Here is a 54861-nt window from a genome sequence, read left to right on the forward strand (position 1 = left end):
CACGATAGGCCAAACCCGCAAACCGGGCGGCGTCGATCAGCCCACGCGCAAGGGTGCGGGCATCGTCATCAACGGGGCGCATGGGGGATTTCATACAACGCACCATAGCATCCGCACCGCGTGTGGCAATTTTCTATGCTGCACCTGCATCATAACCCTGTACCCTCTGGCCGAATCGAAGGAACGCACCATGCCCGGCCACGTCATCACAGTTGCGCAACAAAAAGGCGGCTCTGGCAAGACCACCGTGTCTGCAAACCTCGCCATCGGGTTCCTGCGCCAGGGCAAACGCGTGGCCCTTGTCGATATCGACCCGCAAGGCAGCCTTGGCCGCTGGTTCATGACCCGGCTGGAAACCAATGCCGGCCCGATAGAGGGTCTTGAATTCGCCACCTCCTCGGCGTGGGGCATCACCTACGAGGTGCGCAAGCTAAGCGACTCCCACGACATCGTCATCATCGACACGCCCCCCAAAGCCGACAGCGATCTGCGTCCGGCCTTGCGCGTGGCCGATCTGGTGGTGGTGCCGGTCAGCGTCAGCCATGTGGATCTCTGGGCCACCGAAGGTGTGCTTGATCTCGCACGCCGCGAAGACAAAGAAACGCTGGTTGTCCTCAACCGGTCCCGCAAGAACACCCGCCTTGGCACCGAAGTGGCCGAAGCCGCCGAAAAGCTGATGGCCCGCATCGCAGAGACCACCCTGTCCAACCGGGTCGGCTATGCCGAAGCGTTGGGGCAGGGCAGGGGTGCTGCCGAAGGCCGCAAGACCCCGGCACAGACCGAAGTCGATGCGCTCACCTCAGAGGTGGCAGAGGTGCTGGCAAACAGGTAAAGGCAGGGCGTCCCACACAGGAGCCTGCACAATGACCGATCTCGACAGCCTTAAGGATGTGATCCGCGCCGACAGCGCATCACGCGGCCAGACCGTGTCAAAGCTTGGGTATTTCTGCGCTCCGTTCCGTCCCGCCTCTGGTCCGTTTGCAGACATGGTGATCAAGGTCTATCGCGGTCTCAAGGACCAATCCGCCCTCGACCGGCTGGCCCAATGCCACGACGATTATGTCGCCGCGCTGAACACCGCCGGGGTGGCCCTGCCACGGACCGAATTTCACCTGCTCGACATCGATGGCGCGCGCATTCCCGTCATCGTGCAAGAGGCGCTGCCCTCTGACAGCATGATGCGCCCGCAGATGCAGGCCGCCAGCACCGACGATACGCTCAAGATGATGGAAGCGGCAGGCGATGTGATCGCCACGTTCTGGAACAATGCGGATCAGTTCGACACCCGCATCGGGTTTCACCCGTCGATCCGCAATTTCGCCTATCTGGACGGGCGTGCGCTGTTCTTCGATACCTTCCCGCCGCTGATCCATTACAGCCGCGACGAAATGGGCAAGATGCTGCTGCTGTTCTCGGACAAGGCACTGATGCGCTGGGTCGGGCCGCTTTTGCAAACCAAGGTCACCGGCATTCAGGACGAATGGTACTCGGCGCCGGAAACGCTGGTGGGTCTTGTCGGGTCGGCCTGCCGCCTGCGCCCCGATGATGCGCAAGCCTATCTCGACTGGGGCCGCGATTTCGCCCAACGCCGCATGCCCCGCTGGGCCGATGCGGCACTGCCTCACCTGCAAGACCCGCCGCGCCTGCCCGGATACTGGACCGGGTTTCGCAAACTGCTTGGCCTGCAAGGCGAACCCAACGTGTCCTGACCCGACCTCTTGCCACGCGAGGTGCGTCCCGAAACCCGCCACCATCTGATGCGGATCAAGGCGCGGCGCATCCCGGTGCGATACCCTGTCCCCGCAGACAAAAACGGAGGACGCGCCATGTATACCAACATTCTTGTTCCAATCGCGCTTGACGATGAAGACGACCGCGCCGCCAAAGCCATCGCAACGGCGAAAGGGCTGGCGTCAGACGGCGCGCGCATCACGCTCTTGCACGTTGTCGATGCGGTGCCCAGCTATGCCATCAGCTATATCCCCGACGACATTCTTGCGGCCACGCGCAAGGGCATCGACGCCGAAATGACCCGGCTTGCTGCCGGGATCGGTGCAATCTCCGAGGTGATCGACGGCCATTCCGGGCGCTCGATTCTCGACTATGCCAAGGAACATGGCAACGACCTGATCGTGATCGCCTCGCACCGCCCCGGCATGCAAACGCTGCTCCTGGGGTCTACCGCAACCCATGTTGTCCGCCACGCGGAGTGCGCAGTGCATGTGCTGCGCTGATTGACATTGTCCCTGCGCGCTGCACCTAGGGGGCAACAGGAGGCGCGCATGGACGACACACTGACACTGGACCACCGAACCGGCTTGCCCGATGCGCTGCGCGTGCTGCTCGAAGTTCACCCGCGCGACACGTGGCCCGCGCATGACAATTTCGCCGGGCTGGTGGCGTTCTGGCTCGACCGTCACCTGATGTTTCGCAAGCTGATAGGCGCTCTGATCCGCGATGCCGAACAGGCGGTGGACCGCAAGATCGACGCCAAGACCCACGCGACCAGACTGTCGCGCTACGGTGCGATGCTCTTGGAGAACCTGCACGGGCATCATCAGATCGAAGATCATCACTATTTCCCGATCCTGAGCGCCCGTGAACCTGTGCTTGCCAAGGGCTTCTTGCTGCTGGACTCCGATCACCACGCCATGGACGGCCTGCTCAACCGCTTTGCCGATGGCGCAAATGCGGTGCTTCAGGGGCAGTCAGAGCCGGGCGCGTTCCGGGCCGATCTGCTTAGCTTCGAGGCGATGCTCAATCGGCACTTGGTCGATGAGGAAGAGCTGATCGTGCCGGTGATTCTCAAACATGGTCCCGGCGGGCTCGGCTGACGGGTTTACTTGACCGCCGCGCCCGTGGCACATCTGCCGACACATCACGACGGAGCCCCGCGCATGGATATTGACGATCTGGCAGCCCGCATCCTTGCCGGCGAACGCCGTGCGCTGGCACGGGCGATCACGCTGGTCGAAAGCCGGCGCGACGATCACCGCGCCCAGACCCTCGCGCTCTTTGAGGCGCTGAAAGGCCATGACCGCGAAGCGCTGCGCATCGGGCTGTCAGGCACACCGGGCGTGGGCAAATCCACCTTCATCGAAACCTTCGGTCTGATGCTCACCGCGCAGGGCCTCAAGGTCGCGGTGCTGGCCGTTGATCCCAGCTCGGCGCGCTCTGGCGGGTCAATCCTGGGCGACAAAACCCGGATGGACCACCTGTCGCGCGACCCCAATGCCTTTATCCGCCCCTCGCCCTCGCAAACCCATCTGGGGGGCGTGGCCCGTCGCACCCGCGAAGCGATCGACCTGTGCGAAGCCGCGGGCTTTGACGTGGTGCTGATCGAAACCGTTGGGGTGGGGCAGTCCGAAACCGTGGTGGCCGAAATGTCGGACCTGTTTCTGCTGCTGCTCGCGCCTGCGGGGGGCGATGAATTGCAGGGCGTCAAGCGCGGGATCATGGAAATGGCCGACATCATCCTCGTGAACAAGGCCGATGGCGATCTCAAAGCCACGGCAACACGCACCTGCGCCGATTACGCGGGGGCGCTGCGGCTCTTGCGCAAACGCCCGCAGGATCCGCAGGGCTTTCCCAAGGCAATGACCGTGTCCGCCTATGAAAATGTCGGGCTGACAAACGCGTGGGCCGAGATGCAAACCCTCACGCAATGGCGCCGTGATCACGGCCATTTCGCGGCCCGCCGCGCCGCACAGGCGCGATTCTGGTTCGAGGCCGAGCTTAAGCAAACCTTGCTTGCACGGCTGGAACGGGAACCGATGAAAGGGCTGGTCCAATCACTTGGCCGCGCGGTAGAGCAGGGCGTGATGACGCCCGGCCAGGCTGCGGACGATGTGTTTGCGCAGCTCGAAGGCCGCGCGCCCCCAACGTCCTGATCAGACTGAACGCACCCGCGCGCCGGATGAGCCTGCCCGAACCATGGTCGGACAGGCCGGTTTGGGGGCGTTGCCCCCGTCCCGGAACAGGTCCGGGCCGCCCCTCCCAACCTGTCGGACCGCCGCAGGCGGTTCGAAAACCGCGCAGTTTTCGTGCCGAAGCAGCGATTTCATGTGGCCAGCTCTTGACGCCTATCCTGCATCCCTCTAAGGACAGCCAACGAGATTCCGGGCGCTGCCAGTCGGCGCCTTTTCATATTGGTGGACGGCCCTAAGGCCACCTTTGATAGAACGAGGACAAGCCCATGTCGCGTGTATGCGAACTGACCGGTAAAGGCCCGATGACTGGCAACAATGTCAGCCACGCCAACAACAAAACACGTCGGCGCTTTTTGCCGAACCTAAACGATGTCACACTCCAGTCGGAAACGCTGGGTCGCGGCATCAAGATGCGCATCTCCGCGCACGCGCTGCGCAGCGTGGATCACCGTGGTGGTCTTGACAAGTTTCTTGCCAAGGCAAAGGACACTGAACTGTCGGCCAGCGCGCTGAAAGTCAAAAAAGCGATCGCCAAGGCGCAAACTGCACAGGCGCAAACCGCACAGGCCTAAGCCTTTGCTGTGTTTTGAATTGCAAACAGCCTCGTTCGGATATCCGGGCGGGGCTGTTTCCTTTTGTCGCCTTGTGACGCGGTGCAGGCCACGTACATCCCACCTATGCGGTATGTGATCCGAACCCTCACCTATGTCCTGATGACGATTGTCATCGCGGTCACCAGTGTGCAACTGGCGGCGGCTCGCGGTCAGGCTCCGGCGGTCGGGTTGATGGAGATCTGCACCGGCACTGGCCCGATCCACTTTCTTGTGGACGAAAACGGTGACCCGACGGGCGGTGTCATGATCTGCCCGGATTATGCGCTGGCCTTTTATGCCGATGCGACAGCCCCATTGCCACAGGCCACCCGGCTTGAGATATGGCACGTGCTTTGGCTGGGCCAGACTGGCGCAGTGTCGGCCGATCAGGTGGTGCCGCACCCGCAGGCGCGGGGGCCACCCGTCTCTGTCTGAGACACCATTCCAACCAACATTTCAGACAGAAAGACACATCAGATGATGAAGACCACTCTCCTTGCCGGGGCAGCTGCCCTGTTGTTTGCTGCCCCCGCATTTGCGGAAATCGAAGTGCACGATGCCTATGCGCGCTCTGCGTCACCGATGTCCAAGACCGGGGCAGCGTTTATGGTCATTCACAACGATGGCGGTGCCGCAGACCGACTGATCGGCGTGAGCAGCGACGCAGCCGCGCGCACCGAACTGCACACCCACGAAGAAGACGCCAATGGCGTCATGCGCATGATCCATGTCGAGGAAGGCTTTGACCTGCCCACCGATGGCGAAATCGCAATGGTGCGCGGAGGCAAGCACGTCATGCTCATGGGGCTGACGGACAGCTTGGACCAGGGGGAAACCGTTACGATCACGCTGACTTTTGAACAGGCGGGCGATGTTGTGGTGGAGGTGCCGGTTGATCTTGAACGTCAGGACCATGGCGGCATGGATCATGGCAACCACGGCAGCATGAACCACGGAACCGACGGCTGATCGGCGCGGGCAGGGCGGGGGTCTCCCGCCCTACTTCCCGGTCAAAATCTGATCGACCCACACAGGCACAGTCCGGCTTGCAGGGCCAAGGATATGGTGCTCGAACGCGTGGGACATATCGCTGTCTCTCAGGTTGAGCTCGACTGTGGCAGCCCCGGCCAGACGCGCCTCTTCGACAAACCCTGCGGCGGGGTACACCTGCCCGGATGTGCCGATGGCCGCAAACAGATCGCAGGTCTGGATCGCGTCCAGAATACGCTCCATGTGATAGGGCATTTCGCCGAACCACACGATGTCCGGGCGCGCTGAGGGCGCGTGACAGGCCGGGCATGTGTCGCCCGCCGACATCTCCAAGGGCGCGTCCCAGCGATGCGCGCACGCAGCGCACAGCGCGCGCGACAGCTCTCCATGCATGTGGATTGCCGACGCGCCGGCCTTTTGGTGCAGGCCGTCAACATTCTGCGTCACCAGCAGGACATCGCCCTCCCAGTCTGCTTGCAGGCGCGCAAGGGCGCGGTGCGCCGCGTTGGGTTGTGCTTGGGCGGCTTGGATGCGCCGCGCGGTGTAGAACCGATGCACCAGCGCGGGGTCGCGGGCAAAGGCCTCGGGGGTGGCCACATCCTCGATCCGGTGCTGCGCCCAAAGCCCGCCTTCATCGCGGAACGTGCCCAGCCCGCTTTCGGCGGACACCCCGGCACCTGTCAGCACCACAATTCGTTCACATCGTCGCATCGTCACCCTTTTCCCGGCCACGCCCCTGCGTTAGGCAAGGGGCATGACACACCGTATCCTCTTTGTCTGTCTGGGCAATATCTGCCGCTCGCCCACGGCGGAAGCGGTCACACGGGCCAAGGCGCAGGCGCGCGGGCTGGACCTGATCATCGACAGCGCGGGCACCGGCGACTGGCACATCGGCAAACCGCCATACGGGCCGATGCAGGCTGCGGCCAAGGCCAAGGGGTACGATCTGACGTCTCTGCGGGCGCGGCAGGTGTCGGGCGCGGATTTCGGGTCGTTCGACCTGATTGTCGTGATGGACGATGACAACGCAGCCGCGCTTAGCGCGATTGGCCCCACCGACCGGGTGCGTCGATTTACCGATTACGCGCCAGAGGCCGGGTTGGCCTATGTTCCCGACCCGTATTACACCCGTGATTTCGACGGGACGCTGGCCCTGATCGAAACCTGAGCAGAGGGTTTGCTGGACGCTGTGGACGGGCGCAGGCCCTAGGTTTCATACATCGCGCGGGCCACGAAATAGCTGACCGGCAGAGCGACCAGCGCGCCCACGATTGCGGCGACCACAATCGGGACAAGCGTGTCAAACCCGGCGGTCAAAACCGCGATCATGGCGGTGCCGGCAAGGGTTGTTGCAATCAGCGAATACAAGATACTGGCAAGTCGGAACATGAGGGCCTCCACTACAAAACGGCTGACCCAAGCATTCCAAATTCCAGACGTGTTGTCCTTGATCCGGATCAATGTGACACGCAGTGACGGTGTTCAAATAACCCGCATACTGGTTTTCCATGACACGCCCAAAAGGGCTAGTTCCAACCCATCGAGACAACCTGAAGCCCGACATTGCCGATCACCGTGTTGCGGCCCAGATCGCGGTTCATCAGCACCCCGTTCACGATATAGAGGTTCTCTACGTCAAACAGGAACGGACCCACACCCGCCGACGCAACATGCACCTTGTCGGTCCGGGCGATGGCGTCCCGGCCTTTGGGTGTCACATAATGGCTGCCCGCCGGGATCAGCGCGAACATCGTCGGGTCCGAATTGGCCGACAGGTTCGAGACGATATAGAGGATCTCGTCGTAATCGGTGATCCGCTCGGCGCGGAAATGGCACACCCCTTCGTAGCTGCCAAGCGCCACCGCCGTGAGGCCCGCAACGGCAATGGTCACCGGCGCGGTTGCGATGGCGGTTGCGGTGGTCATCACCCCGCTGGAGCCCGCAGCGACACTGCTTCCGGCGGCTGTTGCGCTGCTGACCGCGCTGCCGATCATGCTGACGCCCGAGACCGGGTTTTCCAGCGTATAGGCCCCCACTGCGCGCACGCCTTCGGTGGCAACACTGGCCACCGCGCGGGCGGTGTTTTTTGCGGCATCCCCGGCTTTGCCTGCAAGGATGCTGGGCCGGAAATCGCAGACATCGGCCTGCACTGCGGGGGCGGCCAGCATGAGGGCTGCCAGGAGAATCGGGCGCATAAGTGTTGGTCCTGCTCAGGAATTTTTGAACAGTATATCGCAACCTGATGCGTTCGAGCAGGGGGGACGCAGTCACATTGTGGTGGGCGGCAAGGAGTCGCGCAGATTTGGTTAAAACAATCTGAAGTTGTATCGTTTTGTAAGGAAGATCAAACGGTTGGACCCAAACTTGCCCATGGGCAAGTTTTCACGCAGCGCTTGGGATCGGGCAGAGGGTGGTCTGGGGGGACGGTCCTCCGCTGCCCGAGGGCGCTTTGCGCTGTTCCTCAGGTAGACCGTAGGGTGCGTGTTCACACGCACCGATGAGTTGGTTGCGGTCAATTGGTGCGTGAGATCACGCACCCTACGCGGCGTCTTCAACAGCCGCTCGGCCCTCCAGTAAGGCAGGTATCGACACATCTTCATCCAACGCGTCCCAATGCAGTCCAAAGGCACTGATCTGCACCTCGGTCAACTGTTCAGGTGTTGCTTGGGCCAAACGTGGGAACCATCCCAAAGGTACGCCTAGAATACGTCCATCTTCCAGCGACACCCACATTGTGTGCTCATCGAATGTCACTTCAGTGGCCGAAATGGTCATGCCAGGCATCCTCAATCAAACGGCTTCGCTCAGCAATGATACGGGCCAAAGCGCGCAAGGTTCGGGCATCCAAGCCGTTGCTCCGCGCGACTCTGACCGGCTTTAGCCAGAACTTCGCTTCGCCGCCGACTTTCACCACATGAATATGCACGGGTTCGCGCGGTTCGCCTTCGTTGGAATAAAAGAAGAACCGGAAACCGGCGTGGTGAAAGACCGTCGGCATTCAGACTGTACCATGAGTTTAATCCGGATTCACCTTAAACGTGAACCCGTTACCAACTCGTGAATGTTCGTCCATTCATGCGTTCACCCATCCATCTTTAACGCCGAGATAAACGCTTCCTGCGGGATATCCACCTTGCCGAACTGGCGCATCTTCTTCTTGCCGGCTTTCTGCTTTTCCAGAAGTTTCTTCTTTCGGGTGGCGTCGCCGCCGTAGCATTTGGCGGTCACGTCCTTGCGCAAAGCCGCCAAAGTCTCGCGGGCGATGACCTTGCCGCCGATGGCGGCCTGGATCGGGATCTTGAACATGTGGCGCGGGATCAGATCCTTGAGCTTTTCGCACATTGCCCGTCCCCGCGTCTCGGCCCGGTCGCGGTGGACCATGGTGGAGAGCGCGTCGACAGGTTCGTCGTTCACAAGGATCTGCATCTTCACAAGGCTGTCTTCGCGGTAGCCGATCATCTGGTAATCGAACGACGCATAGCCCTTGGTCACCGATTTCAGACGGTCATAGAAATCAAACACCACCTCGTTGAGCGGCAGGTCATAGACCACCATCGCGCGGTTGCCGACATAGGTCAGGTCCATCTGTTCGCCGCGACGGTCTTGGCACAGCTTGAGCACGTCCCCCAGATATTCGTCGGGCACAAGGATCGATGCCTTGATGCGCGGCTCTTCGATATGGTCGATGATCGACGGGTCGGGCATGTCGGCGGGGTTGTGCAGCTCCAGCATTTCGCCGTCGCGGGTGTAGATGTGGTAAATCACCGACGGCGCGGTGGTGATCAGGTCGATATCGTATTCGCGCTCCAGACGGTCGCGCACCACTTCGAGGTGCAGCAGGCCGAGGAACCCGCAGCGAAAGCCAAAGCCAAGCGCGGCCGAGGTTTCCATCTCGGAGGTGAACGACGCGTCGTTCAGCGACAGCTTTTCAATCGCGCCGCGCATGTCTTCAAAGTCGTTGGCATCCACCGGGAAGAGACCACAGAACACCACGGGGATTGATGGCTTGAAGCCGGGCAGGGGCGTTTCACAGCCCTTTTTCTCCGTGGTGATCGTGTCGCCGACGCGGGTGTCGCTGACCTGTTTGATCTGAGCGGTGATATAGCCGATCTCACCGGGGCCCAGTTCCTTGACCTCTTGCATCGCGGGGCGGTAGACGCCGATCCGGTCGATGTCATAGGTGCCGCCGGTTTTCATCATCTTGATGCGCTGGCCCTTTTTCAGAACCCCGTCGATCACGCGCACAATGACCACAACCCCCAGATAGGGATCGTATTTGCTGTCCACCAGCATCGCCTTGAGTGGCTTGTTCGGATCGCCTTCGTGCGGCTGTGGCAAACGCTTGACGATGGCTTCGAGCACCGCCGGAATGCCGATGCCGGTCTTGGCTGAGATTTCCAGCGCCTCGGAGGCATCGATGCCGATCACGTCCTCGATCTGTTCCTTGACGCGCTCGGGTTCTGACGCGGGCAGGTCGATCTTGTTGAGGACCGGAACAATCTCGTGATCCGCGTCAATCGCGGTATAGACGTTGGCCAGCGTCTGCGCCTCGACGCCTTGGGTGGCATCCACCACCAAAAGCGAGCCTTCGACCGCGCGCATGGACCGGGACACCTCATAGGCGAAATCCACGTGTCCGGGCGTGTCGATGAGGTTGAGGATATAGGTCTCGCCATCCTCGGCCTTGTATTCGATCCGAACCGTGTTGGCCTTGATCGTGATGCCGCGTTCCCGTTCGATATCCATCGAATCAAGAAGCTGTTCTTTCATCTCCCGTTCCGTCACCGTGTTGGTGGATTGGATCAGCCTGTCGGCCAGGGTGGATTTCCCGTGGTCGATATGGGCTACAATGGAGAAATTGCGGATGTGCGAAAGCTCTGTCATGGCCCGGATATGATGCGCTTTTGGGGTCTGGTCAAGGTGGCGCGACAGGCGCGGCGCGTTTGACAAAAGGTGATTTGAAAACAGCTTGGCTTTCGGGCATCCTAGGCGCAGGCAAAGCACCGCATATCCGGGCACAAGATCCGGGACGCGGCACAATCGAATGAGAGCAGGCAACATGAAACTCTTGGTGGCATTTTTGGTCATGGCCCTGATCGCGGGATGCGGCGGAAACCGGTTTGATCGCGGTGACACGGGTGCGGTGACACGGTTCTCGTCAGGCCCGATCAGCTCGGCCTGTCTGTCCTCGGACCGCAAGGCGCGCAACGCGCGGCTGTGTGGCTGCATCCAGACAGTGGCCAACCGATCGCTTTCGGGCGCGGATCAGCGCAAGGCGTCGCGGTTCTTTAGCGATCCGCAGCGCGCGCATGACGTGTGGATGTCGCAATCTTCGGCGGATGATGCGTTCTGGGATCGCTACAAGGCATTTGCCGCCCGCTCTGAGCAGTCATGCCGGGGCTACTGAGCCTGATCAAGAAACGCCCGCACCGACGCTTCGAATTCGCGCGGCTTTTCGGCATGTAGCCAATGGCCCGCCCGGGGGATCTTGGCGAACCGGGCTGCCGGGAACAGGCCCTTGATCGTCGGGCGATATGCGGGCGTCACGTAGTCCGATTGCGCGCCTGACAGGAACAATGTCGGTTTGTCGAACTGGCCTGTGATGTCGGGAAAGCCAAGCACCTGTGGCATCTCGGTCGCCAGCGCATTCAGGTTCAGCTTCCAGCGTTTGTGTGCCACGTCCAAGGACTGGGTGAAGAACGCCTGCAAGGTCGGGTCGTCCACATGTGCGGCCAATTGCTCTGCCGCGTCCGAGCGTTTTTCGACCTTCGAGAGGTCAACGGCACGCATCGCGTCGATGAACTGCGTTTGCGAATGGGTATAGGTGACGGGCGCGATATCGGCGACGATGAGGCGGCTGACCAGCTCGGGCCGGGTGAGCGCCAGGACCATCGCCGCCTTGCCGCCCATCGAGTGCCCCACCACATCCACAGCACCGCCGTGGGACGCGATCACTTGGGCCAGATCATCGGCCATGTCTTCGTAGCTGTGACTGTCCGCCCAGAAACTGTCGCCGTGATTGCGCTGGTCCACCGCGATCACCGGTCCGCGATCTGACAGGCGCTTTGCGATCACCCCCCAGTTGCGGCCCGATCCGTAAAGTCCGTGCACAATCAAAAGCGGCGTCGCAGTGCCATCCGAATGGGTGAGAAGCGTATTGAGCATACGCCGTGCATACTGTGTCACATCAGCCTTGAGCAAGAGGGCGCAGAGGCTTAATCCGGGGGGATGGAACATGCCGAAACGATCAAGACCCACGCCGCGACGTTGCAAGCCCTTCTGGCCAAGCGGTTGGGCCTCAAACGCGGAACCCTGTCGCACCGGGTGGCCAAGGCCGGACGCCGCCTGCCTGCGGCGGTGCGCAACGATATCGCGTTGGTGGCCGAAGCCGAACAGATGACGGCCAATCCAAGGCTGGCGCTGCGCCTTGATGCGACCGCCACCCAAGCGGCCTATGATCGGGCTGTGACGCATCTCAGGGCTATTGACGCAGCGGACCGGCGCAAGGGGTTTGTCCTGTCGATCCTCGGCAGCATGGCGTTCAACGTTCTGGCGGTGATCGTGCTGCTGATTGCCGTTCTGCGCTGGCGCGGTCTGGCCTGACAGCTTTGGTCTGACAGCTTTGACCGGATGCCGTTGACGCCCCGACGCTTTACTCTAGGTGGCGGGGTCATGGAAAAAGCACTCATCATCGGATCAAGCGGCGGCATTGGCGCGGCGCTTTGCAGAGCCCTGGAGGCGCGGGGCGTGTCCGTTACCGGGTTATCCCGCAGCGTTGACGGGCTGGACATCACCGACGAAGCCAGCGTGGAGCAGGCATTGGGCGCGCTGACGGGGGCGTTTGACCTTGTATTTGTCGCCACTGGTGCGTTGGAAATCAACGGGGCCACGCCCGAAAAGACCCTGCGTCATGTGACAGCCGATGCGATGATCGACCAATTCAAGCTCAACACTGTGGGCCCGTCGCTGGTGCTCAAACACGCGATGCGGCTGTTGCCCCGCAAGGGACGGGGCGTCTTTGCGGCCTTGTCTGCGCGGGTGGGGTCTATTGGGGACAACCGGCTGGGTGGCTGGTACAGCTATCGCACCTCCAAGGCGGCGGTGAACCAGATGATCCACAGCGCAGCGATCGAGCTGGGCCGCACCCACAAGGATTTGGTCTGCGTGGCGCTGCATCCGGGCACGGTTGAGACTGCGTTCACCCGGAAATATGTGGGTCATAACCCGTCAGTCCCGGCGGCCGATGCCGCAGAAAACCTGCTGCCGGTGCTGGACGGATTGTCCCCCGCCGACACGGGCAAATTCTTTGACTGGCAGGGCAAAGAGGTGCCGTGGTGACGCGGCTGGTTCTGGTTCTGGGGGACCAGCTGAGCGACGCCTTGTCCGCGCTTGCCGCAGCCGACATGGCGTCGGACGTGGTGGTCATGGCCGAGGTGGCAGAAGAAGCCACCTATGTGCAGCACCATCCCAAAAAGATCGCGTTCATCTTTGCCGCCATGCGCAAATTCGCGGCCCGCTTGCAAGCTGTGGGTTGGGATGTGCGCTACACGCGCCTTGATGACCCCGATACTGCGGGGTCGATCCCCGGCGAAGTGCTGCGCCGCGCCGAAGAGACCGGCGCGTCCGAGGTGATCGCAACCCAACCCGGTGAATGGCGGCTGATCCAATCGTTGGAGGACATGCCGCTTCGGTTGACGATGCGGCCGGACACAAGGTTCATCAGCACTCCGGACGAATTCGACACATGGGCCAAGGGCCGCAAGGCGCTGCGGATGGAGTATTTTTACCGCGACATGCGCCGCAAAACCGGCCTCTTGATGGACGGAGATCAGCCTGAGGGCGGCAAGTGGAATTACGATTCCGAGAACCGCAAACCGGCCCCCGATGACATCGCCTTTTCAGGGCCAATGCAATTCACCCCGGATGACACGGTGGAAGAGGTGCTTGATCTGGTGGCATCGCGGTTTGGCAATTCCTTTGGATCGCTGCGTCCGTTCTGGTTTGCCACCGACGCCGAACAGGCGCGGCGCGCGTTGACCCACTTCATCACCTACGCCCTGCCGCGCTTTGGCGATTTTCAGGACGCGATGATGAACGACAATCGCTTTCTTTATCACGCGATGATCTCGCCTTATCTGAATGTCGGTCTGCTTGACCCGATGGAGGTCTGCCGCGCCGCCGAGGACGCCTACCGCGAGGGGCATGCGCCACTGAACGCGGTCGAAGGGTTCATTCGTCAGATCATTGGCTGGCGCGAATATGTGCGCGGCATCTATTTCCGCGAAGGCCCCGAGTATACGCGCCGCAACGCGCTGTGCCATCAGCGCAGGCTGCCCGATTTCTACTGGACTGGCGACACGGACATGAACTGCATGTCCAAGGCGATCACCCAGACGGCAGAAGAGGCCTATGCCCATCATATCCAACGTCTGATGGTCACGGGCAATTTTGCGCTTTTGGCCGGGATCAACCCGCACGAGGTGCATGAGTGGTACTTGCGGGTTTATATCGACGCGTTCGAATGGGTCGAAGCGCCGAATGTGATCGGCATGAGCCAGTTCGCCGATGACGGGATCATCGCGTCAAAACCGTATGTGTCGTCGGGCGCGTATATCAACCGGATGTCGGACCATTGCAAACCGTGCCGGTATCGGGTGCAGGACAAGACAGGGCCGGATGCGTGCCCGTTCAACACGCTGTATTGGCATTTTCTGGACCGTCATTCCGAAAAATTCGCCAAGAACCCGCGCATGAGCCAGATCTATGCCAACTGGAACCGAATGGACGCAGATCGCAAAGCGACGATCCTGTCCGAGGCGGAGGCGTTTCTTGGGACATTGGGTTAGGGTTTTGGGTCTCCCCAAAACCCCGATGCGTTAACGCATTGCTTACCCGTATTGCGCCACCGGGGTTCCGGCGATCGCGGCCATGTTCAGCAAGCCGCGCGGGGTGATACCTTGGGTCACCACATGCGCGCGGTTGCCCATGCCCATCAGGATTGGCCCCACCTCAAGCCCGCCCGCGCGCATCTTGAGAATGTTGCGCGTGGCCGAGGCCGCATCGGCGTGGCCGAAGATCAGCACATTGGCGACACCCTGCATCCGGTTTCCGGGCAGCAGCCGGTCGCGCAATTCGGCATCAAGGGCGGCATCCACGTTCATCTCGCCCTCATAGCAGAAATCGCGCGGCTCGGAATCCAGCAGCGCGATTGCGGCGCGCAGGCGTTTGCCGGATTCTTCTTCCTGATTGCCGAATTGCGACTGGGAACAGAATGCGATGTTCGGCGTCAGCCCAAAGCGGCGCACATGGCGGGCTGCCCCTATGGCGGTCTGGGCCAGTTCCTCGGGGGTGGGCAGGGACCGCACATGGGTGTCGGCGATGAACAGAGGCCCGTCTTCGAGGATCATCATGCTGAGCGCGCCATGCGGCGTGTGCTGATCGGAGCCGAGCACCTGCGTCACGTAATTCAGATGCCAGCGGTATTCGCCAAACGTGCCACAGATCAGGCTGTCGGCCTCGCCGCGATGCACCATCACCGCGCCGATGGCGGTGGTGTTGGTGCGCATGATGGCGCGAGCAAGATCAGGCGTGACGCCGCGCCGTGCCATGATCCGGTGATAGGTTTCCCAATAGTCGCGGTAGCGCGGGTCGTTTTCCGGGTTCACGATGGTGAAATCACGCTCTGGCCGAATTTCGAGCCCCAGACGTTCGCAGCGCGAGGCGATCACCTCGGGGCGGCCAATCAGGATCGGCGTCTCGGTGGTTTCTTCAAGGATGGCCTGCGCGGCGCGCAGAACGCGTTCGTCTTCGCCCTCGGCAAACACGATCCGGCGGGCACCGGTGGCAGCGGCGTCAAAGACCGGGCGCATGAGCAGCGCGGATTTGTAGACGCTGGCGTCAAGCTTGGCCTTGTACGCCTTGAGGTCTTCCAGCGGACGAAGCGCCACACCCGATTCCATCGCCGCTTTGGCGACAGCGGTGGACACGACGCCGGACAGGCGCGGATCAAAGGGTTTCGGGATCAGGTAATCCGCCCCAAAGGTGAGCTGTTCGCCCCGGTACGCGGCAGCAGCTTCGGCGCTTGTGGTGGCGCGGGCCAGCTTGGCAATGCCGTCAACGCAGGCAATCTGCATCGCGTCGTTGATCTCGGTTGCGCCTACGTCCAGCGCGCCCCGGAAGATGAACGGGAAGCACAGCACGTTGTTGACCTGATTGGGGAAATCGCTGCGCCCGGTGGCCATGATCGCGTTGGGGGCCACCTCGCGCACTTCGTCGGGCAGGATCTCGGGCGTTGGGTTGGCGAGGGCAAAGATGATGGGGCGGTCGGCCATGCGCGCGACCATCTCCGGCTTGAGCACCTTGGGCCCGCTGAGCCCCAGAAACAGGTCCGCGCCGTCCACCACATCGTTCAGGGTGCGCAGATCGGTCTTTTGCGCGAAGGCGGCTTTTTGCGGGTTCATGTCTTCGACACGGCCTTCATAGACCACCCCGTGAATGTCGCAGAGCCAGATGTTTTCGCGCTTCACGCCCAGCTTGAGAAGCATGTTCAAACAGGCGATGCCCGCAGCGCCGCCGCCGGTGGACACGATCTTGATATCCGCGAACGCCTTGCCTGCGACATGCAGCGCGTTGGTGGTGGCCGCGCCCACAACAATCGCAGTGCCGTGCTGGTCGTCATGGAACACCGGAATGTTCATGCGTTCGCGGCACAGCTTTTCGACGATGAAACAATCGGGTGCCTTGATGTCTTCGAGGTTGATGGCGCCGAAGGTCGGTTCCAGCGCGCAAACGATATCGGCCAGCTTTTCCGGGTCGCTTTCGTTCACCTCGATGTCGAAACAGTCGATATTGGCGAATTTCTTGAACAGGACCGCCTTGCCCTCCATCACCGGCTTGGAGGCCAGCGCGCCGATATTGCCAAGACCCAGAACGGCCGTGCCATTGGTCACAACCGCCACCAGATTGCCCTTGGCGGTATAGCGCGCAGCATTGGTCGGATCGGCTTTGATCTCAAGGCAGGCTTCGGCCACGCCGGGGCTGTAGGCCCGGGCCAGATCACGACCATTGGCCAAGGGCTTGGTCGCGCGGATCTCAAGCTTACCGGGCTTTGGATATTCGTGGTAAAACAGCGCCGCCTGACGCAGCGTCTCATTGGTGTTGTCTGACATGTCGGTCCCCCCGCACGATTTGGTTTAAGGGTAAACCACAGGATACCAAAGGGAAAGGGGACAGCACCTGTGCTGTTGGAAAAGCACCTTTCAAATCATCTTGAAGATGCGGCCCCCGGTGCAGTCATGTGGCGGGCCAATCTTTGGGCGCGACGCCTTGTAATGGGCTGGCTTTGCGGGGAAACACACCGGCTCAGCGTCAGCTTTGGCCCAGCCCCTTGCAATCGGGTGCGCGGCCTCGCAACCATGCGGGTCACACAGCAGGGGGCGGAAAGCACATGGATTTGAAAATCGCGGCGCAGGCCGTTCGGGAAAACGCCTATGCGCCTTATTCCAACTTCAAGGTCGGCGCTGCGCTGCGAGGGTCTGACGGCGTGATCTATGTTGGCTGCAATGTCGAGAACGTCGCCTATCCCGAAGGCACCTGCGCCGAGGCCGGGGCGATTGCCGCAATGAATGCCGCAGGCGTGCGCGAGATCACCGAAGCCTATGTCATCGCCGACAGTCCCGATCCGGTGCCACCCTGTGGCGGGTGTCGTCAAAAGCTGGCGGAATTTGCCGCAAAGGACGTGCCGGTGACCTTGGCAACAACGGACGGGATCGAGCGCCAGACCACTGTGGGCAATCTTTTGCCCGGTGCGTTTGGGGCCGGGCACATGGACCGCAGCTGATGGAGGCACGGTCGATCATCGCAACGCTGCGTCGGGGGGACACCCCGGATGCAGACGCGCTGGGCTGGTTTGCCCAAGGGCTTGCTGATGGCAGCGTCACCGATGCGCAGGCCGGGGCCTTTGCGATGGGGGTTTGCCTGAACGGGTTGAACGATTCGGGGCGCGCGGCCTTTACGGCGGCGATGCGTGACAGCGGCAAGGTGTTGCGCTGGGATCTGGATGCGCCGGTGGTGGACAAGCATTCAACCGGCGGTGTTGGCGATTGCGTCAGCCTGATCCTCGCGCCTGCGCTGGCGGCCTGCGGTGTGTATGTGCCGATGATCTCGGGGCGGGGCTTGGGCCATACGGGTGGCACATTGGACAAGCTTGAATCGATCCCGGGGTTCCGCACCACGTTGAGCGAAGATCAGTTTCGCCATGTCGTGTCAGAGGTGGGATGCGCCATCGTCAGCGCCAGCGCCGATATCGCCCCCGCCGACAAGCGTTTGTATGCGATCCGTGACGTGACGGCGACGGTGGAGAGCCTTGACCTGATCACCGCGTCGATCCTGTCCAAGAAACTGGCAGCCGGGCTTGAGGGGTTGGTGCTGGATGTCAAATGCGGGTCCGGGGCGTTCATGAAATCGCCCGATGACGCCCGTGCCCTGGCCCGTGCGCTGGTCGATACGGCCAAGGCCACGGGCTGTCCGACATCCGCGCTGATCACTGATATGTCACAGCCTTTGGCCCCTAGTCTGGGCAACGCGCTTGAGGTGATTGACGTGATGCATGTGTTGACGGGCAACGCACAGGGGCGGCTTGCCGAGCTGGCCATCGCTTTGGGCGCGACGTTGCTTGAGCAGGCGGGGTTTGAGGCAGGCGAAGACGCGGTGCGCCATGCGATCACCAGCGGACAGGCTGCCGAGACATTCGGCGCAATGGTCTATGCGATGGGTGGACCTGTGCGCTTTGTCGAGGATTGGGCACGGTTTCTGCCCGAAGCCCCGGTGATCCGCGAAGTGACAGCGCCCATGGCAGGAACAGTCACCGCCATTGACGGCGAAGCGCTTGGCCTGACCGTGGTGCGTCTGGGTGGCGGGCGTCAGGTGGAAACCGATGTGGTTGATCCGGCAGTGGGCCTCAGCGACGTGGTGCCGATTGGTGCCCGCCTTGCCAAGGGTCAGCCCCTTGCGCGCATCCATGCCGCGCGCGAGGCGCAGGCCGATGCCGCAGAAGCCGCTATACGCGCTGCGATCACGCTGGGCGGAGGGCCTGTGGTGGCCCCTGATCTGGTGCTGGAGCGGATCACATGACCCGCGCCTTTCTGGTTGTGATGGATTCGGTTGGCATTGGCGGCGCACCGGATGCGGACCAGTTCTTTAACAACGGCACGCCCGACACCGGCGCAAACACGGTTTTGCACATCGCGCAGGCCTGCGCCGAAGGTCGCGCCGAAGACGGGCGCAGCGGGCTGTTGCACCTGCCGACATTGTCCGCGCTGGGCCTTGGGCAGGCGATTGAGCTGGCCTGTGGACAAGTCGCGCCGGGGCTTGACGCTGTGCCCGCCGCGCGCTGGGCTGCCGCGACCGAAGTGTCGCGCGGCAAGGACACGCCGTCGGGGCATTGGGAACTGGCCGGTGTGCCGGTGCCGTGGGATTGGACCTATCTGCCGGACACCGTGCCGTCTTTTCCGCCCGAGATCACCGCGCGCATTTGCGCGTTGGCCGGAACCGATGGCATCCTTGGCAATTGTCACAGCAACGGGGTTCAGGTGATCGACAGGTTCGGTGCAGAGCATCTGCGCACCGGCAAGCCGATTTGCTACACCTCTGCGGACAGCGTGTTGCAGATCGCGGCACATGAAAAGGCGTTTGGCCTCGACCGGTTGCTCAGGCTGTGTGAAGAGCTTGCGCCGATGATGCATGCGCGCCGGATTGGCCGGGTGATCGCGCGGCCTTTTGTCGGGTCGGAGGGTCGCTTTGAACGCACCTCCAACCGACGGGACTATGCGATTGCGCCGCCAGAGCCGGTGCTGAGCAATTGGGTGCAGGACGCCGGCCATGCGGTGATCGGGATTGGCAAAATCGGTGACATCTTTTCCATGGCGGGCATCGACGCGGTGCACAAAGGGACGGATGCCGTGTTGATGGACCACCTTGCACAGCAGATCGACACCGCGCCTGACGGGGCGTTGGTGTTTGCCAATTTCGTCGAGTTCGACAGCCTGTACGGACACCGCCGCGACGTGTCGGGCTATGCCTGTGCGCTGGAGGGATTTGACGCGGCGTTGGCGGGGCTTTTGCCACGGCTTCGGCCCGATGACCTGTTGCTCATCACCGCAGATCATGGCAACGACCCGACATGGATTGGCACGGATCACACCCGTGAACGGGTTCCAGTGCTGGTGTCCGGGGCGGGTGTGGGCGAAATTGGCCATGTCGACTTTGTCGATGTTGCGGCCAGCATTGCCCATCATCTTGGTGTGGTGTCAAAGGGATCGGGGCGGAATTTCTTGTGATGGATGAAGAACAGCGCGACCGACTGAGCCGTCCGATGGACGAAGATCAGATCGACCGGATCACGCGTCTGCCCAAGGTCGAACTACACCTGCACCACGAAGGGGCGGCCCCGCCTGCGTTTATCCGGGGGCTGGCGCAGGAGAAATCCGTCAACCTTGAAGGCGTGTTCACGTCGAATGGCGGTTATGCCTTCCGCGATTTTGTGCATTTCCTGAGCGTTTATGAAGCCGCGACAAGCGTGCTCAAATCGCCCGAGGATTATGCGCGACTGACCAAGGCAGTGCTTGAAGAAAGCGCTGCAAATGATGTGGTTTATTCGGAAACCTTTTTGTCGCCCGATTTCTGTGGCGGCGGCGATGTGGGCGCGTGGCGCGAATACCTGCATGCGATCAAGGACGCCGCCGACGAGGCGGAGCGGGACCACGGCATCATCCTGCGCGGGATTGTCACCTGCATCCGTCATTTCGGCCCCGACAAAGCCAAAGCGACGGCGCTCTGTGCAGCGGAAACCGCAGGCGACTGGATCGTTGGGTTCGGCATCGCGGGCGATGAAATGAAGGGCAAACCCAAAGACTTTGCCTATAGCTTTGACATGGCACGCGAAGCGGGATTGCACCTGACCGCGCATGCCGGCGAATGGGGGGGCGCGGCGTCTGTGCACGACGCGATTGACGATCTGGGAGTCACGCGCATTGGCCATGGCGTGCATGCAATCACCGATTTGGCCCTTGTGGATAAACTTGTGGAGAACGAGATTGTCCTAGAGGTTTGCCCGGGTTCCAACGTGGTGCTCAACGTCTACCCGAACCTTGCCGTGCATCCCATTGATACGCTGCGGGAACGCGGCGTCAAAGTGACTGTCTCGACCGACGATCCGCCGTTTTTCCATACCACGATGCGGCAGGAATATCTCAACCTTGCCAAGACCTTTGGCTGGGACGAAGCTGTGTTTGCCGAACTTAATGACACCGCCGCCCGCGCGGCTTTTTGCGACGACGACACGCGCGCGCGCGTCCTGAAACGACTGGAACGCATATGACCGATCACCTGACCATCGTTGACCACCCGCTTGTCCAGCACAAGCTGAGCCTGATGCGTGAGAAAGACACCTCGACCAAGTCATTCCGTCAGTTGTTGCGCGAAATCAGCCACTTGCTGGCCTATGAAGTGACGCGCAACCTGCCGCTCACCACCAAGCGGATTGAAACACCGCTGTGCGAAATGGATGCGCCGGTGATCGACGGCAAGAAACTCGCGCTTGTGTCGATCCTGCGGGCGGGCAACGGGTTGCTGGACGGTATTCTTGAACTGATCCCGGCGGCGCGGGTTGGGTTTGTCGGGCTTTACCGCGACGAAGAAACGCTCAAGCCGGTGCAGTACTACTTCAAGGTGCCAACCCAGCTTGATGAACGGGTGACGATTGTCGTCGACCCGATGCTGGCCACCGGCAACAGCTCTGCCGCGGCGATTGACCTGGTCAAAGAGGCCGGGGCCAAGAACATCATCTTCCTGTGCCTGCTGGCAGCCCCCGAAGGCGTCGCCCGCATGAAAGAAGCGCACCCGGACGTGCCGATCGTCACCGCGTCCCTGGACGATCACCTGAACGAGCTGGGCTATATCGTGCCCGGTCTTGGCGACGCGGGTGACCGGATGTTCGGGACGAAATAGCGGGGTACTGCCCTCCCTGAAATCCCACTGTTCAAGGCTGAGTTGAAACGTAAGGGGGTGACTTACGCCCAACTTGTTGAAAGGCTTGCTGATATTGGAATCAGTGAGAAAGAGGTGAACGTCGCCAACAAGCTGTCCCGTGGGAAGTTTTCGGCGGCGATTATGTTGGCATGTTTAAGCGCAGTTGGCTCAACGGTTTTACATTTGGAGTGATCGCAGGATTTCTCCTGACGCCTGCGTTAATCTTTGCCGCGATATTTTTTGGTATATCGCCAAGTGATTTCAGCCAGTCCAACGACCAGCCCAATGGCGGCGAGCAAACAAACCCAGAGGATGATCGCTGGTGGCTGATCCGACGGGTTGTCTACATGGATGACACCGCTGCTCAGTGGGTTATGATGTTTGCCACTATCTTCGCTGCATATCTTTTGTTGCGAACGCTGTGGACTACCCAACAGATGGCCGCAGACACTCAGCGCATTGGAGAAGCTCAATCCAGAGCGTACGTAACTTTTTCGGACGTGACTTTTTCTATAGTAGACGGCCCTTCCGCAAGAAAAATTAAAGTTAATGCGCTTTGGGATGTTTTGGGGCAAAGCCCCGCTCTCAGTGTTGCGATTGACATCAAAGCCGAAGCCTTTCCACAAAGCACTGAAGTTGATTTCAAGAAGTCTTTGGGAGAACGCAGCACGTCTCGCGACTATGGAAACGTCGAGCGGCGCAAAATCGGAACAGTTGATGTCGATCTTGATGTGTTGGAAAAAGACTTTATCGACGGGAAGGCTTTCTGGCTTCTTTTCTACCTCGAATATAAAGACGTTTTCGGGTCCGCATTCTACTACAGCGAAAAAATAAAACTCACCCCGACGCGCAAAGACCAACGGGCTTTTATGCAGAACAATGTCTTGAACGGGGTTCGCATCAACAGCGAAGGCATCTGGGGCAAGATTGAAGACAAGAGCAACCAGTAACGCCTTAATCACCGCTCAGCACCCCGCCGAAGCTTGGTGCGTTTGATACATAAGGCCGCGAAATAGACCTTTACACTCAAAAGTTGGGCAGGCAGTCTCGATGGACATCTGTGGGGACAGAGACATGACAAGACGTATCTTGACCGCCGTGGCCCTTGTGGCCGCAGGTTTTCTTTTGGCACCGGCCGCGTCGGCGCAGGGGTTGCAGGTTGGGCCACCGGCCGAGCTGCCGCCAGCCAGCTTTGACGGGCGACAATATGTTGACAGCCGAGGATGTGTCTATGTGCGCGCCGGAGTGGACGGGGCGGTCAACTGGGTGCCGCGCGTGTCGCAGGATCGCAGGTTGATTTGCGGTCAAACGCCAAGCCTGTCGCGGCCGCAGACCATCACCGCTGCTGCACAGCCCGCGCCGGTGATCATCACGCCGGAGCCCGTGGTCACTGCGCCTGTTCGCACGGTGCGCGCGCAGGCCGCCGCACCGCGACAGGTGGGTGCCCAGCCACGTCAGATTGCGCAGACCCATCAGACCGTGCAGCACCGGCCGCAGGTCCGGGAGGAACGGATTGTGCCCAAGCATGTCTACGATTCGCAGGGTGATACGCTGATCGCGGTGCCCAAGGGCTATCAACCCGCTTGGGACGATGATCGCCTGAACCCGCACCGGGCCCATATGACCCGTCAGGGCCATGCGGCCACGCAGCAGGTCTGGAGCAATACTGTCCCGCGCAGGCTGTTGACCAAGGATCAGAAGATCAAAGAGCCAGTGATCGTTGGACGCGGCAAGGGTCTTGGCCACTGATCATTCGCCGCAGATCCCCTGAAGGCGCAGCCAGTCTGCGTCGCTCAGAACGGGGCGTGGTTGCAGCCCGATCATTGGGTCGCCCTCGATCAGGGGCAGGGTGGTTTCGCCTGTGATATCCACTGCGTAGGCGTAGGGCGTGGTGCGCAGTTCGGCCATCTCGAAGCCTGCGATGATCACCTCATCAGACAGATGCACTGGCATGCGCGTCAAAAGAAATTCGCTGTAGTGTTCCAGATCGGCATCGGCCATCTGGCCCGTGGTGAGCAGACGCAGGCTTGACCATAGCCCGGTTTCGATCAGCATTTCTTCCAGTGGATCTTGCGTGAGGGCGCGCAGGCGTTCGGTCAGGATATAGCCTGCGGTGACGTCCGGTTCTTCCGGGTCTTCGACCAGAGAGCGGTTCAGCAGGATGCGCCCACCGGGCAAATGAGCGGTTTCGGCCACACCTGCGGGCAAGACCACCAAAGCACCGCGTTGCGCCGGTCCGAGCACGCGCGATGCCAGACGGCGCAGCGGTTCGCGGGCGTCGCGTGTCATGCAGGCCTGCCCCGAAATGCGGGTGATTTGCGCCAGCAGAGCATCGCCGATCTCGTTGCGTTTGACGGCGGGCACCACCTGGACCGTGTGCCGCAAGAGCGCGTCTGGCAGCCAGAACACGATTGTCCCAACCACAGTCGCGGCAATCGCCCCGGTGATCCAGAACCGCAGCTTGCCGGGTTTGGGACGGCTTCTGTCGATGGCCGACCGTACCTGTTCGATGGCGTCGATCATGTCGGCGCTTTTGTCGTCGAATTCGAGCGTTTCGCCGGGATCGCCATCGGGGTGGTAGATCGCCGGATGCTGGCCTTTGTTGGCACGCGCCACAGCCGCAATCGACCAATGCGCCAACACGTTGCCACGCAGATCAAGGATCGTCAGCGAGGCGTCGCCCAAGGACACGATCACGTCCTTGCGCTGGTCGCCGGGCGTTGCGCGCCAGACGCCTTCGGCCTCAAGCCGTTGAAACTCCTTCAGCGCTGTCATGCGGGCTGCTCTGCCTCATTCATTGAACGCAACGGTACACCCGCAGAAGATTTCGCGCAATGCGTGAGCTGCTACAGGGATTTTGCCCGCTCTCGGAGCTGGAATTTCTGGATTTTTCCAGTCGATGTTTTGGGAAGGTCTTCGAACACAACTGTTTTTGGGGTTTTAAACCCGGCCAGCCGCGCCCGGGCAAAAGCGATCAGCTCTTCTGCGGTGGCGCTGTGATTGCCTTTGAGTTCGACAAAGGCGCAGGGCACTTCGCCCCATTTGTCGTCCGGCTTGGCCACCACGGCACACAGCAGCACGGCATCATGCGCCATCAGGCAGCCTTCAACCTCGACCGAGCTGATGTTCTCGCCGCCCGAGATGATGATGTCCTTTGCGCGGTCGGCGATCTGCACATAGGTGTCGGGGTGCATCACCGCGATATCGCCCGAATGGAAATGCCCCCCGGCAAACGCCTCTTCAGTGGCTTTGGGGTTCTTTAGATAGCCCTTCATCACCGCATTGCCGCGAATGACGATTTGGCCTTGCGTGGTGCCGTCGCGGGGCACAGGGGTGCCTGCATCGTCCAGCACGTCGATCTTTTCCATCATCGGGAAGGCCACGCCCTGGCGGGCCTTGATGGCGGATTTGGCATCCTGGGTCATTCCGTCCCACGCCGCGCTGTTCCAGACACATTCCGTGACATGGCCGTAGGTTTCGGTCAGGCCGTAGACCTGCATCACGTCAAAGCCCAGGTCGCCGATCTTGGCCAGCGTGGCCGGGGCGGGGGGCGCGCCTGCGGTATAGACTTTGACCAGATGGTCAAACGTCCGACGCTCGGACGGGTCAGAGTTCACGAGCATGTTCAGGACGATGGGTGCGCCGCCGAAATGGGTCACGCCTTCGTCGGCAATCGCGTCATAGATTGCTTTGGCGCTGACATCGCGGCAGCAGACAACTGTGCCGCCCAGAAGCGGCATCATCCATGTGTGGTTCCAGCCATTGCAGTGGAACAGCGGCACAATGGTCATGTATTTGGGCCGCAACGACATTTCCCAGCTCACGGCGGTGCCCATCGTCATCAGGTATGCGCCCCGGTGGTGGTAGACCACGCCTTTGGGCCGCCCCGTGGTGCCAGAGGTGTAGTTGAGCGCGAGGCTTTCCCATTCGTCGTCGGGCATGATCCACGCGAAATCGGGATCAGCGTCTGCGAGCACGTCTTCGTATTCGGGATAATCGCTTGCGGCGTTCACGCCTTCATGCGGGTCTGCGACCTCGATCACCTTGGGGGCGGGGCCGTCCATGCGGTCGATGGCTTCGGCCAGAACAGGCAGGAATTGCGGATCGCACAGCACGACCTTTGCTTCGCCGTGGTCGAGGATATAGGCAATGGTATCAATATCAAGCCGGGTGTTGATTGTGTTGAGCACGGCACCGCAGGCGGGCACGCCAAAATGTGCTTCGGCCTGTGCGGGGATGTTGGGCAAGATCGTTGCCACCACATCACCGGGTTTTACACCCATCGCCGCCAGTGCAGAGGCCAGCCGCGTCACGCGGTCGTGATAGTCGCGGTAGGTCTTGCGGTGAGGTCCGTGGATCACAGCGAGTGTGTCGGGAAACACCTGTGCGGCGCGTTGCAGATGCGACAGCGGTGTCAGAGGCACATAATTTGCGGCCCGTTTCTCAAGCCCGGTTTCATCCCGCATCCAGCCCATGTTGCATCCTCCCAAAGCACGTACGATCTTCGACATAGCGCAGCTTTTGCGCTTTGGAAAAGCAAATCCTTGCGTTGGGGCAGGGGTGATGGCACCTCATTGGCATGATCATCTCTCCGGCGCGGGCCTTCATCTTTGTGCACATCCCCAAGACCGGGGGAACGTCGCTGGCGCTGGCGCTTGAGGACCGGGCGCACCGGGATGACATTTTGATTGGTGACACCCCCAAGGCGGTCAAGCGCAGGGGCCGGGTGAAACAGCTGCGCGCCAAGGGGCGGTTGTGGAAGCACAGCACGCTGGCGGATATTGACGGGGTTCTGTCCCCGTCGGAGCTGGAGGCGATGTTTGTCTTTACGCTGGTGCGCAATCCGTGGGACCGCATGGTCAGTTATTACCACTGGCTTGCGGTGCAAGAGTTCGACCATCCTGCGGTGACGCTGGCCAAAGCCGAAACGTTTGAGGGCTTTGTGCTGCATCCGCAGACGGATGCCAGCCTGCGGGCCTTTCCCTATGCGCGCTATGTCACGGATGCGGATGGTGTGTGCCGTGCGTCGGCCTTTGTGCGGCTTGAGTGTCTGGCGCAGGATTTGGCCCCGGTGGAGGCGCATCTGGGGTTTCGCCTGACGCTACCGCACGCCAACGCGTCTGCGCGGCCGCGCGATTACCGAACCGCCTATTCCGACCGGTCCGCGCAGGCCGTGGCCGAGATGTGCGCCCAGGATATCGCGCAGTTCGGGTATCAGTTTGATGCCTGATTTTTGAGCATAGGACTTTGGAGTGCTTATGAAGCGGGCGCGGCGCGGGTTAATGCTGCGTTGCGGCATTGTCGTTTACACGGAGTTAAGACCTCTGGCTTAGGCTGATCACACCGCCCGACAGAGGCGGATTGCGTCACAGGGAGGACACTTGCAAAAGGAGTACTCCCCATGTGTCTGACAGCCGAAGCTCTCGCTCTTTTCCTCAATATGATTCTTGTGCCTGATATCACGTCCGAGCCGGGGCGCATCGTGGTGCATGCCGAAACCCGCGATGCCCATTGGGTCGCGGTTGGGGATGAATGGTGCACGATGGCCCCCCAGATCGACCGGATGCAGCGTTTCGCAGCAGTGCAGGCCGACTGAACCCCGCAGGCCGGGCAAATGCCCAGCCTACGCAGAGGGTCAGGCCGCTTTGACCTTGGGTGCGAAGCGTCCGTAGAACGATTGGCCCTTGGTCGCCATGTCGCGCAGCAGGCCCGGGCAGGCAAAGCGGGTGCCGAAGGTTTCGGTCAACTGGTCACAGCGTTCTGCTGCGTATTCCGCACCCAGCATGTCGAGCCAGGACAACGGACCACCCGACCACGGCGCAAAGCCCCAGCCAAGGATCGCGCCCACATCGCCCTCGCGGATGTCCATAAGCACGCCGTCTTCCAGCGCGCGCACGGCCTCTAGCGATTGGGCAAACAACAGTCTGTGTTGCACGTCGATCAAATCGGGCTGGTCTTTGGCGTGCGGGTACTGCGCCTTGACGGTGGCGGACAGGCCCTGACGCTTGCCCGCGTCGTCGTAATCATAGAAACCGGCTTTCGCCTTGCGGCCCAGACGCCCTTGGGCTTCCATCCAGAAGATCACCTCGTCCACCTCAGCATCGGGATAGGCGTCGCCCATCGCCGCCTTGGTGGCACGAGCGATCTTGGCGCCCAGATCAATCGAGGTTTCATCGACCAATTGCAGGGGGCCCAATGGCATTCCGACCATCTTGGCGGCGTTTTCAATGAGGGCCGGGGCAACGCCCTCTTTCACCATGCGAATGCCTTCGTTGATGTAGGGAATGATGCAGCGGTTGGCATAGAAGAACCGCGCGTCGTTCACCACGATCGGCGTTTTGCGGATTTGGCGCACAAAGTCGAGCGCCTTGGCGACCGCGCGGTCACCAGTTGCCTTGCCTTTGATGATCTCGACCAGCATCATCTTCTCAACCGGGCTGAAGAAGTGGATGCCGATATATTGTTCGGGGCGCCTTGAGGCTTTGGCCAAGTCGCTGATCGGCAGGGTGGATGTGTTGGTGGCAAAAATGCAGTCGTCCGCGATAACTTTTTCGACCTCGGCTGTCACCTCGGCCTTGATCTTGGGGTCTTCGAACACCGCTTCGACAATCAGGTCACAGCCCGCGAGATCATTGTAATCCGTGGTCGCGGTGATCCGCGCCAGCATCGCATCCGCCTTGTCCTGCGTGATCTTCTTGCGCGACACACCTTTGCCCGCATAGTCGGCGGAATAAGCCTTGCCCTTGTCCGCCGCCGCCTGATCACGGTCCAGCAGCACCACCTCGATGCCCGCCTGCGCCGACACTAGCGCGATGCCCGCGCCCATCATGCCCGCGCCCAGCACACCAACCTTCTTGACGCGCTGATCGGCCACGCCGCCGGGCCGCACTGCGCCTTTTTCCAGAGCGCTTTTGTTGATGAACAGCGACCGGATCATCGCCGAGGACGATGGGTTCATGATCACGGATGTGAACCAGCGTGCCTCGATCCGCAGGGCGGTGTCAAAATCCACCATCGCGCCTTCGTAGACCGCCGACAGCAGCGCCTTGGCCGCAGGATAAACGCCCTTGGTCTTGCCGTTGACCATGGCTGACGCGCCAACAAAGGTCATGAAGCCCGCCGGGTGATAGGGCGCGCCGCCGGGCATCTTGTAACCCTTGGCATCCCACGGCTTGAGGATATCGGCGTCTTTGGCATTGAGCACCCAGTCGCGCGCCGCCGCCATCGGGTCGGCAGAGACCTCGTCGATCAGGCCTGCCGATTTGGCTTTGACCGGATCGCTCAGCTTGCCCTCCAAAAGGAAAGGTGACGCGGCCATCGCGCCCATCTTGCGCGCCACACGGGTCGTGCCGCCGGCGCCGGGGAAGATGCCGACCATGATCTCGGGCAGGCCGATCTTGGCCTTGGGATTGTCTGCTGCAAACACACGATGACAGGCCAGCGGGATTTCCAACCCGATGCCGAGCGCCGTGCCGGGCAGCACCGCTGCGACCGGCTTACCGCCCTTGTTGGTCTTGGGGTCCATGCCCGCGCGTTCGATCTTGCGCAGCACGCCGTGCATTTTCATGATCCCGTCAAACACCGCCTCGGCGCCCGCTTCCTTGAGCGTGGCCAACACGTTGAGATCCATTCCGGCGGCGAAATCCGCCTTGGCGCTGGTGATGATGATGCCCTTGACGGCGGCGTCCCCCAGCGCGTCCTCCACCAGATCATTGAGCGTTTGCAGGCCCTCAAAGCTTAGCACGTTCATGGATTTTTCCGGGACGTCCCAAGTGATCGTCGCAACGCCTTCGGCGTCTTTGGTCATTGTGAAATCGGTCATTGTTGTGATCCTTTTTCGCGTGTTCAAACGCGCTCGATAATCGTGGCTGCGCCCATTCCGGACGCAATGCACAACGTGGCAAGGCCGGTGCCTTTGCCGGTGCGCTCAAGCTCGTCCAGCAGCGTGCCTATGATGATAGCGCCGGTGGCCCCCAACGGGTGGCCCATGGCGATCGACCCACCATTCACGTTGACCTTGCCCGCATCGACGTTGAAGGCCTGCATGAAGCGCAGAACAACGCTGGCGAAGGCCTCGTTGACTTCGAAGAGGTCAATGTCGGAAATGCTCATCCCGCTGTCGGCCAAAATCTTCTCCGTCACCGGCACTGGCCCGGTCAGCATGATGGTCGGATCGGTGCCGATCTTGGCGGTGGCTCTGATGCGCGCGCGGGGTTTCAGACCCCATTTCTCACCAAACGCCTTGTTGCCGATCAGCACACCCGCAGCCCCATCAACGATGCCCGAGGAATTACCCGCATGGTGGATATGATTGATCCGCTCAAGATGTGGGTACTTCATCAGCGCAATCGCATCGAAACCGGGCATGACCTCGCCCATCTGCTGGAAGGCGGGATTGAGCGCGCCAAGGCTTTGCATGTCGGTGCCGGGACGCATGTATTCGTCGTTATCCAGAATGGGCAGGCCGTTCTGATCCCTGACCGTCAGGATCGACTTGGCAAAGCGGTTGTCATCCCACGCCGCCTTGGCACGCCGCTGACTTTCCACGGCAAGCTGGTCCGCATCATCGCGGCTGAACCCGTATTCGGTGGCGATGATATCGGCGGAAATGCCCTGCGGCACGAAATAGCTCTCCATCGCAACGCTGGGATCCACGGCAATCGCCGCGCCATCGCTGCCCATGGGGACACGGCCCATCATCTCGACCCCGCCTGCGATATAGGCGTCGCCGGCACCGCCGCGCACCTGGTTCGCCGCGAGGTTCACCGCCTCCATCCCGCTCGCGCAGAAGCGGTTGATCGCCAGACCGGGGATCGATTGATCCAGCCCCGAGGCCAGAACGGCGGTGCGCGCAAGGCAGCCGCCCTGTTCGCCGACCTGAGTCACATTCCCCCAGATCACGTCCTCAACCGCGTGGCCCTCAAGCCCGTTGCGATCCTTCACCGCATCGAGCACCTGCGCAGACAGGCGCACCGATGTGACCTCGTGCAGACTGCCATCCTTGCGGCCCTTGCCTCGCGGTGTGCGCAGCGCGTCGTAGATATATGCTTCGGTCATGGTCTTCTCCGTCTCAGGCCCGATCCGCAGGGGATCCAGGCATCAAATCGTAAGGGTGTTTCCAGCCGGGCAGGCCCTGAATGCCTGTCAGCCAGCGGTCGATATTGGGCCACTCCGCGCGGTCAAACCCGAACGGTTCGGGGTAAAACAGATAGCCGCAGCAGGAGATATCGGCATTGGTCACGCCATGCCCTACGATCCAGTCGCGGCCCTCAAGATGCGCATCCAGCACCGCATAGGCGGCCTTCAACCGCCCTTGGGTAAACCCGATCACGTCCGCCGGGCGTTTGTCTTCGGGCAGGAAGTTCATCAGAAAACGCGTCAAGCCCGCCTGCGATGACAGCTTGTGATTGTCCCAGAAGACCCAGCGCATGATTTCGCGCGCTTCTTCAGGGGTGGCCCCACCGAATTTGCCGGACTGCTCCGAGATATACATCTGGATCACACCCGATTGCGTCACGCGGACATCGCCGTCCACCAGCACAGGGGCCTCGCCCATCTCGTTGAGGGTTGCGCGGTATTCCGGCGTGCGGGTTTCGCCGCCAAAGAAATCCACCTTGATCGGTGCCCAGTCGAGCCCGCTCAGCTCCAACGCGAGTGCGGCCTTGTAGGCATTGCCGGATTCGCCGAAGCAGTAAAGTTGGATGGTCATGCGGTTGGTCCTTGTTGGTTTCTGTTGCAGGGGCGCTGCCCCCGTCGCCTGCGGCGACTCCCCCGGAGTTTATTTGGCAAGATGAAGTAGGAGGCCGTGTCTTCTTTACCAGGCGTTAAGGTTAATCGGTGAATGGTAAGCCTGCATGGCAGACTGGAGAGTTGCGCCATGTGCAAGGTGAAGCCCCGCCAACCGTGCCTGAAACCGCGTGGTAAAGAGGCCGACAGGCGGGGTGGAGCTTGCCGTGCGTCTTCATCTTGCCGGATAAACTCCCGCCGGAGGCATGCTGCGCTATCCACGTGCAAAAAGGCCGGGCGCATCACAGCGCCCTCGCAATCAGTTCTTTCATGATCTCGTTGGTGCCGCCGTAAATCCGCTGCACGCGGGCATCGGCCCACATTTCGGCGATGGCGTATTCCTGCATATAGCCGTAGCCGCCGTGCAGTTGCACGCAGTCATCCAGCACTTCGCCCTGCGTGTCCGACAACCAGTATTTCGCCATCGCGGCCTTTTCGACCGTCAGGGCCCCGCGCAGGTGTTCCTCCATGCAATTGTCAAGAAACGCGCGGGCGACGGTGGTCTTTGTCTGGCATTCAGCCAGTTTAAACCGCGTGTTCTGAAACTGCGTCAGGGGGCCACCGAACGCCTCGCGTTGCTTGCAATAAGCGATGGTGCGGGCAACCGCGCCTTCCATCGCGCCCACGGCGCCGCACCCGATGATCAACCGCTCTTGCGGCAGCTGGGTCATCATCTGGTAAAAGCCTTTGCCTTCCTCGCCGCCCAACAGGTTCTCGGGGGCGATCTCGACATTGTCGAAAAACAGCTCGGACGTATCGGCGGCGTGGCAGCCGATTTTCTCAAGGTTGCGGCCGCGCTGAAAGCCGTCCGCGCCATCGGTTTCCACGACAACCAAAGACGTTCCTTTCGATCCCAGGGCGGGATCGGTCTTGGCCGCCACGATGATCAAGTTGGCATGTTGGCCGTTGGTGATGAACGTCTTTTGGCCGGACAGGCGGTAGGCGTTGCCATCGCGGACGGCGCGGGTCTTGATGCCTTGCACATCTGATCCGGCCGCGGGTTCGGTCATCGCCAACGCACCAACCAGTTCGCCTGTGACCATTTTGGGCAGCCAGCGCTGTTTCTGTTCTGCGGTGCCGTAAGCCAGCACATAATGCGCCACGATCCCGGAATGGATGCCGTGGCCCCAGCTTGCCAGATTTGCGCGGGCGGCTTCCATCAGGATCACCGCCTCATGGCCAAAATCGCCACCGGCCCCGCCGTATTCTTCCGGCACGGACGGGCAGAGCAGGCCAAGTTCCCCGGCCTGTGCCCATGTTTCGCGGTCCATCTGGCCTTGGTTGCGCCACTTTGCGTACAAGGGCTGCCATTCTGTCTCGATGAATTTGGCGGTCATCTCGGCAAGCATTTGGTGCTCGTCGGTCATCCAGTTTGATCGCATGGCTCCCCCCAGATCCCGCATTATTGTTTTCGCCTGTCCAATTCGGCGGTGAACAGTCTCAGGCGATGCGACAGCGCGTCCGTGTCGGTCACGCTGTCGAAATTCTCGAACAGGAAGGACAGTGCTTCGCCTTCGTCCAGACCCGCTTCATCGGCGAACCGTTTGAGGCGGCGATAGCCGTCTTCTGTCATCGCGGCCGGAAACCGGCGGGTCAGGCGAAAGCGTTTCGGCATCTCATCCCTCAATGGGTGGGCAGCGTGCCCACCCGCTTCAAAAATTCGCGGCCTCCAGTGCCATGACGGTATCTGCACCGGATTCGATCCGCGCGAGGTGCATCTTTGTCGCCGGAAGCTGTCGTGCCATATAGTAGCGCCCGGTCGCCAATTTTGTCTCGTAGAACGCCACGTCGGACGCACCGTCTTTCAGCGCCTTGGATGCGGCAAGCCCCATCCGCGCCCACATGTAGCCCAAGCAGACATGGCCAAACATGTGCATAAAGTCATACGATCCGGCCAATGCGTTGTTCGGATTTTTCATGCCATTCTGCATGAAATACATCGCGGCGGCTTGCAGGTCTTTTGAGGCGGCTTTGAGCGGCTCAAGAAACTGAGTGTCGAAATCCGCGTCCTGGCCTTTGGTTTCGGAGGCGAAGGTCTTGATCATGTCGAAGAACGCCATGACGTGCTTGCCGCCATCTTGAGACAGCTTGCGGCCCACCAGATCAAGCGCCTGAATGCCGTTTGCGCCTTCGTAGATCATGGCAATCCGGGCGTCGCGGGCGAATTGGGACATGCCCCATTCTTCGATATAGCCGTGACCGCCATAGACTTGCTGGGCGTTGACCGCCATCTCGAACCCTTTGTCGGTCTGGAAGCCCTTGATGATCGGGGTCAAAAGAGAGATCAGGCCATCCGCTGTGGCGTCGTCGTTCTTGTGTGCGCGGTCGATCAGGTTTGATCCCCAAAACGTAAACGCGCGCGCGCCTTCGACAAAGCTTTTCTGATCCATCAGGTTGCGGCGAATATCGGGGTGCACGATGATCGGGTCTGCGGCCTTGTCCGGCGCCTTGGCCCCGGTTACATCGCGGCCCTGAAGCCGGTCATTCGCGTAGGCCACGGCGTTTTGATACGCCACTTCGGCCTGTGCATAGCCCTGAAGGCCAACGCCCACGCGGGCTTCGTTCATCATGGTGAACATCGCGCGCATGCCTTTATGCGCCTCGCCCACCAGATAGCCGGTTGCATCGTCATAGTTCATGACGCAGGTGGCGTTCCCGTGGATGCCCATCTTTTCCTCAAGCTTGCCAACAGACACGCCGTTGCGCGCGCCCAGCGATCCATCCTCGTTCACAATGAACTTGGGCACGATGAACAAAGACACGCCTTTGATGCCCTCAGGCCCGCCGGGAATTTTCGCCAGAACAAGGTGAATGATGTTCTCGGCCATGTCGTGGTCGCCTGCCGAGATAAAGATCTTCTGGCCAGTGACTTGGTAGGTGCCATCTTCCTGCGGCACGGCCTTTGTGCGCATCATTCCCAGATCGGTGCCGCAATGCGGTTCCGTCAGGTTCATGGTGCCCGTCCATTCGCAGGTGGTCATCTTGGGCAGGTATGTCTGTTTCTGGGCATCTGATCCGTGCACATAGATCGCCGAATAGGCACCATGTGTCAGGCCCTGATACATCTGGAACGCCATGTTCGCCGACACGAATGGTTCCTGCGAACAGGTTTGCATGATGTAGGGCAGGCCCTGACCGCCATATTCGGGGTCGCAATCCAATGCGGTCCAGCCGCCATCGCGCATCTGGTCAAACGCAGCCTTAAACCCGTCTGGCGTGCGCACAACACCGTTGTCCAGCACACAGCCTTGGGTGTCGCCAACGCCGTTGAGCGGCATCAACACATCCGATGCCAGCTTGCCCGCTTCCTCGATCACCGCGCCTGTGAACGCGGGGTCCAATTCGTCGTAGCCGGGGATGTCCTGGGCCGAGACGTTCAGCACATCGTGCAGAATGAACTGCATGTCTTTCACCGGGGCGGTATAGCTTGGCATTGCGGTCTCCCTAACGTGTGTGGCGGCCTATTCAGCCGCCCTTTTGCTCTGATCCATGGAGGCGAGCATCTTTTCGCCCCAACGCATTTGTTCCTTCAGCTCGTCAATGGCCGTGGTCAGCTCATCGCGCTGGGCTTCCATGTCGGACAACCGTGTCTGCGCGATCTCATAGGTGCGGGCCAATTGGGTCTGTTGCTGGTCACCCATGTGATACAGGTCGAGAAGTTGACGAATCTCTTCCAGGCTGAAGCCAAAGCGCTTGCCGCGCAAAATAAGCTTGAGCCGCGCGCGGTCGCGCTTGGTGAACAGCCGCTTTTGACCTTCACGAATGGGGAACAGCAGTTCCTTGGCTTCGTAGAACCGCAAAGTGCGCGGCGTGACGTCATACGCGTCACACATCTCGCGGATTGTCATGGTGCGGTCGTCGGTCATTGTCGTTGTCCTTTTCCGGTGCCGTCAATGGCATCGAAATGCGAAGGCTCGGCCCTTCTTACAATGGGAATTTACGTTGACGTAACTCAGACGCCACGTCACTTTTTTGTTGACGTAAGATAAGGCAACGTCACCCGCTGCCGCCCGAAACTTTCTTTCAAAGCGCTTTGATCGAAGGTTTTGGCGCAGAGTGCGAATGCGCGCTTTGTGGTCACTGCCCGCGCGCGCGACTCACCTTGTGATGCGGAATTTGGTGCAGACGCGCCGGTTGGTGCAGGGCCGGGATCGGAACGTCAGCCAACCAGATTTTTGGCAGTGTCGTCGCGCAATTTCTGCAATTCGGCGATGGCGGCGTCCAGTTGCTTGCGTTGTTCGTCCAGTTCGCCAAGCTGCTGGTCGGCCAACGTCACCCATGCGCGCATCTGCGCTTCGGTGCCGTCATTTTCGTAGATCAACAGCCATTGACGGATGTCTTCAAGCTGAAACCCGAATTTGCGGCCGCGCAAGATCAGGGTCATGCGCGCCACTTCCTTGGGGCCGTACCAGCGCGATCGGCCTTCGCGTTCGGGCTGCAAGAGTTCGATGTATTCGTAGTATCGAAGGGTGCGCGGCGTCACGTCAAACCGGGTGCACATTTCTTTGAAACTCAGACGCTGGTCGGTCATGTTGTCCCCTTTTCCCAAAGCAACAATAAAAGCGACCTGTCCCAAGGGCAACCATGCGTTCGCACCGCTGGCATCACGGGCAGAACCGGCGTAAACGAAGACAACACACAAGGGACGCCCATGACCGCCGACAAAGCCAAAATCGCGCACCAGTTCATCGCCACCATTCCGCACTCAAAAGCGCTGGGTATGGAGATCACGTCGCTGGAGGACGGTGTCGCTGAAATCACCATGCCCTATGACGAACGCTTTATCGGAGACCCCAAGACCGGGGTCATTCATGGCGGCGCGGTTTCGGCTCTGATGGACACCTGCGGCGGCGCGGCTGTCATGAGCCATCCGGACGCGCCTGCGGGCACAGCGACGATTGACCTGCGCATCGACTATATGCGCGCCGCCACCCCCGGTCAGGCGATTACGGCCCGCGCCGAAGTGTATCACATCACGCGCTCGGTGGCTTTTGTTCGCGCCACCGCGTGCGACGACGACACAGACCGCCCCGTGGCCACGGCCACCGGTGCCTTTACCGTGGAGGGCCGCTGACATGGCGCGCACGGCCCCGGAACCGGTTCAGATCGTCAAGCAGCGCCGCGATGCCGCGCTCAATGCCTTGGTGGGCGGTGTGCCGTATATCAACTTCATGGGCATCAGCTTTGACCGGCGCGGAGACGAGCTCACCGGAATTTTGTCGTTCGACGAAAAGCTGATCGGCAACCCGATGCTGCCCGCGATCCATGGCGGTGTGACAGCGGCATTTCTCGAAGTCACCGCCGTGATCTCGCTCAGCTGGGCGTACATTTGGGAAGATTTCGAAAGCGGCGCGTTGGATGTCGAGGCGCTTGCCGCCGGAGACCTGCCGCGTCTTCCCAAGACCATCGACTTTACCGTGGATTACCTGCGGTCCGGCCTGCCGCGCGATGCCTATGCCCGTGCGACCATCACCCGCGCGGGGCGGCGTTATGCGTCGGTGCAGGCCGAGGCCTGGCAGGACAATCGTGACCGGCCCTTTGCACAGGCCACGGCGCATTTCCTGATGCCACGGCCCGACACCTCCGGTGACTGACACGGCCCCGGCACCGCGTACCATTACGAACACACGCGTTCTCAAGATCGCTCTGCCCATCGTTCTGTCCAATGTCACCATTCCCCTATTGGGGGCAGTGGATACGGCGGTTGTTGGCCAGATGGGGCTGGCTGCCCCCATCGGGGCGGTGGGCATCGGGGCGATTGTTCTGTCGGCCATCTACTGGGTGTTCGGTTTTTTGCGCATGGGCACCACCGGGCTGGCCGCACAAGCGTTGGGGCAAGGCGATCGGGCCGAAGTGGCGGCAATCTTGACCCGTGTTCTGATGATCGGTTTCTCCGCAGGTGCACTGATCATCGTGCTGCAAGTGCCGCTTTTGTGGGCGGCGTTCCGCATTGCCCCTGCCAGCGACGAGGTGGAAACCCTTGCGGGCGGCTATATGGCCATCCGCATCTGGTCGGCCCCCGCTGCCATCGCGCTTTTCGGGATCACCGGCTGGTTGATCGCGCAGGAACGCACCCGTGCGATTCTGGTGCTGCAAGTCTGGATGAACGGGCTCAACGTGGGTCTGAACTTTGTGTTTGTTCTGGGCTTCGGCTGGGGCGTGAACGGTGTGGCCTTTGCCACCTTCCTTGCGGAATGGAGCGGGTTGGCGATGGGCTTGTACCTGTGCCGTGCGGCGTTCCGGGTGCCTGACTGGCGCAATTGGGCGCGGGTGTTCGAGCGGTCCAAACTGGTGCGCATGGCGCGGGTCAATTCCGATATCCTGATCCGGTCGCTGCTGCTTGAGGCGATTTTCCTGTCCTTCATGTTCCTTGCCGCCGATTTCGGCGACGTGACGCTGGCAGCCAATCAGGTGTTGCTGCAATTTCTCTATATCACGGCCTACGCGCTGGATGGGTTTGCCTTTTCCGCCGAAACGCTTGTGGGGCAGGCGGTGGGCGCACGGGCGGTGGCTACCCTGCGCCGCGCAGCGGTGGTTGCAAGCCTGTGGGGACTTGGTGCCGCGATGCTGCTGGCGCTGGGGTTTTGGGTGTTCGGCAATGACATCGTGGCGGTCATGGCCAAAAACACCGAGGTGCAGGACGCCGCCGCAGCCTACCTGCCATGGATGGTCTGCGCGCCGGTCCTCGCGCTGGCGTCATTCATGTTTGACGGCATCTTCATCGGGGCCACCCGGACGGCGGACATGCGCAACATGATGTTGGTGTCCGCATTGATCTATGCCGCGGCGGCATTTGCGCTGGTTCCGAGCTTTGGCAATCACGGGCTGTGGATCGCCCTGCTGATTTCGTTTGTGGCGCGCGGGCTGACCCTTGGTGCGCGGTATCCGGCGCTTGAACGGTCGGTTGCGGATTAACCGGGCATGCCGTCTCTGTTGTGGCGGTTCAGGCGCGGGTGGCAAGCGGCACGAAATAGACTGCACCATATTGTGTTCTGCAACAACCAGCCACGTCGAACTGACTTTCGCCCTGCGTTTCGAAGCGCGGTTCCCAGGCGCCTTAGACGGCGCTTGCCCTTGCCCCTCGGGTCACACCCCGCTACCTGTGTGCCGTTCGACAAAAGAGGCACGCAATGAACGATCTATTCAACAGCTTCATGACTGGCCCCGACGAGAAGGGCCGGTTCGGTATCTTCGGTGGTCGGTTCGTGTCCGAGACCCTGATGCCGCTCATTCTTGAGCTGGAAGAGCAATATGAGCGCGCCAAGACCGATGACAGTTTCTGGTCGGAAATGGATTTCCTCTGGAAGCATTATGTCGGCCGCCCGAGCCCGCTTTATCATGCCGAACGCCTGACCGACCATCTGGGCGGCGCGAAAGTGTATATGAAGCGTGACGAGCTGAACCACACCGGCGCGCATAAGATCAACAACGTGTTGGGTCAGATCATCCTTGCCCGCCGCATGGGAAAGACCCGCATCATCGCCGAAACAGGTGCCGGCCAGCACGGCGTGGCCACCGCCACTGTCTGTGCCAAGTTCGGCCTGAAATGCGTTGTCTACATGGGGGCGCATGATGTCGAACGTCAGGCGCCCAACGTGTTTCGCATGCGACTTCTGGGTGCCGAAGTGATCCCGGTCACATCTGGGCGGGGCACGCTCAAGGACGCGATGAATGACGCGCTGCGCGACTGGGTCACGAACGTGCGCGACACGTTCTACTGCATCGGCACCGTGGCCGGTCCGCACCCGTACCCGGCAATGGTCCGCGATTTCCAGGCGATCATCGGCAAGGAAACCCGCGAACAGATGCACGAGGCCGAGGGCCGTTTGCCCGACACCCTGATCGCCGCCATTGGCGGTGGGTCCAACGCCATGGGTCTGTTTTATCCGTTCCTCGACGACAAAGAGGTCAACATCATCGGCGTTGAAGCGGGCGGCAAAGGTGTGAACGCAAAGATGGAGCATTGCGCGTCGTTGACGGGTGGTCGTCCGGGCGTGCTGCATGGCAACCGCACTTATCTCTTGCAGGATGATGACGGCCAGATCCTCGAAGGGTTCAGCATTTCCGCCGGGCTGGATTATCCCGGCATCGGCCCGGAACACGCGTGGCTGCACGACATTGGCCGCGCGCAATACGTGTCGATCACCGACACAGAGGCGCTAGAGGCGTTCCAGCTGTGTTGCGCGCTTGAAGGGATCATTCCCGCGCTTGAGCCGTCCCACGCGCTGGCGCATGTGATGAAAATTGCACCTGAGCTGCCGAAGGATCACATCATCTGCATGAATATGTGCGGACGTGGCGACAAGGATATCTTTACCGTCGCCAAGCATCTGGGCTTTGAGATGGGCTAAACGCGCATCGCACAAACCTTCGGTCTAAACCCGAATTTCAAACCCCTTGTGCCTTTGGTTCGAGGGGTTTTTTGTTGGGCTCAAACCGCAAGGGTCCGCCTAAACCATGGTTTAGACGCATGGAGCGGCGGTTTATAGCCCCCTCCCTAAACCGTCTGCAAATATCATCGCGACATCCAAGAGGTCAGTGTTGTTGGTGTCTGCAGCATGGCAGGCCCAATGGACACGAAAGGACTTAACCGTGAAAAAGACAGTGATGACCGCCGTATTCGCCACACTGACAGGCACCATGGTGTTTGCACAATCCGCCACCGATCAGATCGTCAATGACCTGAAAGGGCAGGGGTTTGATCGCATCGAGATCGACAATGGTATCGACCAGATCAAAGCCGAGGCGATCCGCGGCACCCAAAAGCTCGAAGTGGTGTATGACCGTGTCACCGGCAACATCCTCAAGCAAGAGGTCGAACGCGTCGACTCTGACGACGATACGCGCCCCGGTATCGAAATCCGCAACCGCGACCGGAACTTTGTCGATGTTGCCCGCGGGTCGGACAATTCCGGCCTCGGAACTGGAGTGGTCTCTACAAACCTGCCCGATGGATACACCGACACGGATCAGCTTGTCAGCGATCTTCAGGCGCAGGGTTTCACCCGGATCGAGGTCAAAAATGGTCTGACCCAAACCAAGGTCGAAGCCGTTCGTGGTACCGAAAAAGTCGAGACAGTGTTTGATCGGGCTACAGGTGCCGTGATCGAGCAAGAGATTGAACGCGTCGATTCTGACGATGACACCGCCCCCGGCGTATCCATTCGCGACCGCAATCGCGATTTTGCCGATGCTGGTCGCTCTGATGATGATGACGACGATGACGATGATCGTCGTGGGGGCCGGGACGACGATGATGATGACGATGACCACCGTGGCGGCCGCGACGATGACGATGATGACGATCGGGATGATGACCGCGACGATGACGACGACGATGATGACAACGACAGTGACGATAATGACGACGATGACGACGATAATGACGACGACTGATACGTCTGATAGCTAACTGGAAGAGGGGTCCGCCGCATTGGTGGGTCCCTCTTGGAGACTGAGAATGAAACGAAGACAGGTTCTGGCAAGCCTCTTGGCGACAGCCGCTTTTCCAGCGACGGCTTTTGCCCAGACAGCCCAAGATCAATTGATCGACCAGTTAAAACGGCAAGGTTACCATAGGATCACCATTGGCCGCACGCTGCTTGGCCGGACACGGATCGTGGCCACAGGCGGGCGGGGACGTCGTGAAATCATTCTTAACCCATCGACCGGGGCAATCCTGCGCGACTATGTCGATCGCTCGGACAGCGATGACGACGACGACGACCGTCGCGATGACAACCTTAACGACGACCAAGACGATGATCGCGACGACAACCGTGATGATGATCGCGATGATGACCAAGACGACGATCGCGATGACGACCGGGATGATGACCGAGACGACGATCGCGACGATGACAGTGATGACGACAACGATGACGACAGCGGTGGGGATGACGACGACAACAGCGGCGGGGATGACGATGACGATTGATCGGTCACCCCATTCGGCATCGGCTGTCCTGTGAAGGTTTGGGTGATCCTGATCCCGCTCGGGGTGCTGCAGTTCGCCAGCGGTCTGTTCCTGTTGTGGGATATCCTCGGCACTGTCCTTGGTCTTGCGTCGTCACCGATTGCGTGGGTGTATTACGAACTGGCGCAGATTGGTGCCGTGATCGGTCTCATCCTTGGAATGGTGGTCAGCGCAACCCTTATGGTGCGATCGCTTCGCCGCCAACGCGCAGCCGAGCAAAGCCTGCGCCTTGCCTCAGGAGCCTTTATGGACGTACTTGAAGAACGTTTTGCAGATTGGGAACTGACTCCCGCTGAACGGGATGTCGCACTGTTTTCAATCAAGGGATTGAGTACGGCCGACATTGCGGGCTTGCGCAATACCTCTGAAGGCACGGTCAAGGCGCAAACCAACGCAATCTATCGCAAGGCTGGGGTCTCGGGGCGACCGCAATTGCTGAGCCTCTTCATTGACGAACTCATGACCGACCCGATCGGGTTGCCAAAATCCGAACCAGCGCCGCAGATCGAAAAGGCGTCGTGAACGGGGTCAGGCCTCGGACGCGTTGATGTCATACTGCTCAAGCACACGCATCGGAACAATGTCCAACGCACGCTTGTGCGTGGCCGCAAGATTGACCATCGGCGCGCAGCCTTCGTCATGCGCTTGCAGGAAGCGTGACGCGCACAGACACCAGCTGTCACCGGGCTTGAGACCCGGAAACCGGAATTGCGGCACGGGCGTGCTCAGGTCGTTGCCGACATATTTCGAATAAGCGAGGAATTCTGCCGTCATCACCGCGCAGACCGTGTGGCTGCCATTGTCAGCGGCGCAGGTGTTGCACTGCCCGTCGCGGAAAAACCCGGTGACCGGATCGGCAGAACACAGCGCCAACGGTCCGCCCAACACACTGATTGCTTCGTCTGGTTCCATGCGGGCGTCTCCTTGGTGTTTCGTGTTCCACGCTACCTAAGCCGGATCGGGGTGCCAATCCACCCAGCGGCCATGAAAATCGACGCGACCCAGAGTCAGGTGATGATCACCTGCGAAGTTGGGCCTGATCCGTCAAGGCGTTGGACCGGATTATCGAAATCGGTCTACCAGCTTTTGCAACGGGTTGCGGGTGTCTGTGGCAGTTTCCGGCTCTGGTGGTGGCGCAGGTTTCGGCACATCTGCTTTGCCACCCTTCTGGGCTGGAGAGCTAGACGACCGGGGCGGGGCCACACGCAGGGCGACGGCGTTCATGAACTTGCCCGCATCGCCATCGGCCAGCTGCGGTGCCCCGTCCGACAGCCCGCGCAGCAGATCGTCCAGCCACACCTCTTCGGCCTTGGCGAAGTCGTGCAGCACATAGCCCGCAACCTTGTCCTTGTGGCCGGGATGCCCGATGCCAAGGCGGACACGGGCATAGGCCTCACCGATATGGCCGTGGATGGACCGCAAGCCATTGTGCCCCGCGTGTCCGCCCCCCTGCTTGACGCGGCATTTGCCGGGGGCCAGATCCAGCTCATCGTGAAAAACGGTCACATCGCCTGGTTCCAGTTTGTAGAACTGCATCGCCGCCTGCACCGATTGGCCGGAGCGGTTCATGAAAGTGCCCGGTTTGAGCAGCAACACCTTTTCGCCACCCAGACGGCCTTCGGTTATGTCGCCCTGAAACTTGGATTTCCACGGCGCAAACCCATGATCCGATGCAATCTGGTCCATCGCCATGAACCCGATATTGTGCCGGTTCTTCGCATAGGTTCCGCCCGGATTTCCCAGACCCACAAAGAGTTTCATCGCTGCCCGTGCCTCCATGCGCTATGCAGTTGTCCTTCTCTAGGCGAAACGGCGGGTGAGGGCAAAAGCCCTGTTTGGTTATAGCTGTGCCAGCGCCAGCGCCGCCCCGGCAGAGATGGCAAGCACCCAGCCAATCGCCAGATGCGCGCGCAGAAGCAGAACTGCCGACAGTGCGATCAAAACAAGCGCCTGCATGTTGAGCGTTGCAGGATCAGGTAGCCAAAGGCGCAGCACACTGTATCGGGTGTCGGTGACGGTTCCAAAAATCACGTGCAGGGCAAACCACAACGACAGGTTCAGGATCACGCCGACGACTGCCGCTGTGATGGCCCGCAATGCGCCGTTCAAACGAGGCTGTGCGGCAATCCGGTCAAGGTAGGGCGCGCCGACAAAGATCCACAAAAAGCAGGGCGCAAAGGTCACCCAAAGCGTGATCGCGCCGCCTGCAACAGCCAGTGCATACCCGCCTTCGCGGAACGCGGCCAGCATGCCGACAAACTGCGTGACAAGGATCAGCGGTCCCGGTGTGGTTTCCGCCAGTCCAAGCCCGTCCATCATCTCGGTCGGGGTGAGCCAGCCGTACTGAACCACCACGTCTTGCGCCATGTAGGCGAGCACCGCATAGGCCCCACCGAAGGTGACAACCGCGAGTTTGGAAAAGAACAGCCCCAATTCGGTCAGGATGGTGCCGCCGAACACCATCTCCACAAGCAGCACCGGCGCGCCCCAGAGGATCACTCCAACGGTGATGGTCGCAAGGCTGCGGGTCGCCGGTATCGTCGCTTTAACGTCCATGTCCGACGCGCTGTGGTGAACGGTCAAAGCCCCGTAAAGGCCCGCCGCCAGAACGATGATGGGGAAGGGCACGGCAAAGAAAAAGATTGCGGCAAAAGCCAGCCCGGCCAGTGCCCAATGGGCCACACCAGCCAGCGCACGTTTGGAGACTTTTATCAACGCCTCGACCACGATCACCACGGCCACAGCCTGCACGCCCAGAAACAGGGTGCCGACAAGCGGCAGATCGCCATACGTGACATATAGCAACGCCAGCACAAAGATCACCGCCGCACCCGGCAGAACGAAGAGCAAACCCGCGATCAGCCCACCTGCGATGCCCTGCAATCGCCACCCGGAATAGGTGGCCAGCTGCATCGCCTCGGGGCCGGGCAAGAGCATGCAAAAGCTGAGAGCGTCAAGGAATTGCTTTTCGGTCAGCCATTTGCGTTCGTCCACCAGCATCCGGTGCATCAATGCGATCTGCGCCGCAGGGCCGCCAAAGGACAAAAGGCCGATCTTGAGGAACACCACGACCAGATCGCGCAACCCGACATTCATGGCGCAAAGCCGGTGATCACTGTGCTGTCCATCATAGGTGGTCCCCATCGCCCCGGTTCGGAACAGTCCACACCGACACCTGAGGGGCGCATGTAACAAGTGGATGTCAAAATGCTGGTGCCTCTGCGGGTGTTTGCAAAAGATCAGACCACGCGACACAAAAAAAGGCCCCGCCGAATGGCGAGGCCCTGTTTGTGTCGTCCAAGGACGCAATCAGTCGTCGGATTGTGCAGTCGCGGGAACCTCTGCCGGTTCTTCATCGTCTGCTTCGCCTGCCGAGCGCAGACCCGACGGAGCCGAGATGTTGGCGATCACGAAGTCACGGTCGATCGTCGGCTTGGTGCCAGCGGGCAGCGTGATGTCGGAAATCGTCACGGTGTCGCCGATGTTCAGACCGGTCAGGTCAACTGTCAACTTTTCGGGGATGTCGCCAGCGGTCACAACCAGTTCGACTTCGGGACGGACAGCCGTCAGAACGCCGCCCTTCTTGAGGCCGGGCGCATCCGCTTCGTTGATGAACTCAACTGGGATGAACAGGTTGATCTTGGTGGTGCGGCGCAGGCGCATCAGGTCCACGTGTGTCGGAAGGTCTTTGACCACATCGCGCTGAACGTCGCGGCAGATCACGCGGACGTCTTCGTGTCCCTCGATCTTGAGGTTGAAAAGGGTCGATTTGAAACGGCCCTTTTTGAGACGCGCCAGCAGGACGTTGAAGGGCAGGTTGATCGCAACCGGCTCTTTGTCGCCACCAAACACAACACCGGGAACGAGGCCGTCGCGACGTGCCTGACGAGCGGCGCCCTTGCCTGTCCCCGTCCGTTCCAAAGCTACGAGATCAGGAATCTCTCCAGCCATGATAATTCTCCAAATTGTAAGGGCAGGGTGCCTCCAAGGCTGTCACCCCGCGTGAAGCCCGCGCGATAGACCGGATTGCCCCGGCTGACAAGGTATTTCGCGCTGATAATCGCCCAAAACCTGCCATTTGTGGACTGGACCCGCCCCCGCGCCCATGGCACTCCGCGTGACATGAACATGATGCGCGATCTTTATATAAGCCGCGGTCCGGCGGCCGGGTTCGCATCGGTGGGCGTTTTCTGGGGCACCTTTGCGGCGCTTGTGCCGGTGCTCAAGCCGCAGGTGGGCCTGTCGGATGGCCAGTTCGGCCTGGCGCTGTTGATCACCGCCGTGGGCGCGGTGCTGGCGATGTGGCTGGCGCCTTTGGCCGAACGGCTATTGGGCGCGCGGGCGTTGGCGGTGCTCACAGCGGCAATGGCACTGGCCACGTTCCTGCCAGGACACACGAATACGGGCGTGACTTTTACGCTGGCGATGCTGTGCGTGACGATGGCCTCGGGCACGCTGGACGTGTCGATGAACGCACGGGTCAGTGCGCTGGAAGCGCGCGAAGGGCGCAGCCTGATGAACCTCAACCATGCGGTGTTTTCCGTGGCCTATGCGATCTGCGCGCTGGCCACGGGGCTGGCGCGCGAGGCGGGATTTGGCCCCGATGTGATCCTGACCGGGGCTGGCGCTTTGATCTGCCTTTTGGTGTTTCAGACCGCAGCTGCCCCGGTCCCTGACGCCGACCCCGAAACGGACGGGGTTGAGGTGGCCCCGTTGCCGTGGACGCTGTTGGTGCCCGGTGGTCTGATCATTCTTGTGGCGTTCATGTCCGAACAGGCGACCGAAGGCTGGTCGGCACTGCATCTTGAGCGCAATCTGGGTGCAGGGGCGGCGCAAGGCGCGCTTGGTCCGGCGCTGTTGGGGATCACGATGGCAGTGGGGCGTTTGGCGGGGCAGGTGGTGGCCAACCGGGTGTCGGAACGTCGGGTGATCAGGTGGGCTTCGGTCACCGCCGGGATTGGCGCGTGCATCGCGGCCATGGCACCGACATTGGCGGTGGCCTATCTGGGGTTCTCGATCCTTGGGCTTGGCGTGTCTGTCATGGCCCCGATGGCCTATGCGTGGATCGGCCGGATGGTGCCCAACCGCCACCGCAGCCACGCGATCTCGCGCATTTCGGTGGTGGGCTATGCCGGGTTCTTCATCGGGCCGCCGCTGATGGGGTTCTTGTCCGAAGGCTTCGGACTGGCAACGTCGTTTCTGGTGATCGGTGTTCTTTTGTTCTGTGTGACGCTGTTTCTGCTGCCGATTTTGACGCGGTTTGCAAATTTGCGAACTGGGTAGCCGCATTTTTGCAAACTGTTCATCTTCTCCCCGCGCCGAGGCTCTTTTGACCAATCAGCTCCTCGGGTCGAGCCCTAGGATGACGGGTACTTACCAAGAAGATCCTTGGGGCGAGCCGCAGGATGGCGGCTGTTGAGAGTCATAGACCTGACGGTGGCCGGCGGCGTGGTTCACGCGTCCCAGTCGCCGGAAAACCCCTTGGGCACCATCAGGATATCGCGGTCCAGCTTGGTGACATCGGTGCGCCCGCACAGGCCCATCGACATATCAAGCTCCTTGCGGATCACGTTAAGTGCGTCGGTCACACCCTGTTGGCCGTTGGCCCCCAGCCCGTAGACATAGGCGCGGCCGATATAGGTGCCCTTGGCCCCCATCGCCATCGCCTTGAGCACGTCCTGACCAGACCGGATGCCGCTGTCGAGATGCACTTCGATCTTGTCGCCCACCGCATCGAGGATCGGCTCTAGTGCGCGGATTGAACTGAGCGCACCGTCCAATTGCCGTCCGCCATGGTTTGAAACGACGATGGCATCGGCCCCGACATTCAGTGCTTCCAGCGCGTCGCGCGGATCCATGATTCCCTTGATGATGAGCGGGCCGTCCCACATCTTGCGAAACTGCCGGATGCGATCCCAGTTGAGCGACTGATCAAACGCCTGCGCGGTCCAACTGCTAAGCGAGGATGGATCGCCGACACCTTTGGCATGGCCGACGATATTGCCAAAAAACCGCCGTTTGGTCTGCAACATGCCCAGTCCCCATTGCACCTTGGTCATCATGTTGGCGACCGAGGCGGGCGTCAGTTTGGGCGGGGCGCTGAGGCCGTTCTTCACGTCCTTGTGCCGCTGCCCCAGCAGTTGCAAATCAACCGTGATGATCGCCGCCGAACATTTGGCATCCTTGGCGCGATCGAACAGACGTTGCATGAAATCGTCGTCTTTGAGCGTATAGACCTGCATCCAGAACGGCTTGGAGGTGTTCTCGGCCACGTCTTCGATCGAACAGATCGACATGGTGGACAGCGAATAGGGCACGCCGAATTTTTCGGCTGCCTTGGCGGCTTTGATCTCACCGTCGAAATGCTGCATCCCCGTGAGCCCGACCGGGGCAAGCGCCACGGGCATCGAGACGTCCTGCCCGATCATCTTGCCGGCGGTGGTCCGGCCTTCCATGTCGATGGCGACGCGCTGTTTCAGGTAAATCCTGTCAAAGTCCGACGAGTTTTCTCGGAAGGTTTGTTCAGTCCAGCTTCCTGATTCCGTGTAGTCGTAGAACATCTTCGGCACCCGGCGTTTGTAGATGCGTTTGAGGTCTTCGATTTCGGTGATCACAGGCATGGCACGGTCCTTTGGGTCGAATTGGTTAGATTTTTTTACCAGTGAGTTTCGATTTCCGCAACGCGTCATTTTCGCTATTCGGGGCTTGATTAGTTCGGTGTCGTATTAAATAGTGCGATATCGAACCAATGGAGATTCGCATGACCCTTTCCCGACGCAAGACGCTTGGCATTCTGGGCGGTGGCACAGTTGTTGCCGCGACCCTTGGGTGGACTGCTTTCGCCACAACCCGCACGCCGACGGTCGCGCTTGCGCCGTGGGACAAGGCGGGCAGCTATGACGACATGCGGCTGCGCGCTCTGTCTTACGCGCTGCTGGCACCAAACCCGCACAACCGTCAGCCGTGGGAGGCCGAACTGATCGGCGAAGCAACCCTGGCCATCTGGCGCGATCCGGTGCGCAACCTGCCGGTCACCGATCCGTTTGCCCGGCAGCTGACCATCGGCATGGGGTGTTTCCTCGACCTGATGCGCATGGCGGCGGCGCAGGAAGGGATCGGCATCGAGCAGACGCTGTTTCCCGAGGGTGAGACTGGTCCTGTGGCCGTCTGCCGGTTTGTACCGGGGGACGCGAAGCCGGACCCACTTTTCGCCCATGTGATGGCGCGACGCTCGCATATCGGACTGTTCGATCCGCAACAGGTTGGCGCGGATGCGCAGACCGTTCTGACACCCTATGCGCAGGTGTTTGCGAACTCGGCTGAGGCCGATGCGCTGCGGGACCTGGCGAGTGAGGCCTGGCTGATCGAGGCGTCGACTGCTGACGCCTGGCAGGAAAGCGTGGATCTGCTGCGCATCGGCAAGACGGAGATCAATGCGCAGCCTGATGGCATTGACGTGGGCGGACCACAGATGGAACTTCTGGCGATGGCAGGATTGTTTTCGCGTGAGGCTGCGTCTGATCCGAACGATCCGGGCACCATCAGCGCGGTTGAAGACACAAGAGCCGCCATTGCCTCGAGCCCCGGTTTTGTTGTGCAAACCAGCGCCGGCAACACCCGCCACGACCAGATCGCGGCAGGGGCATCGTGGTTGCGTCTCAATCTTGCCGCGACAGGAGCGGGGCTGGCGGTCAGGCCGGTGTCGCAGGCGTTGCAGGAATATCCCGAAATGTCGGAGGTTTACGCGGCCATTCACTCAGTCTACGCACCGGACGGAGGAACGGTTCAAATGCTTGGGCTTCTGGGCTACGCTTCACGCACGGCCCGCACTCCGCGGTGGCCGATTGAAGCCCGGATGAGGAATGTCTGACCAACCAGCAACGCCTGATATCAACGGGCTCTACTTTCGGCTCTTCAATGAGATCGGCATCATCAGCCAGCTGAGCCGCGCCATGTTCGAGGCACGGATGCCGGATGGGTTGGTGCTGCCGCACTTTACCGTGATCAACCATCTGATCCGGGTGCAGGACGGGCAGACACCGCTGGCTTTGGCGCGCGCGTTTCAGGTGCCCAAGACGTCGATGACCCACACTCTGGCTGGGCTGGAAAAGCGCAGCTTTGTCGAGATGCGCGCGAACCCCGAGGATGCGCGCAGCAAGCAGGTCTGGCTGACAGCAAAGGGACGGCAGTTCCGCGACGAAGCGGTTGCGGGACTAGCCCCTGAAATGGCAGCGGTGACGGCGATGCTTTCCCCGGATGACGCCCGCCTGCTGGTCGAAAAACTGGAAGTCCTGCGCAGCAAACTGGACGCCGCGCGTGGTTAGCCTCAGACGAAGCTGACCGACGGACTGATCAAGAGCTGTGTGTCCAAGCGTTGACCCAATAAGGCCGCGTGTCGGTCAGGGGTGGCACCAGCGTCTTGCCATGAAACGCTGCATAGAGCGCTTCCGCAGCCAAGATATCAGAACTGAAACTCAGGCACGATGTGCCCCATCCGCCAGCGATTTCACAAACGCCAGCACCTCAGTCACCGGTTTGCCTGCGGCCGTTTCCGCCACGATGGCGGAGCCAACAACACAGCCATCGGCCACGCTGGCGATCGCCTGCGCGGCATCGGGGGTTCTGATGCCAAAGCCCACGATCACCGGCAGGTCTGTCTGCGATTTGATCCGCGCCACTTCGGGGGCCACGTCAGTCGCCTCGGCGGCGGCGGCACCTGTGATGCCGGTGATCGACACGTAATACACAAATCCAGATGTGTTCTGGAGCACCTTGGGCAAGCGTTTCTCATCGGTGGTGGGCGTGGCGAGACGGATAAAGTTCAGACCTGCCGCCTGCGCTGGGATGCACAGCTCGTCATCTTCTTCGGGGGGGAGATCGACGATGATCAGACCGTCAATTCCCGCGTCCTTGGCTTGGGTCAGGAACAGGTCCACGCCGCGCGAATAGATCGGGTTGTAATAGCCCATCATCACGATGGGGGTCGTGTTGTCGTCTTCGCGGAACCGGCGGACCAGTTCCAAGGTGCGGTCCAGTGTCATGCCCGCCTCAAGCGCGCGCTGGCCAGCCAACTGGATGGTGCTGCCATCGGCCATTGGATCGGTGAAGGGCAGACCCAGTTCGATAATGTCGACACCCGCACCGGGCAGACCCTTGACCAGTTCCAGCGAGGTATCGAAATCGGGATCACCTGCCATAACATACGACACAAAGGCCTTTTTGCCTGCGCTGCGCAGGTCTGCGAATTTGGCGTCGATACGGGTCATGGCGGTCTCCAATGCGTGGTTGGACCCGATTGCCGGAGTTGACCGGGAAAATCAATGGGGCAGGGGGCGGTGTTTTTGATGCGTGTCAAAGAGACCTTTTTTCAAAGCCACTACGGTTTGCGGACTCGCACCTTTTCACCAGCCGGAGGCCTGCATGACCGAATCCCCCATCACAACGCGCGATATCATGTCAGACGCGCCCCTCGAAACGCAGCCGGGGTCGCCTGCGAAACCCGCGAAGGCTGGCACGAACAAGGCCGTGACGGCAGATGACGTGCGGCGCGCTTTTGAAAGCGGCAAGTACCCTTATCGCACCCGCCTGTCGCGCCGGGCCTATGAGGCGGAAAAGGCGGCGCTTCAGGCGGAATTGCTGAAGGTGCAGTTGTGGGCGCAGGACACAGGCCAGAAATTCGTGATGATCTTTGAGGGCCGCGACGCGGCAGGCAAGGGCGGCACGATCAAACGCTTTACCGAACACCTGAACCCCCGAACCGCGCGGGTTGTGGCGCTGAACAAGCCCACCGATGTGGAGCGCGGACAGTGGTATTACCAGCGCTATATCGAACATCTGCCCACCGCAGGCGAAATCGTGCTGTATGACCGGTCGTGGTACAACCGTGCCGGTGTGGAGCGGGTGATGGGCTTCTGTGAGCCGGGCGAATACCTTGAATTCATGCGTCAAACGCCGGATTTTGAACGGATGCTCACGCGGTCGGGCATCCGGCTGTATAAATACTGGTTCTCGGTTACCCAGGATGAACAGAAGCGCCGTTTTGCCAGCCGCGAGACGGATCCGCTCAAACAATGGAAGCTGTCCCCGATTGACAAGGCGAGCCTTGATAAATGGGCTGACTACACCGAGGCAAAAGAGGCGATGTTCTTCTACACCGATACCGCCGATGCGCCATGGGCGATTGTCAAATCGAACGACAAAAAGCGTGCGCGCCTGAATTGCATGCGGCATTTCCTGTCGACGCTTGACTATCCCGGCAAGGATCATTCCATCGCCACCGCACCCGATCCGTTGATCGTGGGTGGGGCTGGGCACGTCATCCAGCGGTCGGATCACATTCTGGGCACATCGCTGCACCCGGACACGCGTAAAGCTAAAAGTTAGTCTATGCGCAATTCCCTGCCACCGCCGGTTGGTTGATCTTGCGTTAGCGGCCCGCGCAGCCTACCTCGGTCAGGTATGAAAAATGCTGGTTTCGCCCTTGCACTTGCCATGGTTGCCGCGCCTTTGGGCGCGCATCCGCATATTTTTGTCGAAACAGCCCTTCGGTTTGAAGTGAACGATCAGGCCCAGATCACCGGGGTGACGGTGACATGGACCTATGACGATTTTTTCACGCTTCTGATTTTCGAGGATATGGGCCTTGATCCTGATGGCGATGCGGAATTGACGCAAGCCGAGCTGGATCAGCTTTTCGGATTTGACCTTGTCGAATGGCCAGAAGGGTTCGAGGGTGATCTGTACGTCTTTTCCAATGGCGAAAAGATCGAGATGCCCTATCCCCGCCCCATCGGCATTGCCGTTGAGGACGGGTTCATCACCGCGACCCATTTTCGTGACATCCCGGCGGTGCCAATCGAAGGAATCGAGATCCTTCAGTACGATCCAACCTACTATGTCGCTTATGACGTCTCGCAAGGGGTTACGCTGACCGATCCTGCCTGCATCGCCGCTGTGACCGATCCAAACGAGGAAGAGGCGTTTGCCGCCGTTGAGGAAGAAGCGGGCACTTTGGAAAACGTCTTCGATGAGATGCTCATCGGCGTTCATTTCTCTGACACGATCACATTCTCATGCGCACAGCCCTCCAACTAGCGGCAGGTGCTGTCGTTGCGCTGGCGGTCTGGCTTTGGGGCTTTGACGGCGCGCAGATGCTTGAACGCTGGGCTGCCGAGGGTCAGCGGGCGGCACAAAGCGGCATGGCACGCGGATTGCGGGCATTGCGCGCGGAAGAGCCGGGCGCGATGCTTGCGCTGATGGCGGTGTGTTTCGGGTATGGCTTTTTCCACGCGGTGGGGCCGGGGCACGGCAAAATTCTGATTGCAGGTTACGGCGTGGCGCAGCGGGTGGCGCTTCTGCGCCTGTCGCTGCTGGCGGTGCTGTCCAGCCTGGCACAGGCGGCAACCGCGATCATCGTGGTTTATACGGGCGTCTGGTTCCTGGGTCTTGGCCGTCAGACAATGGTGGACGCTGCGGAAGACCTGTTCGCGCCGGTCAGCTATGGCGCGATTCTGATCATCGGGGCGTGGCTTGCCCTGCGTGGCGCGCGGCGCCTGTGGAAAGAGCGCGCGGTGCATCAGCATCACGGCCAGGGGCATGATCACAGCCACGACCACCACCACGACACCGAGGATGGCGCGTGTGCATCCTGCGGCCACACCCATGCGCCGACACCGGAACAGGCGGGCAAGGTTCGGTCCTTGCGTGATGCGCTGGTGTTGATCGGGGCCATTGCCATCCGTCCCTGCACGGGCGCGTTGTTCCTGCTGATCCTCGCCGTGAACATGGATATCGACCGCGCGGGCATCCTTGGCACGCTGGCGATGGGCCTTGGCACGGCAAGCGTTACCGTTGCCGCCGCGATCGGGTCTGTTACCTTTCGGGAAGGGGCCTTGGCGCGATTTGCGGGCGGGCCACACACCGCGCGCATTGCCGGGGTGATCGAAACTGCGGCCGGGTTGGTGATCGCAGTCCTGGCTGCGCAATTCCTGATCCGCGCGCTTTGATCGACAAAGCGCTTGCCGGAACGTCAAAGCGGGTCTAACGGAAGACCCATGCTGTCCTCTGCCATGTCATATCCGGCCCATATCAGGGCCCTTCTTGTGTTGGGGCTGCCGCTTGTCGGTGGACATATGGCGCAAATGGCGATTGGCCTGACCGACACGATCATGGTCGGCTGGTACGGGGCCGAGGCGCTGGCGACAGTCACGCTGGCACATACGCTGTTTTTCACGGTGTTCTTCATCGGCACGGGCTTTGCCTGGGCGGTCTTGCCCATGGTCGCCAAGTTCGCCGCCGAAGGGGATGACGTGAAGGTCCGCCGATCAACCCGGATGGGGTTGTGGTTGTCTGGGCTTTTCAGTTTGCTGATCTTTCCGTTTTTCTGGTGGTCCGGTGCGGTCCTTCTGGCCTTGGGACAAGACCCCGATATCGCAGCGGGCGCGCAGATCTACCTGCGGATCGTCGCCATCGGAATGTTGCCCGGCCTGGTGACGATGACGCTCAAGAGCTATTTGGCCGCGTTGGAGAAAACCCAAGTGGTGTTCTGGGTCACAGCCGTTGCAGTGCCGTTCAACGCGGTTGGAAACTATGCCCTGATCTTTGGCAATTTTGGCTTTCCCGAGATGGGCTTGCAAGGGGCCGCGATTGCGTCTCTCAGCACGCATGTTTTCTCGGCATTGGTCGTTGTCGGGTACATCTTTGTCTGGGTTCCCGAACATTCCCTCTTTCAGCGGTTTTGGAAATCCGACTGGCAGATGTTTGCAGAGGTGTTTCGTCTGGGCTGGCCCATTGGCCTGACGACTTTGTCGGAAAGCATGCTGTTTGCGCTGTCGGCGATCATGATGGGCTGGTTGGGAACCATCCCGTTGGCGGCGCATGGCATCGCAATCCAACTGGCCTCAATGACGTTTATGTTGCATCTCGGCCTGTCGAACGCCGCTACGGTGCGGGCAGGCAATGCGTTTGGCCGCAAGGACTGGCCGCATATGGCGCGGGGCGGAGTTGTTGCCTTGGCCATCTCGGGTCTTTTGGCCTTGATGACGGTCGCGGTCTTTGTCGGGTATCCCGAGGCGCTGATTTCGATGTTCCTTGACCCGGATGATCCGGCACGGGCCGACATTATCGTGACGGGTGTGATCCTGTTGATCATGGCCGCGCTGTTTCAACTGGTGGACGGGACGCAAGTTGTTGCGCTGGGCCTGTTGCGCGGAGTGCAGGACACGAAGGTTCCGATGATCCTTGCGGCGGTGTCCTATTTTGGCGTGGGCATGCCTGCGGCATATATTCTTGGGTTCACACTTGGTTTTGAAGGTGCGGGTATATGGGCGGGATTGGTGATGGGGCTGGCGGTGGCGGCAGTTCTGTTGAACCATCGGTTCTGGTTTAAGACAGTACCGGGGCTAAGCCGGATGCCAGCCCCGGCGACAGTCTGACTTATACCTAGCTTGTCGTGCCCAGCCCTGTGCAAAAATGATCGGCGATCCTGTGAGTGGTGCGCGAGTGTCTGCGGGACAAGCCGCGCGGCCTTGACAGGGATGGGTAAATTTCAGCGTAGCGGAGG

The 54861-nt window shown here is 60.8% G+C and carries 62 protein-coding genes (1 of these 62 only partly in view); 37 read left to right on the forward strand and 25 right to left on the reverse strand.

Annotated elements, in window-relative coordinates; genetic code table 11:
• A protein-coding gene (locus ACSHXH_RS02175) for a HugZ family protein (protein WP_435670104.1) crosses the window boundary here: on the reverse strand, positions 1-94 show its 5' portion. It extends 398 nt beyond the left edge of the window; 94 of the gene's 492 nt are visible here — the first part of the coding sequence; the start codon lies at positions 92-94; the stop codon falls past the left edge of the window.
• Between the two features lie 96 nt (positions 95-190).
• On the opposite strand from ACSHXH_RS02175, the gene parA reads away from it, so the two are divergent.
• The 8 genes from parA to ACSHXH_RS02215 all read left to right on the forward strand — a co-directional run bounded on the left by parA (position 191) and on the right by ACSHXH_RS02215 (position 5491).
• The gene (parA, locus tag ACSHXH_RS02180) at positions 191-832 is read left to right on the forward strand and encodes a ParA family partition ATPase (protein ID WP_435670105.1); all 642 of its coding nucleotides are present in this window, start codon (positions 191-193) and stop codon (positions 830-832) included.
• A 31-nt stretch (positions 833-863) separates the two neighbouring features.
• Positions 864-1709 carry a DUF6206 family protein gene (locus ACSHXH_RS02185; RefSeq protein WP_435670106.1) on the forward strand — a complete coding sequence of 282 codons (846 nt, stop codon included), beginning with the start codon at positions 864-866 and terminating at the stop codon, positions 1707-1709.
• Between the two features lie 117 nt (positions 1710-1826).
• Entirely contained in the window at positions 1827-2234 is a 408-nt protein-coding gene (locus tag ACSHXH_RS02190) for a universal stress protein (protein ID WP_435670107.1), read from the forward strand.
• Between the two features lie 48 nt (positions 2235-2282).
• Positions 2283-2834: a hemerythrin domain-containing protein gene (locus tag ACSHXH_RS02195; protein WP_435670108.1), complete on the forward strand. Its 552-nt coding sequence runs from the start codon at positions 2283-2285 to the stop codon at positions 2832-2834.
• A gap of 63 nt (positions 2835-2897) precedes the next feature.
• Complete coding sequence (gene meaB / locus ACSHXH_RS02200) at positions 2898-3890, forward strand: methylmalonyl Co-A mutase-associated GTPase MeaB (protein ID WP_435670109.1); 993 nt, start codon at positions 2898-2900, stop codon at positions 3888-3890.
• A gap of 305 nt (positions 3891-4195) precedes the next feature.
• Positions 4196-4501: a 50S ribosomal protein L28 gene (gene rpmB, locus ACSHXH_RS02205; protein WP_435670110.1), complete on the forward strand. Its 306-nt coding sequence runs from the start codon at positions 4196-4198 to the stop codon at positions 4499-4501.
• A gap of 105 nt (positions 4502-4606) precedes the next feature.
• Positions 4607-4957, forward strand: coding sequence for a hypothetical protein (locus ACSHXH_RS02210; RefSeq protein WP_435670111.1), 351 nt, complete (start codon positions 4607-4609; stop codon positions 4955-4957).
• 42 nt (positions 4958-4999) lie between these two features.
• Entirely contained in the window at positions 5000-5491 is a 492-nt protein-coding gene (locus ACSHXH_RS02215; protein ID WP_435670112.1) for a copper chaperone PCu(A)C, read from the forward strand.
• A 30-nt stretch (positions 5492-5521) separates the two neighbouring features.
• Here ACSHXH_RS02215 and ACSHXH_RS02220 read toward each other — a convergent pair whose 3' ends face one another.
• A complete protein-coding gene (locus ACSHXH_RS02220; protein WP_435670113.1) occupies positions 5522-6223 on the reverse strand; it encodes an NAD-dependent deacylase in 702 nt (233 codons plus the stop codon).
• Between the two features lie 43 nt (positions 6224-6266).
• Here ACSHXH_RS02220 and ACSHXH_RS02225 point away from each other — a divergent pair, with 43 nt between their 5' ends.
• Positions 6267-6680 (forward strand): low molecular weight protein-tyrosine-phosphatase, encoded by a 414-nt coding sequence (locus ACSHXH_RS02225; protein ID WP_435670114.1) that lies wholly within the window; start codon positions 6267-6269, stop codon positions 6678-6680.
• Between the two features lie 38 nt (positions 6681-6718).
• Here ACSHXH_RS02225 and ACSHXH_RS02230 read toward each other — a convergent pair whose 3' ends face one another.
• From ACSHXH_RS02230 to lepA, 5 genes are all read right to left on the reverse strand, one after another.
• Complete coding sequence (locus ACSHXH_RS02230) at positions 6719-6901, reverse strand: CTP synthetase (RefSeq protein WP_435670115.1); 183 nt, start codon at positions 6899-6901, stop codon at positions 6719-6721.
• 137 nt (positions 6902-7038) lie between these two features.
• Positions 7039-7707: a hypothetical protein gene (locus tag ACSHXH_RS02235; protein WP_435670116.1), complete on the reverse strand. Its 669-nt coding sequence runs from the start codon at positions 7705-7707 to the stop codon at positions 7039-7041.
• Between the two features lie 343 nt (positions 7708-8050).
• Positions 8051-8287, reverse strand: a complete 237-nt coding sequence (locus tag ACSHXH_RS02240) for a DUF2442 domain-containing protein (protein WP_435670117.1) — start codon at positions 8285-8287, stop codon at positions 8051-8053.
• Positions 8268-8510, reverse strand: coding sequence for a DUF4160 domain-containing protein (locus ACSHXH_RS02245; protein WP_435670118.1), 243 nt, complete (start codon positions 8508-8510; stop codon positions 8268-8270). The genes ACSHXH_RS02240 and ACSHXH_RS02245 overlap by 20 nt, the downstream gene beginning before the upstream one ends.
• Positions 8511-8593: 83 nt before the next feature.
• Positions 8594-10396 (reverse strand): translation elongation factor 4, encoded by a 1803-nt coding sequence (gene lepA / locus ACSHXH_RS02250; RefSeq protein WP_435670119.1) that lies wholly within the window; start codon positions 10394-10396, stop codon positions 8594-8596.
• Positions 10397-10571: 175 nt separating this feature from the next.
• On the opposite strand from lepA, the gene ACSHXH_RS02255 reads away from it, so the two are divergent.
• Complete coding sequence (locus ACSHXH_RS02255) at positions 10572-10919, forward strand: hypothetical protein (RefSeq protein ID WP_435670120.1); 348 nt, start codon at positions 10572-10574, stop codon at positions 10917-10919.
• Here the strand turns inward: ACSHXH_RS02255 and ACSHXH_RS02260 are convergent.
• Positions 10913-11677 (reverse strand): alpha/beta fold hydrolase, encoded by a 765-nt coding sequence (locus ACSHXH_RS02260; protein WP_435670184.1) that lies wholly within the window; start codon positions 11675-11677, stop codon positions 10913-10915. The two genes, ACSHXH_RS02255 and ACSHXH_RS02260, sit on opposite strands and share 7 nt — an antisense overlap.
• Positions 11678-11740: 63 nt before the next feature.
• Here ACSHXH_RS02260 and ACSHXH_RS02265 point away from each other — a divergent pair, with 63 nt between their 5' ends.
• From ACSHXH_RS02265 to ACSHXH_RS02275, 3 genes are all read left to right on the forward strand, one after another.
• Complete coding sequence (locus ACSHXH_RS02265; protein WP_435670121.1) at positions 11741-12115, forward strand: hypothetical protein; 375 nt, start codon at positions 11741-11743, stop codon at positions 12113-12115.
• A 69-nt stretch (positions 12116-12184) separates the two neighbouring features.
• Positions 12185-12850, forward strand: coding sequence for an SDR family NAD(P)-dependent oxidoreductase (locus ACSHXH_RS02270; RefSeq protein ID WP_435670122.1), 666 nt, complete (start codon positions 12185-12187; stop codon positions 12848-12850).
• Entirely contained in the window at positions 12844-14358 is a 1515-nt protein-coding gene (locus tag ACSHXH_RS02275) for a cryptochrome/photolyase family protein (protein WP_435670123.1), read from the forward strand. The genes ACSHXH_RS02270 and ACSHXH_RS02275 overlap by 7 nt, the downstream gene beginning before the upstream one ends.
• 42 nt (positions 14359-14400) lie before the next feature.
• On the opposite strand, the gene ACSHXH_RS02280 is transcribed toward ACSHXH_RS02275, so the two are convergent.
• Positions 14401-16680, reverse strand: a complete 2280-nt coding sequence (locus ACSHXH_RS02280; protein WP_435670124.1) for an NADP-dependent malic enzyme — start codon at positions 16678-16680, stop codon at positions 14401-14403.
• Positions 16681-16958: 278 nt separating this feature from the next.
• On the opposite strand from ACSHXH_RS02280, the gene ACSHXH_RS02285 reads away from it, so the two are divergent.
• The 8 genes from ACSHXH_RS02285 to ACSHXH_RS02320 all read left to right on the forward strand — a co-directional run bounded on the left by ACSHXH_RS02285 (position 16959) and on the right by ACSHXH_RS02320 (position 23287).
• Entirely contained in the window at positions 16959-17351 is a 393-nt protein-coding gene (locus ACSHXH_RS02285; RefSeq protein ID WP_435670125.1) for a cytidine deaminase, read from the forward strand.
• On the forward strand, positions 17351-18643 hold the full coding sequence (locus ACSHXH_RS02290; protein ID WP_435670126.1) for a thymidine phosphorylase: 1293 nt from the start codon (positions 17351-17353) through the stop codon (positions 18641-18643). The genes ACSHXH_RS02285 and ACSHXH_RS02290 overlap by 1 nt, the downstream gene beginning before the upstream one ends.
• Positions 18640-19848: a phosphopentomutase gene (locus ACSHXH_RS02295; RefSeq protein ID WP_435670127.1), complete on the forward strand. Its 1209-nt coding sequence runs from the start codon at positions 18640-18642 to the stop codon at positions 19846-19848. The genes ACSHXH_RS02290 and ACSHXH_RS02295 overlap by 4 nt, the downstream gene beginning before the upstream one ends.
• Before the next feature lie 35 nt (positions 19849-19883).
• Positions 19884-20888: an adenosine deaminase gene (locus tag ACSHXH_RS02300; RefSeq protein WP_435670185.1), complete on the forward strand. Its 1005-nt coding sequence runs from the start codon at positions 19884-19886 to the stop codon at positions 20886-20888.
• Complete coding sequence (gene upp, locus ACSHXH_RS02305; protein ID WP_435670128.1) at positions 20885-21517, forward strand: uracil phosphoribosyltransferase; 633 nt, start codon at positions 20885-20887, stop codon at positions 21515-21517. The genes ACSHXH_RS02300 and upp overlap by 4 nt, the downstream gene beginning before the upstream one ends.
• Positions 21518-21574: 57 nt before the next feature.
• Positions 21575-21730, forward strand: a complete 156-nt coding sequence (locus ACSHXH_RS02310) for a DUF6471 domain-containing protein (protein WP_435670129.1) — start codon at positions 21575-21577, stop codon at positions 21728-21730.
• A complete protein-coding gene (locus tag ACSHXH_RS02315) occupies positions 21688-22488 on the forward strand; it encodes a hypothetical protein (protein WP_435670189.1) in 801 nt (266 codons plus the stop codon). The genes ACSHXH_RS02310 and ACSHXH_RS02315 overlap by 43 nt, the downstream gene beginning before the upstream one ends.
• 124 nt (positions 22489-22612) lie before the next feature.
• Positions 22613-23287 (forward strand): hypothetical protein, encoded by a 675-nt coding sequence (locus ACSHXH_RS02320; protein WP_435670130.1) that lies wholly within the window; start codon positions 22613-22615, stop codon positions 23285-23287.
• On the opposite strand, the gene ACSHXH_RS02325 is transcribed toward ACSHXH_RS02320, so the two are convergent.
• Both ACSHXH_RS02325 and ACSHXH_RS02330 read right to left on the reverse strand, forming a co-directional pair.
• On the reverse strand, positions 23288-24313 hold the full coding sequence (locus ACSHXH_RS02325) for a hypothetical protein (protein WP_435670131.1): 1026 nt from the start codon (positions 24311-24313) through the stop codon (positions 23288-23290).
• Between the two features lie 71 nt (positions 24314-24384).
• Positions 24385-26013: an AMP-binding protein gene (locus ACSHXH_RS02330; protein ID WP_435670186.1), complete on the reverse strand. Its 1629-nt coding sequence runs from the start codon at positions 26011-26013 to the stop codon at positions 24385-24387.
• A 104-nt stretch (positions 26014-26117) separates the two neighbouring features.
• On the opposite strand from ACSHXH_RS02330, the gene ACSHXH_RS02335 reads away from it, so the two are divergent.
• Positions 26118-26768 carry a sulfotransferase family 2 domain-containing protein gene (locus ACSHXH_RS02335; RefSeq protein ID WP_435670132.1) on the forward strand — a complete coding sequence of 217 codons (651 nt, stop codon included), beginning with the start codon at positions 26118-26120 and terminating at the stop codon, positions 26766-26768.
• Positions 26769-26939: 171 nt separating this feature from the next.
• Positions 26940-27134 (forward strand): hypothetical protein, encoded by a 195-nt coding sequence (locus tag ACSHXH_RS02340; protein WP_435670133.1) that lies wholly within the window; start codon positions 26940-26942, stop codon positions 27132-27134.
• 39 nt (positions 27135-27173) lie between these two features.
• On the opposite strand, the gene ACSHXH_RS02345 is transcribed toward ACSHXH_RS02340, so the two are convergent.
• The 8 genes from ACSHXH_RS02345 to ACSHXH_RS02380 all read right to left on the reverse strand — a co-directional run bounded on the left by ACSHXH_RS02345 (position 27174) and on the right by ACSHXH_RS02380 (position 35855).
• On the reverse strand, positions 27174-29360 hold the full coding sequence (locus ACSHXH_RS02345) for a 3-hydroxyacyl-CoA dehydrogenase NAD-binding domain-containing protein (RefSeq protein ID WP_435670134.1): 2187 nt from the start codon (positions 29358-29360) through the stop codon (positions 27174-27176).
• A gap of 23 nt (positions 29361-29383) precedes the next feature.
• Positions 29384-30595, reverse strand: coding sequence for an acetyl-CoA C-acetyltransferase (locus ACSHXH_RS02350; protein WP_435670135.1), 1212 nt, complete (start codon positions 30593-30595; stop codon positions 29384-29386).
• A 13-nt stretch (positions 30596-30608) separates the two neighbouring features.
• A complete protein-coding gene (locus ACSHXH_RS02355) occupies positions 30609-31247 on the reverse strand; it encodes a glutathione S-transferase family protein (RefSeq protein WP_435670136.1) in 639 nt (212 codons plus the stop codon).
• A gap of 319 nt (positions 31248-31566) precedes the next feature.
• Entirely contained in the window at positions 31567-32691 is a 1125-nt protein-coding gene (locus tag ACSHXH_RS02360) for an acyl-CoA dehydrogenase family protein (protein ID WP_435670137.1), read from the reverse strand.
• A 35-nt stretch (positions 32692-32726) separates the two neighbouring features.
• The gene (locus ACSHXH_RS02365; RefSeq protein ID WP_435670138.1) at positions 32727-32939 is read right to left on the reverse strand and encodes a hypothetical protein; all 213 of its coding nucleotides are present in this window, start codon (positions 32937-32939) and stop codon (positions 32727-32729) included.
• Between the two features lie 37 nt (positions 32940-32976).
• The gene (locus ACSHXH_RS02370; protein ID WP_435670139.1) at positions 32977-34758 is read right to left on the reverse strand and encodes an acyl-CoA dehydrogenase C-terminal domain-containing protein; all 1782 of its coding nucleotides are present in this window, start codon (positions 34756-34758) and stop codon (positions 32977-32979) included.
• Between the two features lie 27 nt (positions 34759-34785).
• Positions 34786-35190: a MerR family transcriptional regulator gene (locus ACSHXH_RS02375; RefSeq protein ID WP_435670140.1), complete on the reverse strand. Its 405-nt coding sequence runs from the start codon at positions 35188-35190 to the stop codon at positions 34786-34788.
• Positions 35191-35483: 293 nt separating this feature from the next.
• Positions 35484-35855, reverse strand: a complete 372-nt coding sequence (locus tag ACSHXH_RS02380; RefSeq protein ID WP_435670141.1) for a MerR family transcriptional regulator — start codon at positions 35853-35855, stop codon at positions 35484-35486.
• A gap of 120 nt (positions 35856-35975) precedes the next feature.
• On the opposite strand from ACSHXH_RS02380, the gene ACSHXH_RS02385 reads away from it, so the two are divergent.
• The 7 genes from ACSHXH_RS02385 to ACSHXH_RS02415 all read left to right on the forward strand — a co-directional run bounded on the left by ACSHXH_RS02385 (position 35976) and on the right by ACSHXH_RS02415 (position 41822).
• Entirely contained in the window at positions 35976-36398 is a 423-nt protein-coding gene (locus ACSHXH_RS02385; RefSeq protein ID WP_435670142.1) for a PaaI family thioesterase, read from the forward strand.
• A 1-nt stretch (position 36399) separates the two neighbouring features.
• On the forward strand, positions 36400-36918 hold the full coding sequence (locus ACSHXH_RS02390; protein WP_435670143.1) for a PaaI family thioesterase: 519 nt from the start codon (positions 36400-36402) through the stop codon (positions 36916-36918).
• On the forward strand, positions 36911-38239 hold the full coding sequence (locus tag ACSHXH_RS02395) for an MATE family efflux transporter (RefSeq protein ID WP_435670144.1): 1329 nt from the start codon (positions 36911-36913) through the stop codon (positions 38237-38239). The genes ACSHXH_RS02390 and ACSHXH_RS02395 overlap by 8 nt, the downstream gene beginning before the upstream one ends.
• Positions 38240-38454: 215 nt before the next feature.
• Positions 38455-39675 carry a tryptophan synthase subunit beta gene (gene trpB / locus ACSHXH_RS02400; RefSeq protein ID WP_435670145.1) on the forward strand — a complete coding sequence of 407 codons (1221 nt, stop codon included), beginning with the start codon at positions 38455-38457 and terminating at the stop codon, positions 39673-39675.
• A gap of 241 nt (positions 39676-39916) precedes the next feature.
• On the forward strand, positions 39917-40720 hold the full coding sequence (locus tag ACSHXH_RS02405; RefSeq protein ID WP_435670146.1) for a hypothetical protein: 804 nt from the start codon (positions 39917-39919) through the stop codon (positions 40718-40720).
• Positions 40721-40784: 64 nt separating this feature from the next.
• Entirely contained in the window at positions 40785-41261 is a 477-nt protein-coding gene (locus ACSHXH_RS02410) for a hypothetical protein (protein ID WP_435670147.1), read from the forward strand.
• Between the two features lie 30 nt (positions 41262-41291).
• Positions 41292-41822 carry a helix-turn-helix transcriptional regulator gene (locus ACSHXH_RS02415; protein WP_435670148.1) on the forward strand — a complete coding sequence of 177 codons (531 nt, stop codon included), beginning with the start codon at positions 41292-41294 and terminating at the stop codon, positions 41820-41822.
• Between the two features lie 6 nt (positions 41823-41828).
• Here the strand turns inward: ACSHXH_RS02415 and ACSHXH_RS02420 are convergent, their stop codons facing one another.
• The 4 genes from ACSHXH_RS02420 to ACSHXH_RS02435 form a co-directional block, all read right to left on the reverse strand.
• A complete protein-coding gene (locus ACSHXH_RS02420; protein ID WP_435670149.1) occupies positions 41829-42212 on the reverse strand; it encodes a DUF2237 family protein in 384 nt (127 codons plus the stop codon).
• Between the two features lie 150 nt (positions 42213-42362).
• Positions 42363-43061, reverse strand: a complete 699-nt coding sequence (gene pth, locus ACSHXH_RS02425) for an aminoacyl-tRNA hydrolase (protein WP_435670187.1) — start codon at positions 43059-43061, stop codon at positions 42363-42365.
• Positions 43062-43139: 78 nt separating this feature from the next.
• On the reverse strand, positions 43140-44444 hold the full coding sequence (gene chrA, locus ACSHXH_RS02430) for a chromate efflux transporter (RefSeq protein ID WP_435670150.1): 1305 nt from the start codon (positions 44442-44444) through the stop codon (positions 43140-43142).
• 165 nt (positions 44445-44609) lie between these two features.
• Complete coding sequence (locus ACSHXH_RS02435; RefSeq protein ID WP_435670151.1) at positions 44610-45251, reverse strand: 50S ribosomal protein L25/general stress protein Ctc; 642 nt, start codon at positions 45249-45251, stop codon at positions 44610-44612.
• Between the two features lie 129 nt (positions 45252-45380).
• Between ACSHXH_RS02435 and ACSHXH_RS02440 the strand changes: the two genes are divergently transcribed.
• Positions 45381-46583, forward strand: coding sequence for an MFS transporter (locus tag ACSHXH_RS02440; RefSeq protein WP_435670152.1), 1203 nt, complete (start codon positions 45381-45383; stop codon positions 46581-46583).
• 170 nt (positions 46584-46753) lie between these two features.
• Here the strand turns inward: ACSHXH_RS02440 and ACSHXH_RS02445 are convergent, their stop codons facing one another.
• Positions 46754-47920 carry an alpha-hydroxy acid oxidase gene (locus ACSHXH_RS02445; protein ID WP_435670153.1) on the reverse strand — a complete coding sequence of 389 codons (1167 nt, stop codon included), beginning with the start codon at positions 47918-47920 and terminating at the stop codon, positions 46754-46756.
• A gap of 140 nt (positions 47921-48060) precedes the next feature.
• Here ACSHXH_RS02445 and ACSHXH_RS02450 point away from each other — a divergent pair, with 140 nt between their 5' ends.
• Both ACSHXH_RS02450 and ACSHXH_RS02455 read left to right on the forward strand, forming a co-directional pair.
• Positions 48061-49170, forward strand: a complete 1110-nt coding sequence (locus ACSHXH_RS02450) for an Acg family FMN-binding oxidoreductase (RefSeq protein ID WP_435670154.1) — start codon at positions 48061-48063, stop codon at positions 49168-49170.
• Entirely contained in the window at positions 49163-49624 is a 462-nt protein-coding gene (locus tag ACSHXH_RS02455) for a MarR family winged helix-turn-helix transcriptional regulator (protein WP_435670155.1), read from the forward strand. The genes ACSHXH_RS02450 and ACSHXH_RS02455 overlap by 8 nt, the downstream gene beginning before the upstream one ends.
• Before the next feature lie 150 nt (positions 49625-49774).
• Here ACSHXH_RS02455 and trpA read toward each other — a convergent pair whose 3' ends face one another.
• Complete coding sequence (trpA, locus tag ACSHXH_RS02460) at positions 49775-50566, reverse strand: tryptophan synthase subunit alpha (RefSeq protein ID WP_435670156.1); 792 nt, start codon at positions 50564-50566, stop codon at positions 49775-49777.
• 154 nt (positions 50567-50720) lie between these two features.
• On the opposite strand from trpA, the gene ppk2 reads away from it, so the two are divergent.
• From ppk2 to ACSHXH_RS02480, 4 genes are all read left to right on the forward strand, one after another.
• Positions 50721-51683 carry a polyphosphate kinase 2 gene (gene ppk2 / locus ACSHXH_RS02465; RefSeq protein ID WP_435670157.1) on the forward strand — a complete coding sequence of 321 codons (963 nt, stop codon included), beginning with the start codon at positions 50721-50723 and terminating at the stop codon, positions 51681-51683.
• Between the two features lie 75 nt (positions 51684-51758).
• A complete protein-coding gene (locus ACSHXH_RS02470) occupies positions 51759-52394 on the forward strand; it encodes a DUF1007 family protein (protein WP_435670158.1) in 636 nt (211 codons plus the stop codon).
• A complete protein-coding gene (locus tag ACSHXH_RS02475; protein WP_435670159.1) occupies positions 52373-53305 on the forward strand; it encodes a nickel/cobalt transporter in 933 nt (310 codons plus the stop codon). Before ACSHXH_RS02470 ends, ACSHXH_RS02475 begins: the two co-directional genes overlap by 22 nt.
• Positions 53306-53356: 51 nt before the next feature.
• Positions 53357-54733 (forward strand): MATE family efflux transporter, encoded by a 1377-nt coding sequence (locus ACSHXH_RS02480; protein ID WP_435670188.1) that lies wholly within the window; start codon positions 53357-53359, stop codon positions 54731-54733.
• Positions 54734-54861: the final 128 nt, after the last annotated feature.

The sequence above is a fragment of the Marivita sp. genome (genome assembly GCF_051251565.1).
Lineage (GTDB): Bacteria > Pseudomonadota > Alphaproteobacteria > Rhodobacterales > Rhodobacteraceae > Marivita.

Excerpts from the sequence above, each read along its gene's own strand:
- ACSHXH_RS02420 (WP_435670149.1), bottom strand. The coding sequence starts at position 42,212 with ATGGAACCAGACGAAGCAATCAGTGTGTTGGGCGGACCGTTGGCGCTG.
- ACSHXH_RS02280 (WP_435670124.1), bottom strand. The coding sequence starts at position 16,680 with ATGTCAGACAACACCAATGAGACGCTGCGTCAGGCGGCGCTGTTTTAC.
- ACSHXH_RS02445 (WP_435670153.1), bottom strand. The coding sequence starts at position 47,920 with ATGCCTGTGATCACCGAAATCGAAGACCTCAAACGCATCTACAAACGC.
- chrA (WP_435670150.1), bottom strand. The coding sequence starts at position 44,444 with ATGGGGACCACCTATGATGGACAGCACAGTGATCACCGGCTTTGCGCC.
- ACSHXH_RS02215 (WP_435670112.1), top strand. The coding sequence starts at position 5,000 with ATGATGAAGACCACTCTCCTTGCCGGGGCAGCTGCCCTGTTGTTTGCT.
- ACSHXH_RS02285 (WP_435670125.1), top strand. The coding sequence starts at position 16,959 with ATGGATTTGAAAATCGCGGCGCAGGCCGTTCGGGAAAACGCCTATGCG.
- ACSHXH_RS02270 (WP_435670122.1), top strand. The coding sequence starts at position 12,185 with ATGGAAAAAGCACTCATCATCGGATCAAGCGGCGGCATTGGCGCGGCG.
- ACSHXH_RS02220 (WP_435670113.1), bottom strand. The coding sequence starts at position 6,223 with ATGCGACGATGTGAACGAATTGTGGTGCTGACAGGTGCCGGGGTGTCC.
- ACSHXH_RS02340 (WP_435670133.1), top strand. The coding sequence starts at position 26,940 with ATGTGTCTGACAGCCGAAGCTCTCGCTCTTTTCCTCAATATGATTCTT.
- ACSHXH_RS02330 (WP_435670186.1), bottom strand. The coding sequence starts at position 26,013 with ATGGGCTGGATGCGGGATGAAACCGGGCTTGAGAAACGGGCCGCAAAT.
- ACSHXH_RS02455 (WP_435670155.1), top strand. The coding sequence starts at position 49,163 with ATGTCTGACCAACCAGCAACGCCTGATATCAACGGGCTCTACTTTCGG.
- ACSHXH_RS02385 (WP_435670142.1), top strand. The coding sequence starts at position 35,976 with ATGACCGCCGACAAAGCCAAAATCGCGCACCAGTTCATCGCCACCATT.
- ACSHXH_RS02265 (WP_435670121.1), top strand. The coding sequence starts at position 11,741 with ATGGAACATGCCGAAACGATCAAGACCCACGCCGCGACGTTGCAAGCC.
- ACSHXH_RS02360 (WP_435670137.1), bottom strand. The coding sequence starts at position 32,691 with ATGACCGACGAGCACCAAATGCTTGCCGAGATGACCGCCAAATTCATC.
- ACSHXH_RS02195 (WP_435670108.1), top strand. The coding sequence starts at position 2,283 with ATGGACGACACACTGACACTGGACCACCGAACCGGCTTGCCCGATGCG.
- pth (WP_435670187.1), bottom strand. The coding sequence starts at position 43,061 with ATGAAACTCTTTGTGGGTCTGGGAAATCCGGGCGGAACCTATGCGAAG.
- ACSHXH_RS02435 (WP_435670151.1), bottom strand. The coding sequence starts at position 45,251 with ATGGCTGGAGAGATTCCTGATCTCGTAGCTTTGGAACGGACGGGGACA.
- ACSHXH_RS02375 (WP_435670140.1), bottom strand. The coding sequence starts at position 35,190 with ATGACCGACGACCGCACCATGACAATCCGCGAGATGTGTGACGCGTAT.
- ACSHXH_RS02410 (WP_435670147.1), top strand. The coding sequence starts at position 40,785 with ATGAAACGAAGACAGGTTCTGGCAAGCCTCTTGGCGACAGCCGCTTTT.
- ACSHXH_RS02260 (WP_435670184.1), bottom strand. The coding sequence starts at position 11,677 with ATGCTCAATACGCTTCTCACCCATTCGGATGGCACTGCGACGCCGCTT.
- ACSHXH_RS02295 (WP_435670127.1), top strand. The coding sequence starts at position 18,640 with ATGACCCGCGCCTTTCTGGTTGTGATGGATTCGGTTGGCATTGGCGGC.
- ACSHXH_RS02240 (WP_435670117.1), bottom strand. The coding sequence starts at position 8,287 with ATGACCATTTCGGCCACTGAAGTGACATTCGATGAGCACACAATGTGG.
- rpmB (WP_435670110.1), top strand. The coding sequence starts at position 4,196 with ATGTCGCGTGTATGCGAACTGACCGGTAAAGGCCCGATGACTGGCAAC.
- ACSHXH_RS02345 (WP_435670134.1), bottom strand. The coding sequence starts at position 29,360 with ATGACCGATTTCACAATGACCAAAGACGCCGAAGGCGTTGCGACGATC.
- meaB (WP_435670109.1), top strand. The coding sequence starts at position 2,898 with ATGGATATTGACGATCTGGCAGCCCGCATCCTTGCCGGCGAACGCCGT.
- trpA (WP_435670156.1), bottom strand. The coding sequence starts at position 50,566 with ATGACCCGTATCGACGCCAAATTCGCAGACCTGCGCAGCGCAGGCAAA.
- ACSHXH_RS02470 (WP_435670158.1), top strand. The coding sequence starts at position 51,759 with ATGAAAAATGCTGGTTTCGCCCTTGCACTTGCCATGGTTGCCGCGCCT.
- ACSHXH_RS02300 (WP_435670185.1), top strand. The coding sequence starts at position 19,884 with ATGGACGAAGATCAGATCGACCGGATCACGCGTCTGCCCAAGGTCGAA.
- ACSHXH_RS02475 (WP_435670159.1), top strand. The coding sequence starts at position 52,373 with ATGCGCACAGCCCTCCAACTAGCGGCAGGTGCTGTCGTTGCGCTGGCG.
- ACSHXH_RS02380 (WP_435670141.1), bottom strand. The coding sequence starts at position 35,855 with ATGACCGACCAGCGTCTGAGTTTCAAAGAAATGTGCACCCGGTTTGAC.
- ACSHXH_RS02255 (WP_435670120.1), top strand. The coding sequence starts at position 10,572 with ATGAAACTCTTGGTGGCATTTTTGGTCATGGCCCTGATCGCGGGATGC.
- ACSHXH_RS02290 (WP_435670126.1), top strand. The coding sequence starts at position 17,351 with ATGGAGGCACGGTCGATCATCGCAACGCTGCGTCGGGGGGACACCCCG.
- ACSHXH_RS02225 (WP_435670114.1), top strand. The coding sequence starts at position 6,267 with ATGACACACCGTATCCTCTTTGTCTGTCTGGGCAATATCTGCCGCTCG.
- ACSHXH_RS02185 (WP_435670106.1), top strand. The coding sequence starts at position 864 with ATGACCGATCTCGACAGCCTTAAGGATGTGATCCGCGCCGACAGCGCA.
- ACSHXH_RS02325 (WP_435670131.1), bottom strand. The coding sequence starts at position 24,313 with ATGACAGCGCTGAAGGAGTTTCAACGGCTTGAGGCCGAAGGCGTCTGG.
- ppk2 (WP_435670157.1), top strand. The coding sequence starts at position 50,721 with ATGACCGAATCCCCCATCACAACGCGCGATATCATGTCAGACGCGCCC.
- ACSHXH_RS02245 (WP_435670118.1), bottom strand. The coding sequence starts at position 8,510 with ATGCCGACGGTCTTTCACCACGCCGGTTTCCGGTTCTTCTTTTATTCC.
- ACSHXH_RS02350 (WP_435670135.1), bottom strand. The coding sequence starts at position 30,595 with ATGACCGAAGCATATATCTACGACGCGCTGCGCACACCGCGAGGCAAG.
- ACSHXH_RS02450 (WP_435670154.1), top strand. The coding sequence starts at position 48,061 with ATGACCCTTTCCCGACGCAAGACGCTTGGCATTCTGGGCGGTGGCACA.
- upp (WP_435670128.1), top strand. The coding sequence starts at position 20,885 with ATGACCGATCACCTGACCATCGTTGACCACCCGCTTGTCCAGCACAAG.
- ACSHXH_RS02190 (WP_435670107.1), top strand. The coding sequence starts at position 1,827 with ATGTATACCAACATTCTTGTTCCAATCGCGCTTGACGATGAAGACGAC.
- ACSHXH_RS02370 (WP_435670139.1), bottom strand. The coding sequence starts at position 34,758 with ATGCCAAGCTATACCGCCCCGGTGAAAGACATGCAGTTCATTCTGCAC.
- ACSHXH_RS02320 (WP_435670130.1), top strand. The coding sequence starts at position 22,613 with ATGACAAGACGTATCTTGACCGCCGTGGCCCTTGTGGCCGCAGGTTTT.
- ACSHXH_RS02315 (WP_435670189.1), top strand. The coding sequence starts at position 21,688 with ATGTTTAAGCGCAGTTGGCTCAACGGTTTTACATTTGGAGTGATCGCA.
- ACSHXH_RS02355 (WP_435670136.1), bottom strand. The coding sequence starts at position 31,247 with ATGACCATCCAACTTTACTGCTTCGGCGAATCCGGCAATGCCTACAAG.
- ACSHXH_RS02335 (WP_435670132.1), top strand. The coding sequence starts at position 26,118 with ATGATCATCTCTCCGGCGCGGGCCTTCATCTTTGTGCACATCCCCAAG.
- ACSHXH_RS02235 (WP_435670116.1), bottom strand. The coding sequence starts at position 7,707 with ATGCGCCCGATTCTCCTGGCAGCCCTCATGCTGGCCGCCCCCGCAGTG.
- parA (WP_435670105.1), top strand. The coding sequence starts at position 191 with ATGCCCGGCCACGTCATCACAGTTGCGCAACAAAAAGGCGGCTCTGGC.
- ACSHXH_RS02210 (WP_435670111.1), top strand. The coding sequence starts at position 4,607 with ATGCGGTATGTGATCCGAACCCTCACCTATGTCCTGATGACGATTGTC.
- ACSHXH_RS02230 (WP_435670115.1), bottom strand. The coding sequence starts at position 6,901 with ATGTTCCGACTTGCCAGTATCTTGTATTCGCTGATTGCAACAACCCTT.
- lepA (WP_435670119.1), bottom strand. The coding sequence starts at position 10,396 with ATGACAGAGCTTTCGCACATCCGCAATTTCTCCATTGTAGCCCATATC.
- trpB (WP_435670145.1), top strand. The coding sequence starts at position 38,455 with ATGAACGATCTATTCAACAGCTTCATGACTGGCCCCGACGAGAAGGGC.
- ACSHXH_RS02390 (WP_435670143.1), top strand. The coding sequence starts at position 36,400 with ATGGCGCGCACGGCCCCGGAACCGGTTCAGATCGTCAAGCAGCGCCGC.
- ACSHXH_RS02365 (WP_435670138.1), bottom strand. The coding sequence starts at position 32,939 with ATGCCGAAACGCTTTCGCCTGACCCGCCGGTTTCCGGCCGCGATGACA.